Here is a 53249-nt window from a genome sequence, read left to right as displayed (position 1 = left end):
TGTGGCTAATGCGGGTTGGTCAGCGGGCTCTGCCGCTCTAAGTTCCCCTTATGGGTCCCCTCTGGTTCGCTCCCCCGGTCTACGTCAAGACTGATCGGCCTGGGCACCGCTAGGGGGTCAGCCATGTCGAGGGTGCCGCCCAGCAGCACCTAAAGTGACCAAAACGGTATCCATACGGCCAGGCCGCGGTGGCTACGCTCTCAGGAGATTTGCTGCGGCAGGTTTGGGCGGAGCGCGGATGAAGTCGGCGCGCAACCCTCTAGGGCGGCGACCGTTCACCCGAGCGCGATGCAGCGCTGCTTGACTCGACGAAAGACGCTGCGCGCGTGCGTGCCATGTATACGCATCCCAGCTTCATCCGCCGAGGCGTGGGGCGTCTAATCCTCACGCTGTGCGAGGACGCCGCCCGCGGCGAGGGCTTCACAAGTGTCGAGCTTATGGCCACGATGGCCGGCGAACCGCTCTATCGGGCCTGCGGCTTGAGGCGCTTGAAGAAGTCGTCGACAACCGAGGCGGAGCGGGCGTGCCACTGTTGCGGATGAGGAAGGCGTTGTGAATGATCGGCGGGCTGGCACGCATAGCCAATAGCTGACGGTAGCTGCGAAGCAGACGACGGCAAGGAAGTTCGTCGCCGACCGACCGTACCGAGTGGCGATGCGGCGGAAATCATTGAGGCGCCCGAACATGCGCCCGATGGCGTTGCGCTCGCGGTACAGGAACGGTGAGAAGCAGTTTTCCAGCGCCGGCTGATGCTCACGCTGCCTTTCTGGCGGCTGCCCTGAACGGACGGTCGATGGTGAAGGCATCTGGACGGATGGCTGCCTCAACCTGGCTCCAGGTCACGGGATGAGCGATTGGGAAGCCAGGTCGCGCTCGTGGGGAGAAGGCGCCGACTGCCGTGTTGCCGCGCCCATTGCGGAGGTAATCAATGAAGATGCGGCCCTTTCGGGCTACCGGCGCGGCGGAGAGCAGATAGCGATCAGGATGAGCTTCAGCGAGGCGCTTGGCGAACGACCGGGCAAGGAGCCGGGCATTGTCGTGTGTGATCTTCGTCTCAAGTGGGGCCATCAGGTGAATTCCCTTGCCGCCCGTCACCTTCGGCCAGCTCTCCAGACCTTCCGTTTCCATGATGTCGCGGAGCGTTAGCGCGGTCTCGATCACTTCATCCCACTCGACCCCCTCCCCCGGATCAAGGTCCAGAACAATGCGGTCGGCATGTTCGATATCGTCAACAGTAGTGTTCCAGGGATGCAGCTCTACCGCATCCATCTCGACCAGCCCCAGCAAGCCGGCAAGGTCGTCCACCCACACGCGCACACCTTCGCCACCCTCGCGCTTTTGAACGCGCAACTGATGCACTGCTGGCGGGATTTTCGGCAGTGCGCCCTTGTGGTAGAAGGTTGCCCCAAGAGCATGGCGGACCAGCTTCAGCGGTCGGTGGCCGAGATGGCCGAGTGCGTGATCGGCAACCCTCTCCCAGTAGCGCGCAAGCTCTTCCTTGGAGGGCGAGATCGCGTCGGGCAGCAGTTGCAGGATGTTCTCGCTGGGAACGCCATGTTCCCGGGCTGGCCCACGTCGCTTTGATCGCGCAGGAGGCTTGGCCGGGATCGCCACGAGGTCTTCTCGCAGACCCTTGAACACGGCTTCACGCAGCACGCCGCGATCAGTTACGCCACTGAATTGAACCTCAGCCAGAACGTCTGGTCTGACCCACGTCGCCTTCGGTTTCACAATGGGCTCTGACAGTGGCGGCTTGCTGATGATCAGCGGGTCGAGCCGCTCTCGAACCAATTGCGCTGCGCTCAAGGTGTAGCCGCTGCGAGCCTTGCCGGCATAGAGCAGTCGGCCGCCCTCGCGGCGGCCGATGTAGAGCGATGCAATGCGGCGCGGGTGAGCCCCGAGCTTCTCGACGAAAGCGACAATAGGAAAGGTGTCGCTCTTGATGCACTTCACCTTGAGCCAACTCGTCTGGACACCCGATCGATAGGTGGCATCGGTGCGCTTGGAGACGATCCCCTCCAAGCCCATTCGGCAGGCATGTTGAAACACGTCCGTGCCGCCCACCTCCAGATGTTCGGCATAGGTCAGTGTCGGGGCAGAGTTCTTAAGCAGCTTCTCAAGGGCTGCCTTGCGCTTCACCAGCGGCTGCTGCCGCAGATCGTGCCCGTTGAGGTGCAGCAGATCGAATGCATAGAAGATGAGCCTCGCCGAGTTTGGATTGCCCAACTCCCGTTCCAACGCTTGGTAGTCCGGCAGGCCAGTGTCGCCGAGAACGACAGCCTCTCCGTCGATGATCGCCGCTTTCACCGGCAAACCCGCCGCCGCTTGAACAATTCGTCGGTATCGATGCGACCAGTCGTAGCCACGGCGCGTAAAGGCTCTCGCTTTGCCGCCCTCAATGATCAGCTCGGTGCGGTAGCCGTCATACTTGATCTCATGAAGCCATTCGCCGCCCTCGGGAGCATTCTCGACCAGCGTCGGCGATTGAAACTCAATGAAAGAGAGCCCGTCTGTGGCGTTAGGCATGCACCCTCCGACGGCGACTCAAGACGCAGAGCAGCAATAGGTTCCGGGGCATTTTAGCGAAATTGTATGTTGGAGGAGTTTATGGTGCCGTTGGAATTAGGATCAATTATCAAGCCGCGCATATAGGAAGGACTGCCGCGAGCTGGCGGCGGATTTGCGTGGCTCGATCTGCCGCCAGCCAAAATGCAATGACAATAGGAGGTTTGCGTGGCGCGGATCGTAGTCACACCGCAATAGCACCGCCTGTAAATCGTAGCCGAGGTGTCGGGGTCCGCCACTGCCATCTCTCCTTGCACCGTCCTGATCTAATGTGCGTCCTGACACGGACTCTCCTTCGCTACCTGCATCGGGGCAAGCGGCAATTTCTGTCCTCACCACAGATCCGCTTTGTGAAATCCAGCCGTTCATTGCAGCGAATGCTGGTTACGGCCAATGTCGGCTTCCAAGAAGAGAATTCGGCTCCGCAAGGTCTCGAAAGGGTCATCGGCGTGAATTCGTCCTGCGCGAACGAACTTCCGCTCGGGGTCGCTCAAAGACTCCCATCAGCGGGCTGATTTGCTAGCAACAGTGGAAATAAACCCCTGACGGATCACCGGAAGTCGGATGTCTCTAGGGATTTTTTCCGCGTCCTGCTTTTGAAGCTGGCGTGCTTGCCGGAAAGGAACGATTGAGCCCCTTCACGGACCTTCTGCCGAAGAAATCAAAGGCCAAGTCCTGATCCTCAAACCGGAACTTTGTGCCCGCGGTATTGCAGCGCACGAAGGCGGCGACGGTGCCCCGGGGGGCAACCGGCCCAGCGGGGATCGGCCGCCAATCAAACGGGCCAGCCGGTCATCGAGCTACTATGGACGGCTTTTGGCGCGATCGAGCCGCAAGTCGACCTCACCGTGATTTCTATCCTCATTCGGTACGGTAGGGTTCATTTGGTGTGGAAAGCGGTAGTTTCGGCTGTGTTCTCAATTGGCGGCGATGAACGGACATCTGGCCATGGGTTTGAAGCTCGATTGATCTCGTGCGTTCCTCGGCAGCTCAACGCTGCAGCAGATCGAAGCGGGTGGCTAGGAATGCAGCTCGACAAAAGGGCTGCCAGACCCGTACGCTGCGGTATGGTTGACTTGGCCGACCTTAGCGAGCGGAAGCTTGCGGCGATCCTTGCGGCGGATGTCTCCGGCTACAGCCGGATGATGGAGGTGGACGAGGCCGGCACGCTCGCGCGCCTGAAGGTACATATTGGTGAGGTCGTCAGGCCCAGGATCGCGGCGCATCGGGGCAATATCGTCAAGACCACAGGCGACGGCCTGCTCGCAGAGTTCGCGAGCGTCGTTGAGGCGGTTGAGAGCGCTATCGAAATCCAGCGGTCGATGGCAGAGCGAAACATTGGTGAACCTGAGAACAGCCGAATCCTTTACCGTGTTGGGATCAATCTCGGTGACGTCATTTTCGAGAACGGGGACGTCTTCGGCGACGGTGTAAACGTGGCCTCCCGGCTTGAGGGGCTCGCCAAGCCGGGCGGCGTGTGCGTGTCGGACATTGTGCATCAGGCAGTCGAGGATCGGATCCAGGTGCCCTTCCGTGACATGGGCAACCAGCGAGTAAAGAACATCTCCCGACCCATCCGTGTCTGGCAGTGGACGCCTGACGAGGCGCGGCAGACGACGAGACCCGTCGAAGCGGCGCTGCATCAGCGGGTGCAGTTCGCGACGGCGTCGGACGGCGTGCAGATCGCTTGGGCCAGCATCGGTCAGGGAGCGCCGGTGCTGAAGGGTCCGAACTGGCTGAACCATCTTGAGTATGAATGGCACAGTCCCATTTGGCGTCCGATTCTGGCGAAGTTCGCGAAGCTTTGCCATCTCGTGCGGTTCGACCAACGCGGAAATGGCCTCTCGGACTGGGAGGTGGAGACGGTATCGGAAGATGCAATGGCCAGCGACATGTCCGCGGTCGCAGCCGCCGCACGGCTGGATCGGTTCGCGCTGCTCGGCATCTCGCAAGGTTGCGCGTTCTCCGTGCGTTATGCTGTGGAGCATCCGGAGCAGGTGACATGCCTCATCCTGCTGGGCGGATTTCTCCGAGGCCGGCTAATGCGACCGGACCTCGATCAAAGGAAGCTATATGAAGCCGGGGCGATGATGATCCGCGACGGCTGGGGCTCGCCGAATCCCGTTTTCAGGCACTTCTTTACTTCCACATTCATCCCCGACGCCCCACAGGAGATTGTGGCGAGCTTCGACGAACTGCAGCGCATTGCCACGAGCCCCGAAGCCGCGATGCGACTCTGGGAAATGAACAGCAAAGTTGACGCGACCGAGTTGGCAAAGAGAGTCCAAGTCCCAACGCTCGTGCTGCATTGCGTGGGCGATCGCGTCGCGCCGATCGAGGAAGGCCGCCTGATGGCCAAGCTAATTCCGGGGGCGATGTTTGTCGAAATGCAGGGAAATAACCACGTGCTCATTGAAGGCACTCCCGCCTTCGACCAGTTCTTCGAGGAAACGGGTGCCTTCTTGGCACTGCACAATGCGGCCGCGTAGCGTAAAAGCGCTCGAGTGGTCCGGCGCAGCGACGCCGACGGACAGGATGTGCCCTTTGGGAACCGGAAGTGATGCCCCTGAGCGGACGTTCGCTCGCCTTCGGTTGGACTCACACCCATGACTCTGAGCGGACGCTCTCTCTGTAAGGCCGAAGGGCAATTCTGGACTGCTGACATGACGTCGGGATCAGGACGCGTAATGATTTGTTCGGTATCTTCTGGAACCGAAGCGACGACGAGCTTAGCTGTGCCGATCCGTTTTTGGAAGAAAAATCACATGGTTAGTGAAATATCCTGGGAATTTCTATTGATGTTTGGAACTTGGTTGGCAGGAATGCTTTGATATTTAGCCGCCAATATTTTTGCTGATTAGCGACCAGCCTGCAAAACGTAGGGCGCCTCCGCCGCGAAGTCCATCTCGGGTTAGCGGGCGCGAATTTGCCTACCGGATATGTGCACACCCAGAAGAGCATCAAGATTCGGCGGCATAGTTGCCGCCCCGTGCCTCAAATCCCGCTTGCATGCATAGCAGCCGCCACCGGCACCGGCAGGGCGCGTGGCGCTGAAGATACCGTAACGCATCCACAACCCAAGGAGATTGTCATGAACGATAGGCGCTGCCTGATCAGGCGAAGGAGAAGCCGCTCAACCGGCGAAGACCTCCGACCGGCGCCGAACAAAATCGTGTTCCGCCACGAGAGCCGCAATGGCTGTCGCGATCTTCGCGCCGCCACGAACGGAAGGTTCGATCGGATTGGCGAAGTCCGCATCCTCATTGCAGACCAGGCGCAGGTCAAGGAGCGGCAAACCGCGGGAGAAGACCGACCGGGTGATGACGTCATTGAAGATCGTTAAGGCACTTGCTGCAATCCTGCGACGCTGCGGGTCGGGAAAGCGTGCCTCGTAGATCGTGCATATGGCCGTTGGCAGATCCCGGCTCAGCACCCCCTCGAGCATCCTCAGGTAATCCTGCTCGAACTGCTCCCGGACATCGCTGATCCTGTCCAGAGCCTCGGCTACCGAACGAGCCGCCTGATCCAGAAGACCCGCATCACGAAGAGCATCATTGCCACCGACACTGACGACGAGATGGCTCGCATCCTGCGGGAGCCGTTCAAGCTGCCGCTCGACGCCGCTCGTGACAGCACCGTCGACGGCGTTGAGAGTTGCATGCCAGCCTTCGGGCAGGCGCTCCCGCAGCTGCCACGCGACGTCAGGTCCGCCGGCAACATAAGCCGCGTTGTCGAAGATCGAATCCCCAAGAAGGACGACATGCGGCATCGGATGCTCCGTCGAGGCCTCTGCCTCTGATGCATCAGCGACGGAGGTAAGGCGGTAGGCTGTGACGGTGACGGCGAGCGTCGTCAACAGCTCGCGCCGGCTCGAACCGCTTGCAGAACCGTATCGCATCTCAGCCCTCCAGGAATGCCAAAAGCGCCGCATTCACCGCGTTGCTCTCTTCGCGTTGAACCCAATGCGTCCCCTTCTCGAAAGTCTGCAGGCGGCCATCGTCGCAAAGGGCGAGACTGCGCTTGGCCAGCCCAGATTCCAGAGCCTGGTCCTGCATCCCCCAGATTACAAGAGTGGGCGTCGTGATCCGCTCCTTCAGGCTCGGGCGAAAGCGCAGGGCGCGATACCAGTTGAGCATGTTGGTCAGCGCCCCCGGCCGCTCCCAGGCCTGCCGATATTCTGCAATCTCCTCTTCTTCGAAGGCGCCTGCCCGGCTGGATGTCCTGAGTGCTCGTGCGAGCAAGGCCGAGCGGCGCGCACCCAAAACGGCTTCGGGCAGCAAGGGGATCTGGAAGAAAACCGCGTAGCTGCTCCGCAGAAACTGCGTCGGAGATCGCAGGGCATGGGTAAACAGCACCTCGGGATGGGGCGCATTCAGGATGACGAGCTTGTCCAGGCGATGAGGCAACTTTGCCCCGGCGACCCAAGCGATGATGCCGCCCCAGTCATGGCCAACGAGGTGAAACCTTCCGATGCCGAGCGCGTCGGCCAGGGCGACGACATCGCCGAGGAGCTTGGGGAGCGTGTACTCGCGGATGCCCTCGGGCTTGTCGCTGGTGTTGTAGCCCCTCTGGTCGGGAACGATGACCCGATATCCGGCGGAAGCGAGCGTACCGATCTGCCGTCTCCAGCCGATCCAGAAGTCCGGGAAGCCGTGCAGGAGCATGACCGGCTTACCCGCGGCAGGCCCGGCCTGAACGACATGAAGCCGAATGCTTCCGGCGTTGAGGAACTGATGTTCAGGCGCGAGTGAGATCATGGCTGGTAACGTGGGTGTCGTTAAAGTGATCTAGCGCAATGAGGATTTAGATCAGGCTGCGTCGTCCCGACAAGATGCACGCTCAGCCGGCGCACCTGAGCCGCTCGCGACAAGCGATCGGATCGGCGGAAGAGACGCAGCCGGCCTGCGGACGGCACTGCTGGTGGTCGGCTACGGCTGCGCGATGATCACGAACTGACGCTCGGCTGGCGGCAACTTGCTCGCCAGCCGAGTTTGATTGTCGGGGGAGACCAGCCAGCCACATGGTGGTGATTGCAACCTGAGCCGATGTGCCAATCAGCAACCTTCGTCGGTCTTTTTCACCTGGCCCGGCGCGGCGGTGTTGGCTGCCGTGTCCTGCTGACCAGGCGCCGCCTGCTGAGCGCTGCCGGTCTGCTGGCCTGGCGCGCAGTCCCTGGCCGAGTTCGGATTTGTAGTGCCGCCGGTGGTGGTCGTGTCGGTGCCCTGATCGCCGGACATGTTGGTCCCACTGGTCGTCGTGCCGGTGCCCTGATCCGTCGTGCTGGGCATGGTTGTCGTGGTCGAGGTTCCGCCCGTCGAGTTTCCGCTCGAAGTTCCGCTCGTCGTCTGGGCAAAGGAAAGCCCAGCCGACACCGCCAGCACGGCCGAAGCCAAAAGGATGCGTTTCATCTTCTTTCTCCTGTCTGAATGCGCGGGATGCGCCTGGCAATCCAACAGGCAGACAGAAGGAGTGTTCCCCGATGAAGTTCAACTTTTGTAACTCTGGCCGTAGGTCAGCCTTAGGATGACGGACGTGTATTAGCGGGCAGCCCGCCCACGTTCATTCCATGGCGCGCATCAGCATCGGGGATGATGAGGGCGATAACCGCTATAGTTCGGCTGGGTCACCAAGGGCCGCGTAAGCGCGCCGATAGTGCCGGGGTCCGCCGTCCACTCTTTCTGAGGAGAATTGGAGCGGCTTCCAGAAAAAGAGGTGGGCAACCGAAGAGTCGGCCAGAGTCAAGGTGCCCCGGGAGCGTCTAGGAGTTAAAAGCGGGCCGGGAAACATCGGCGAAACGCTATCGATAGCGGGGAAACCGGGTCACGGCTCGCCCACCCAGACCGCACGCCGGTCCCACCTGATCTCGACCAGGCGCCGAAAACGCATGGTCTCCAATTCCTGCCCGACAGATGGAGATCGTGTCCCAGGGAGTGGTGTAGCTGACGGCTTGGTCGCCGCGCTCTCCGGCATGGGGCCGGGCTGATCAGCGTGCCACGGCTGGCAGGCTGATGAGCGGATCATCGCTCATTTGGCTGATGGTTTCCAGCGTCATGTACCTGGCGCGCTGCACGGCCCATTCGTCGTTCTGTTCGAGCAAGATCGCGCCAACCAGGCGGACGATGGCGTCATTATTTGGGAAGATGCCGATGACCTCGGTGCGCCGCTTGATCTCGCCGTTGAGGCGCTCGATCGGGTTGGTCGAGTGCAGCTTGGCGCGGTGCTCCTTGGGGAAAGTCATGTAGGCAAGCACGTCGGGCTCGGCGTCGTCCATGATTGTCGCCAGCTTCGGCACCTTCGGCCGGATCTGGTCGGCGACGGCGCGCCATTGCGTGCTTGCGGCCTCGGGCGTTTCCTGGGCGAAGGCGGTGGCGATGAAAGCGGAGACGACGCGGCGCCCGCTCTTGCCGGCATGGGCCAGCACGTTCCTCATGAAGTGGACGCGGCACCTCTGCCATGTCGCGCACAGCACCTTGGTGACGGCCGCCTTGATGCCTTCATGGGCATCGGAGACGACGAGCTTGACGCCGCGCAGGCCGCGGCGGGTCAGCTTGCGCAAGAACTCCGTCCAGATCGGCTCGGCCTCAGACGTGCCGACCTCCATGCCCAGCACCTCGCGCCGGCCGTCCGCGTTGACGCCGACAGCGATGATGACGGCGACCGAGACGATGCGGCCGCCGCGGCGCACCTTCAGGTAGGTGGCGTCGATCCACAGATATGGCCAGTCGCCCTCGATGGGTCTTTCAAGGAACGCTTTGACCTTGCCGTCGATCTCTTCGCACAGCCGGCTGACCTGGCTTTTGGAGATGCCGCTCATGCCCATGGCCTTGACCAGGTCGTCGACCGAGCGGGTCGAGATCCCCTGGACGTAGGCCTCCTGACGGCGGTCAGCGCCTTCTCGGCCATGCGGCGCGGTTCTAGGAAACCGGGGAAATAGGAGCCCTTCCTGAGCTTGGGGATGCGCAGCTCGACGGTGCCCGCGCGCGTCTCCCAGTCGCGCTCGCGATAGCCGTTGCGCTGGGCCGTGCGCAACGGGCTCTTCTCGCCATAGGCGGCGCCGGTGGCGGCCCCAACCTCCAGTTCCATCAGCCGCTCGGCGGCAAAGCCAATCATCTCGCGCAAGAGATCGGAATCAGGAGTCTTCTCCACGAGCGCGCGCAGGTTCATCATGTCGTCGGTCATCGATGGTTCCTTCGAATCAGGTTGGTGTCAGCAACCCGACCTTACCGGCGAACTGTCGATGACCACCGCAAAGCCGCTCGCTCGCTACAGCGCTATCGAGGGCGCGCTCGCGAGCGGCTTCGCTACCGCCGAGCTACACCACCTGTAGGGACGCGACCCAGATGGAAGGTTCCGCTTTCATCGAATCCTTGCGGCCGCATTTTTCGCAACGGACCTTTGCCCGCACCTGATCCATGGTGACGTTCCCCATCCCTCTCGGAGTTCGAGAGGGTTGTACAAGCGCTTATGTGCCCCCAGCTAACGCGGGCCACCTGCCCGGCACCAAGGTCGAGGCGCAGATCGCGATCGCGCACATAATGATGGGCGCCGGCCGGCCGCTCTGGCCTTGGCGACCCTCAGGCTGTTGACACCATGTCCAACAGCTTCGAACTCAGCTTACGACCCGATTAGAGGACAGCACATCTCGAAAGTGTCGTTTTGCGGGCCTATCGTGCAGTCCTCCATCGCTTTTCTGCCATTTTGACACGACCGGGAATTCGGAGGTAGCGGGTTCCCGCGAGCCGTTCATTGAGCCCTCCTGTGCCTTATATTGGAAACACCTTGAACATCACCTAGTCCGCTCCAGACTCAATCCATGGCTCGCGAAATAGGCATTGGCGACCAGGTGGCCATTACAGCCACGGTTCTGAGGCGGGGAGGACCGCGTAAGCGTCTCGATCCCAGGTTACGACTTCCCACATTCCATCATCGACCACACCAAGGTGAACCGAGGCCAGCAAATCGACCTAAAGGCGAGGTCACGCGCATCGACGAGGACGCTATGACGATCGACCTCGGGCCATTGGTCACGGTCGACCGTGAGAAGGTCCGGTTGGTGGAGAAGTATCGGTTGCCAAAACGACGAAAGGCACTTGCCGATGCGCCGGATTAGAACCGACAACATCGCGACAGGCTATGAGGGCAGGCCGCATGACGGGCCGGTAGAGGACGAGTCGAAGCACTTTGTCTACTGCCCAGTCTGCGGCCAAACGTTCGACGCGCGCGATCTTGGACAGGTATTCCACCACGCTGAGCCGCAGCACGAGCCGGTTCCGGTCGAGCAATAGTCCAGCTAGCGTGAACAGACCTGATGGCGCGCTGATCCACAGACATTCGCCAAAAGCCCGCGTCTCTGGATCGAGGAGACGCGGGCCGGATCGGAGTCAGCCGATCTTGCAGCAATATCGTATGGAGGATGTACCGCGTGCACCGAACCTTACCCACGCCCCGGTGTTCCACCTGGAGCGCAAAAAATCCCGCCGCACACTGCCAGGGCGGCGGGACCGATCAAGCGCCTTTGCACCAGGCAGGGACTTCGGGGGTGGGCTTTGCGAGGTGCGCGCGGACCGAAAGCGAACTTAGGGCAACAGCGGCAACGCGTCTACCAACCGCCGGTTGGAGGCGACAGGACGACTGGGCCACCGGCAGGTCAGGTCATCCCGGGTCGCTATCGCTCGCAACCAGATGGTGGGGGAAATGTTGCGGATATGGTCGTTGAAATAGCGGCCTTTGGCGAATGCGGCCCGGAACGCGGCAAAGGTTTCCGGCGGTACCCCCTCAAACTCGTACCGCTTACCGCTGGCCACGAACCAGACCGAGAGGATTCTTCTGTCGGGATCATATTCCGTTTTGCGTATCGATGTGGAGGGCATGACGGCGGCTCGAGTCGAAATGCAATCAACGAGCGGAGAGGCCGTCGCGTTCCTTGTGACTGTGGTGGTGCGGTGAGGCACGACGCTCAATGCGGAGCGCCGGCGGCCGCGATCAGCGCCTCGTCGAGAATCCACTTCAGCTTCGCCGAGCGCTGGCAAGCTTCATCTGCTTGCCGTTCGTACATGCCTGGAACGACAGGCAGCGGTCACGTACCCCATGCGGGGCAGCTTCAGTATGTCGCCGGGTGGGATGGCGAGGAAGCGGGCCAGTGCCAGTTGGACTTTGTAATGGAGCGCGCAGCGGCGAGCCCGTTGATCCGCTCGTTTCGCGTTCACGGTCCGTTTTCCTTGCGCCGGTCTTCGCGATCTTGGCCTTCCCCACGCATCGCTGCAGGATTTCGCGAGGTGAATTGAGACCCGCCACGACGCTGATCCTCTGCGACGGCCAAGGCCCGTTCGGCGGGCTCTATTCCGGAACAATGTCCTGTTCTGAAAGTTTCCTTAGATCGCAAAGGAGATTCGAGATGTCAGAAGGACGGGAATGGTTTGTCCAATGGCTTAGAGATGCTCATGCCATGGAAGAGCAGGCGGAAACGATGTTGAACGGGCAGTTGAGCCGTATCGAGAATTATCCCGAACTGAGCGACCGAATCCGACAGCACCTCGACGAAACCAAGCAGCAGGCTGCTCGGCTGAAGACTTGTCTCGATCAGATGGACGAGGGTTCATCCATGATGAAGGATGCTGGCGGTAAACTGACAGCGATGGCGCAATCGCTGAGCGGCGTCTTCGCTGGAGATGAGGTGATGAAAGGATCGCTCGCGAGCTACACGTTCGAGCAGATGGAAATCGCCTCCTACACGATCCTCATTGCCGCTGCTCGATCGCTCGGCGAAACAGAGGCTCTTCGGGCTTGCGAAGAGAATCTGCGAGAGGAAGTCGCGATGGCGGATTGGCTGAAAACCCGTCTTCCCTCCACGACCGAGCAGTTCCTTGCGCGGGCCGAAGCGGACAGCGACAGCGCCAAGCGGTGATCGGGTAGGAACGCTGCGTAACCGTGCGCCTTTGCGCGCCAAACCCAGAGCAGTCGCTCTGCCGATGCCGCTCGAGGCGCCGGCGACCACGACGACGGCTCCCGCAGGTCGGCCATTCGTCAACCTATCGGGATAGTTCCGGGCGGGAGTTGAGGTCCTCACCCTCTTCGGGATGGACGCCTACCCCTCGGCTGCACCGGCGCTTAGGCGCAGCATGAAACTGGCCAGCGCCAGCACCACGGCCACGACGTTGCCGACCATATGGTGCCACGCTGCATTGATGGACCGCACCCTTGAATTTCCAAGAAAATCGGTAAAGCCGGCCAGCGCCGCGGCAACGCTCATCAACAGGGCAAAGCCGAGCAGCCAGAAGGATGCTTCGGCCCAGAATGCATTGCCAGTCGACCAGAACACTAAATCCGACAGGAATACCGACACGAGCAACGCGATCGGGAAAGGGATCAGCATGGGGTGAATCGGATGGCTGCCGATCTTTGCGGTGGTTGCAACGCCAAGCAAATGAGTTGCACGATCGTCAGCCATGCCCAACAACGTTGAAGGCGGCGCGAGGTTCCAAACCGGCGCGAACAGCATCAGTCAGCGCTAGAGTTGTTCTCAGCGGCGCGATGGGCAGCATCAAAACCTACGGCTCAACTAATCCGAGCCGCGCAGTCCGAACCGCCATTCGGCCTCGACGGCCCTTGGAAATGCCGATCCTGCGGCCTGTCAGAACGTGCTGCGTTCGCGCGGTGGCGTGACGTAGGCCTGGCTCGAGGATGATGCCCCCGACGCCGTGCAAAAGCCCCGGCCCTACTTGTTCTTTTTGAGGAGACGAGCTTCCCTCAGGATTGAGCCGCGATCGAAGCCGACCAGCGACATTATCTCGCGTATCTGGTGTTCGGATACGCCTGACTCTCGCGCGAGCTCGCTGACGATTTCAGGTTTCAGGCCGGGCCGCCCTTGTTCTTCCGCCATTTCACCAATGCCTCGTGTTGGGCCAAAAGTGCGATAGTCGCTCCCAAGCGTCAGCGGCATGTTGTGTTGCTAACGATTTGCTATTGTACGGTTTCGGACCAATTCTAGCCAGAGGATTCGCTCAGGCCTTCGCTTACCGTCCAAGCGCCTGCCGGGAAGCCGACAGAAGTTCTTCCTCGTCAACTAGTCCGGCCATGTAATTTGCAATGATCCGGGACGCCAGCGCTTCGCGTCGCTGTTCAGATAAAGCCTCGGACTTGAGCCGGTCGAACACGCGGCCCAGCAGCGCAGTTCCCATAGCCTCGGAACAATCCAGTTTCCAAAGACCGTCGACAAAAACAGAAATGCACTTACTAGGCGCTCTCTGCCGCAAGCCTTCCATCGCATTATTCTGCAAACATGTCGCAGTTCGTGACTGATCATTTCGCTCAGGGGCGAAATTCAGGGAAATGCAGCACGTCTTTCACGACAGCCGGTTCGGCCGATGGACGAAGGCTCGCTACCATCTTCTCGTTTTCCAACATTGATCTCGCTGCCGACCAGGCCGGTCCAGACTGCACGATGGCCGCTAGTAACGGCTCGATCACGCGCCATTCGAAGTCGGTCAGATCATAACGGCTCATGTTGAGCCTGAATCAGAATCCGGCGCGAGATGTAAGCCGCCAGTCGGCAAACGCCCAACTGTTGCCGTCCAACTCGGCACGGCGCCCCATAAGCAGCCGATTCATCTGCCGTCTGGCCGGCACCGAGCTGCCGAGGCTGAGACCTCCGGTCGGGCCACTTCCGCCAGGGCGAGGCGGATCGCTGCCCTCAGGTGGCATCCTCATGTGTTCGGGTTGCTGGCTCCAGGCGCGCGACCCCATCAAACAGACAGGCTAGCCGCGGCCGCGCCTTATTCGCTCTTGGAAAAGGTTCTGCAACAGGGTCCGGAAGGCACGCACGGCAGGGTTTGCGCGGCGGCTCTCCGGCCACAGTGCAGTGATAACGTGCCACTCGACGGCGAAAGCGGAAAGCACCGGGGCTAGCTCGCCGTGCGCCACATACGGCGCCGCGATGAAGGATGCGATGCTACCGATGCCGCCACCGGCCGCGAGCACCGCGACCACGGCATCGCTCACGTCGAGACCACGCCGGCGGTGGGCACCATCTCGATCTCGTGGCCGCCAATCCGGAAGGCCAGCGAAAGCTTTGACCTGTGCTCTGATATCGGAGGTTGACGAGGTCGTGCCCTCCAGATCGTCGGGGTGCATTGGCGTGCCGCGCGCTGCCAAATAGGCTGGCGATGCGAAGCAGCAGAGCCGATGCGGGGCAACTTTGCGCGACAGTAGGCACGAGTCCGCGAAGATCGCCGGTGCGGCCATCCCAGCTTTGGAATTCATGGACACTCCTGACCTTCCACCCAAATCTTGCAGCCAGTGAATAGGTTCGCAGCAGGGCTGGCCGGAGGAGTAGGACCACGAGTCCGGTTTACCCGATCCTTGCTCGAACCGGGCGTGGTTGAGGGAACTCTTAGTCAAGCCGTGGCTTATGTACGAATGTCGCTCCATTGGTTCTCTGCGCCGGTCTCCGTAAGGACCACCCGTCCTGGTATTGCCTATCAGTGCAACAACGTCGAGGGAGCCGCCGAGCAACTGTTGCAGTGGACCAAGCGTGGCCCCAAGTGGCACAGCGCAGTGCACTCTGCATGGATCCATGATCGATCAGGTGAAACCCGAAGTGGTCCGCAGGGCGTTTCTCGAAGCGGCCAAGGAAGAGGGAAACCTTCTGCCGCCTTAACATCTGCGACCGAAAGCCCTACTCTTGGTCGGGCACGAAGCTGACAAAGTCTATCGTCGGCTCTGCAGCGAGACGGCGGTCGTAGAACTGGCAAGCGAGGACCATTGGATTGCCCACTACCGTTGCGCCTTGAGCGATAGTCAAGCTATCCGGCATTTTAGCTGACTTGCAGGGGATTTTGTCTGGCGCTCACTACCGATAATGACCTCTTATCGATAGTAACTTGACCAAGCCTTGACCAACCGGCGGAATCGACGCTATGGTCGCGCAAAATCGCGTTTATCGTGCAAGGCTGCGCTCAGCGCGACGAGAGTGGCCGTGGCGGAACACGGAGGCCGTAGCGTATAACGCCACACGAGGACGGAAAAAATGACCATCACAGTGAAAGTCGGCGAGGCCAAGACCCATCTGTCCGAACTGCTGGCGAAAGTCGAGGCCGGCGAGGAAGTGATTATTTCGCGCGGCAACGATCCGATCGCAAAACTCTCCCGAATCCACAAGGATAACCGGCTGGACGCCTTGATCGACGAGGTTCGCGCCGCGCGCGCCAAGGCGAAGCCCGTGACCACCGAAGAGATCCTGGCCTGGCGTCACGAAGGGCATCGCTACTGATGATCTTGGTCCTCGACGCCTCTTTTGCCGCTGCCTGGCTCTTGCCCGAGGAGCACAGTGAGGCGGCCGAAACACTGGTCGCGGGACTGAGAGGTCAATCTCCAATCCCTTCCCTGTTCTGGCATGAGGCGCGCAGCATTGTCCTGACGGCCGAACGGCGCGGGCGGATCGTTGCCGGCGAATCGATCGCCGCCATGGCGCGACTTCGCCGGCTGCCGCTTGAGGATGCGGGCGCCGGACGTGACGGCGCCATCATCGAGCTTGCCACCGCGCACGGTCTCAGCGCCTATGACGCCGCTTACCTTGCGCTGGCAATCGAAACCGCGTTGCCGCTGGCCACCCTCGATCGCAAGCTCGCAGTTGCCGCGCGCGGCCAGGGAGTTCGCATTCTCGGACCGCTCGCGAATGGCAACTGACCTCATCGCTCGGCCATCTGGCAATGGTGTTCGCCGCGCCGAGGCGCTCGACGCGCTCGATTTCCGTGCTGCCCTTCGACCGCCGCGATCTTTTGCCGGAAATCCTGACTGACGGCGATGTCGAGACCTGCGCCACCTGGCCAAGGACGGCATCGGCGCAAATTCTCTCCGGGCACTGGCCTCCGACCTTGGCTATCTCGAGGCCTGGTCGCTCGCCGCGACCGGACAGCCGCTGCCGTCGAGCGTCTGGGCTCTGAAAGCCCCTCCCCGCTTGAAGCCGGCTGCCGGCGTTGGTCAGGATGATGTCGCTGGCGACAGCACCTCTTCGAGCAGGGCTGTTGCAATGACAAGGCTATCAGCAGCCATTTCCTCTTAGTCTGGCATGATCATGAGCTGTGCGGCCGTCCGTCTGACAAACTCCGGATTCAGCTCTGAAAGCCGCTCCCATGTTCGAGCGACACGATCCGGAAATGCCCGGAGGGCGCCGACAACGCCGGCTCGATGCGATCGCGCGGCTGCTGCGATATCATGTCCCGCGGTCTGGCCTCCGAGCCTCGGTAATAAACCTTCTTGGAAATGATCTCGGGGATGGTCCCGCCAAACGACTATTCGAGTCCCAAACCTCCGGCGTTCTCCCGGAGCTGGTCGATCGAATCGGCAGCAATGGCGAAAAGCCGCCGCCATTCGGACGGACGACGGCTATTGACCTCGATCATCAGGCGGCGAGTTGATAGGTCTCGCCGGACCAGGCAGAGAAATGGGCAGCGAAAGCCTTCAGATCATCGATCGCTATCTGGTGCGCGGCGGCGAACTCAATCTGCTGCTCGACCGGCACTTCTCCAAGGAAGGCACTGACTTGCCCAGGGTACTGCTTCGCCAGATCTAGATCCGAAAGACAATGACCCAGCGCCACGCCGTCGAGTTGCACGCTGTAGGGCGCGTTCACTGTCGTCAGAACCAAGGCCAGATGCTCGGCATGTCCGCCCTTACGAAGCTGCAGCGCGAGATCGGCGGTGGCGCGATCGGTTCCCGGCCGGTGCTGGCGAAGCTGATGCGCGAGATAGCCGTATCGGACACACCGCTATGGCGATATGGCGCCCAGAATCTCCAGGATCGCCGCCGGCGATTAGCATCCAAGACGGTCTTCCACGCTTGCCTGGCACCCGCAATGGAAACGATGGCGGGCGCTATCGTGGCGAACAGGATATAATGCTCACTGGCAGCAAGCTGGTTGAGGAAAGCCCACCGTCATGAAGCCAATGAATGAAGAGCACCTCGCGGTCCTACGCAGGCACATGGTCGAGATGATTGCAATCCATACCGACCTTGCAAGCGAAGAACTCGGCAAGGCGGCGCTCGATGAACGGGTGATGGCAGCGATGGAGCGAGTGCCGCGGCATCTCTTCGTGCCAGCCTCGGTTGCACCTTATGCCTACCAGGACATGCCGCTGCCGATCGGCTTCGATAAAACCGTCTCGCAGCCGTTCATCGTCGCTCTCATGACCGATCTCCTTGCTCCCCAACCGCACGAGGCGGTGCTCGAGATCGGCACTGGCCTGGGCTTTCAAACCGCAATCCTCGCGGAACTCGCCGGGCAAGTTTGGAGCGTAGAAATCATCGAGGAATTCGCAAGCCATGCCGAGGCTCTGCTGCAGGGCCTCGGCTTATCCAATGTCGGCATTCGTGTCGGAGACGGGTCGCGCGGCTGGCCTGAGCACGCCCCATACGACAAGATCCTGGTCACCGTCGCAGCTGGGCGTGCGCCGCCGGCCTTGCTTGAGCAGCTCAAGCCGGGGGGACGCCTGGTTCTGCCTGTGGGACCTGAAGATGTGCAGTTGCTGACGGTCATCGACAAGGATTCGGCAGGGCAACTGAAAACTCGGAAACTCATCCCGGTTCGGTTCAGCCGGCTCGAAACGGTCTAATGAGGTGCGACAACTGGCGCGACGACGCTTTTCCGACCGTCGATCAGATGCCAGCCTTCCGCGTTTCTCCGCCCTTAGTGAACGCGAAAGAAAACCACCCGTTGCAGACTCCGAACAGAAGGCAGGTTGTTTTCGTGAGTGTCATCGGAAATGGAAAATAACAAATATCCAAGAACGGGCACAGCAAATTTTGCAGGCTGAAGCGGCAGCTATTCAAGCCGTAGAGCTAAACTCGGCCTTTGATGCCGCCATCAAAACCATAGAAGCCTGCCGGGGAAAGTGAACATCTCCGGCATGGGCAAGGCCGGATTTTCTGCTCATCGTTTTGCTGCGGTCCTCTGCTCGACTTGTACACCTGCGGCCTTTGTGCATCCGGGCGAGGCAGCATACGGCGACTTGGGTATAATTGGCCCTGAAGATTGCCTTTTTGCATTCTCCACTTCTGGAAAGACCCGACAGGTCATGGAAATGGTGGAGTTGTCCCGACATTTAGGCGCTCACAAGGTCGTTGCCGTCACGTCTCACCAGAGTCTGATCCGCGACTTATCAGCGACATCATTATTGACTTGGGTGAAATCACGTGGGGCTCACGCCCAGTCCAATGTGGAGTCAATGTTCCGAGCCGATTGACACGTGATGTTCATTCGCCGGCGTAGTCGGGATCGACGAAGCGATCCGTGATCAACCCTTAGTGCCCAACTGGTGTTGCGCTCGTAACTAGTCTAGAGTGATGCGGTCCAAAAACACTGCGAGCGCACGCGGCTAGCGAACTTCGCGAGAGTTCGTTGCCAAAGTTGCGGCTCTGACACATCCTACGTCGGCGCCCTCCTGAATCGATCAAAAGCCACGGAACGCTAGGGTCGTGCGATCCTTCTTTGGCCCTCCCAACCTGACCCGATCAACCTCGCCAGCCGCCTTCCCCGCCTCCGCCGGCTCCGCTCCCGCCGGTCCCGGAGCCGCACCGGAGCAGCGATAACCTTTCCGGTCGCGCCGATGGTCCGACTGCTGGTCAGCAATCTGCGCTTCAGCACCGCGAAATCCGCTCGCCTAATTAGCAAGATGTGCCGGAGGGCTGGGCCTCAAAGACGAAAATCGGAATGCTATTGGGACCGACGCGACATGCGGTTCGCTGTGCCGACTTATCCCGATGATCCGACACTTGACTTGGTCCGGCGAGAGCTGGGAAGCCGGTTGCAGGCCACCTGCTGCTGAGCAATGATCTTGCCACACTTCTGCAGGCCTTGGCGTGGATCGTCTCGCCGAAGCCGGAAGACTTAACTGCCTGATGATGCTTGCAACTCCTTGATCTCACCGCAGTCTACCTCATTCAAACAAACGAGGACAGTAGGCAATCCTGCCTCTACCGTCTGTGGTCCTTCTGTCAAACTCGTGCGGGAGCAATTATTTTTGTGCGGAAATTGAAGCAACATGCAAACACTGTTGCAGTTCATACACTCGCATCCCGTAGGGGGGACATTCTCGAAGGACGATTGGGGTAACAACGATTTTCTCGGTGCTACCGCAAGAATTTACAAACCCCATTCGGTGATATGCCGCCAGGATGACAACAACGATGGGATATTCATCGTAAAATCGGGTTGGGCTCTACTTTACCGCGGACTACTGGACGGAGAACGGCAGATCATCGACACTCCGCTGCCGGGGGACATTGTCGGGTTCCGTTCCGTAGACGGACCCCGTCTAGCATCCCTGGCGTCCATAACCGAACTAGCTGTATATGAAATTTCCAGCAAGAAACTGGTAGAGGCCATCTTGTCGGAAGGCCGCCTTGGCAAGACTATCGCCTGCTCCCTGGCCCGCCTGAACGCCATCCTTGCCGAACACCTCATGAATGCCGGGCGGCGGAACGCGATGAGTCGCACCGCGCATTTCCTGCTCGAGTTGGAGGAGAGGCTCTCGATCGTTGGCCTGTCGGCCCATGGAAGATATGAGTGTCCCCTTACCCAGCACGAATTGGCCGATATCCTGGGAATGACCACCGTTCACCTCAATCGGACGTTGAGGGAACTCCGCAAGGCCGATCTCGTCGCTTTCAAGGCAGGCCATGTAGAGGTGATCAACCGCAAGAAGCTGGTCAGAACAGCCGGATTCGACAGCGAGTACCTCAGGTAAAGGTTATTCCCTCTAGCTCGGGTTCAATCGTGCCTAGGGCTTTCGCATCGCCCCCTGCGGCGCGGTGCGGGGCGCCAGTGCATGGGTCATCAGCAAAATTTCTGCTAGAAGACGACGGTGCGCCGTCGCTGGAGCAGCTCCACACGAGTTTTCCGGGCCGGTAGTGCGCGGCCTACCTGGCGGGCCGCGGTCTATCTTGATGAGGGCGGCCGCAAAGGCACGATTTTCATGACCGACGGCCCACCATGGTCTATCACGAGGAGAACATGCTGCCGAAATACATGCAAGCTGCCCATACACTACAGCAGATACAGCCGGGTTCTCGAACCTAAAGCGCTGGGCCACGGATGCCACGAACTGCGCCCTGGTCATGCCAATATCCACCCTCAGGAATTCTCGTCTACATCGCGAGGAACTACCGATCCTCCTCGAATGGCTGGTGGGATTGGGTTGGCTAAGTGGTCCCATTCCTGAGAATGTGCATCATCGCCAACCCGGTTAATCAACCTCCTAGAGGTATCCCCTTCCTTGGCATTCCTTGAGCGGTCGGGAGTCGTTTCGCCCGTGGCACATGGCCAAAGAGATTGAATCTCGCCGGTCCCGCGCGTCACGATCGAACTCGCGGGACCTTCAAGGCGGGGTGACGCGGTCTCAACACGTGTCCTCTCAGGAGAGACCGTCGACGTGAAATTTCCCAAAAATTAACTTATGTTAGAGAACGCTTATAAATAGACGATAGGCTGCACAAGCTGTTCTCGCTAGGGGGCGAAGAACTGCTGACGACGCCCGAGCTGGGTGAGCCTCACGCTTTCACAAGGCTGGGTATTCATACACAAGCGCATTCAAACACGGGGCTGAGTATTCAAACTTTCAGATTGCGAGAGAATGAGGGGTGTCTTGGCAGCCGCAACGCGGCTTGTGTGCGAAAAGATTGGGGATTGGCATGGGTTCCACAGCAGGACGGCATAACTACACTTCGCCCAATCGGTCAGGAGTCCTGTCCAGCGGAACGAAAAGCGTCCACGGTCAAGCAGGGAAAGGAGGCCTCCTCGTCCTGGACGGAAGGGCCCTAGACCGCGAGTGTCTCGCCCTTGCCCTCGCGGACCACGAACTCGGCATGGAAATCGCGGCCATGGGTTCGATAGATGAATGGCGCGTGAAGAAGGGCTCGGTCCCTCCCCTTGCAGCCATACTCTTGAACCTTGGCGGCCGGAAGGTCACCGATCATGGGATCGCAGACGAGATTAGGCATATTTCGTCCGAATTCAAATCAGTCCCTGTGGTTATCCTGGCCGACACCGAAGATCTTGCACACATATTGACCGCTCTCGAATGCGGCGCACGCGGCTACATTCCGACCTCGGTCGGAATCGATGTCTGTGTCGAGGCTATAAACCTTGCGGCAGCGGGAGGTATCTTCGTCACTGCGAGCAGTGTCCTTTGCATGCGCCACCTGATAGGTTCGGACAGCCGCGACACGCAGCCTTTGAAAGGCGTGTTCACGCTTAGGCAGGCCGAGGTCGCCCAGGCGCTCCGGCGCGGAAAAGCGAACAAGATCATCGCCTACGAACTGAACCTGCGAGAAAGCACCGTGAAGGTCCACATCCGAAACATCATGAAGAAGCTGAAGGCGACCAACCGCACGGAAGTCGCCTACAAGGTCAACGATCTCATCGCGAGAAGGAACTCTTCCTGAAGCGTTCCCAAGCAATAAGACTGCCCGCCTCGGGTGAATCCCGCGGGCCGTCTTAGTGACAGTCGCGGGATCTCCGTTGCAGTGAATGGCATCCGGGAAGCGCCCGAGATACAGGGGCCCGGTGCGGTTCGTTGCCCCGAGCTTCCTGATAGCATGCTGTAGGGATTTTGGCGGGGTGCTCCGAAGCCCGGGTTCGTCGCGATGATCTTGTTCTGCAGTCCTTTGGAAAGCTGCTCCAAGGGCGCGGTCGAGCGCGGTTGGGGTGCCATGTCTGGGACGCCGACGGGAACAAGTGCGTCGAATACAGATGACCCCCGGGTCCGGGGAGCATGCGGCCGTCGGAGCTCTCTGCGTTCGACCCCAACGGGCAAGCCGGCGTAGACATACCGTCCCCTGTTCCTGCGGGATGTTCGGGCGTGGAGTGCTCATACCGCTCTCGTCGTCAGCTACACTGCGCCGAGACGGCTGTCATGAGGACGTAAGGCCGCCGACGGCGCACTGCCGGTGATGAGCACGACCTCACTTCAGTTGCGGACCAATAAGGTGACGGTCCCCTGACAAACGGGTCTAGACTAAGTCCCGCCCGGCGAGGGTAGGTATCAGACATGGGCCGAAAGACTTCGCTGGGACCTGCATCGGCACGCAAGCCAAGAAGCTTCCGGCCGACAGGAAACTTGCCTTGCGGACGACCGATTGAGAAGGGAATGCGCGACTTCTGCCAGGCCGGAAGCTGACCGCAAGTCGGGTTAACTTTCTGCCGCTGAATCCGCCGATCCATCTGCACTATCAGGGAAAGTGTGTCTGGCCACCCATATTATGGCTTCTTCGATCGTATCGAAATTTTTGTGCTGCCCGCTCAGCAGCCCGAAGCCTGTCTCGAGGAACCATTTGCCCTTCGTGGAGTAGGCTTCCTCGTCGATCTGAGTAAGGACCGCGACCAGTTGATCCCATTTCCACACCAAAACCCCGGATTCTCCGCCCTCGACCGTTCCGATCCGCGCTGTTTTGAACGAAAATCCAGGAGCTATTTTTGCCTTGCCCACTTTGATGCATCCCTCAACTTCAAAATGGATAGTAGAAACGATCGGCTCGCATGGCTAGTTCTGTACTATCTTTGCTTGTAGATGTCTTTTTGCGGGACCGCTGTAGAATAACCAGTTAAGCAGATCGCACGGTGAGTTCAAGGCCCACTCCATTTTTCGATGGTCGCCCCGTAAGTTTTTGCAAGAGAATGTTCGCAAACTGCTAAAGAATTTTGCCCTTCCGGAGCGTGAAAGCCTCGGCGAAATGCTCGGGTGCCCGGCATTCCATCCAGCGCAACCTCGCAAGCCCAGCGAGTGTCTGGCGGTCGAACCAGTCCTTGGAGCGCCGCGTTCCGAAGTGCTTGTCGAGGAGCTCGATCTTGCGTTCCAGCACATCGGCCGTGAGCGGCACGTAGGCATCGGAGTGCCAAAGGTCGCCGTCCCATTTCGGGCGGCATTCGAGCACCAGATGATCGCGGAAGACGTTCCAGGTCAGTTGGTTGAATCTCCCGGTGGTCCTGATGGGCGTCGAACCTGGCCTGGGTTAACACCACGTCGCTATGAAACCGTGATCTGTCTGCGAAATCCGCGACGGCAATCACTAAAGGCCGGGTTGTGGTCCCGTTGGAGGGTCCACCTCAGCGCCCCATTGCGATCCGTCGCTGTCAAGACCCGGAGGCGGTCACACCGGATGAGTGTTCTTGAGAAGGTGGTACTCCTTTTGTCCTTCAAGTAGCTCTTGCCGATGGTGAGAAGGCTGAGTAGCCATGTTTTCGGTCCCTGACGGGCCTTTGCCAGGAGCGGAAGTGAGCATACCATGGTTCATCGCCCAAACTGCAGCCTGGGTACGGTTGCCGACCCGAATCTTTCGTAGGATGGCCTTCACGTGTACCTTCACCGTCGCTTCGGCGATGTTAATCTTGCGCGCGATTGTCTTGTTAGACTCCCCTCCGATCAAGCAACGTATAATACAATCTTCCCTAGCTGACAGCATTGATGTCTCTCGATCAGCGTTCTCCATTGTAACAGCTACATTTGTAAACTCATGTACTGCTAATTCATCATATTTCAGACCGTGTCTTATGTCCTGAATAAACGTCGAAGTTTCTGCAGGTAGAACCGTCTGCCCTAGCATAACCAATTCGAGAGCTTTGATGAAGGTGTCGTGAGCGGCAACTTTTGTCAAATACGCGTCAGCCCCCGCACGAAGGGCTGAAACTATATCGTTGGGTCGACAGTGATCGGCTAGCGCAACGACATGGCTGGTCGGATAAATCCCTTTAAATTCTGAAATTTGTGCAAATCCAGCATCTGCGTCAATACCGTCGACATCCATGATGAGCAAGATGGACCGGTGCTGGGGCAGCGGCTTCTGCAGAAGGTCGTGAACACAAGCCGCAGAGAAAAGAATGCGAAACTTTGCTGCATCCAGAATTAAAACAAGGCCCTCTCGGAGTAACTCGCTCTGGCTGACAAGCACTGTTATAAAAGACTTTGTGGTCATCAAGGATTTCGTTGTCATCGTAGCCTCCCCTGACGCGATTGAGGTACGCGCGTCTCGCAAGGTGCTCCTCGCATAGTTTCTTTCTTGACCATGTCACCTTACGCGAGGAAAACCCTGGACAAGAACACCCTCTTTAGGCGTAGGGTGGCTTCGTCGCGAGCTACCCCGAATTCTCAAGCCTGAGGTCTTGGTGAGGGGTGCGGGCCCTGGTTTTCGGCCGCCCCGGGCGGCAGCCAGCACCATGCCGCCGGTCTGGCGCGGGGCGGCGCGCGTGTCAGGCGGAGGGGCGGGTCCAGGGGCCTCGCCGCGACCAGCCGCCATTTTGGGATGACGCGCAGGCCAAGAAGAAGGCGATCTTGACGCGGCGCGCGCTGATCCTGACCAGCGCCCGAGCTTCACCAGCTTGAGGAGCAACGTGCCACAGCTGGCAGCGGCGTAGCGCCACAACAGCACGGAAGCACGGATGCCTTCGGACATCGAAATGGTCTGCCGAGCGCTCCTTGCGTTGCACTTGCGGTGAGCAATAGAGGAGTTGCCTGGCGCGGCCCCTGGGGCGGACGACATCCGAGCAGCGCTGCCGGGGAAGTCCTTTGGCAGGGGCCGGAATTCAAGCCTGGTGAGATCCGCCAGAGAAATGAGTGAGGCGGGCCAGTTCTGCTATTGCTACCGCGATAGGATTGCCAAGGTTGGCGGCTTCGTCGAGGTTCGCCTCTCTTCATTCATCAGGCGAGTGCCGTCGATCAGGTCATCGACGTAGCAGAATGATCGGAGCCGGAGATCGTGATCGGCTCGTTCTCCAGGGCCTGGACGACGAAGTTGGAGACGGCCAGCCATTCTGCGAATGCATGTTGGGGCCGCAGGGGGTTCGAGACGCTGCGTCGGACCACTATTTCCGGCGATTCGTTGCGTTCGATCGCCTTTGTCCCGTTTGCCATCAAAGAGGTTCTCCTTCAGCGCAGCAATCTGCTCATTGGACGAGTTCGCCGGAGGGGGGTTTATCCGGAAGGAGTGCCTACAAAGGGATAGTTGTGCCGGTAGCGGTGAAGGGTCACGATAACGCAGAGCCTTCTTCGTCGACCGATGCTCGCCACTTCGGGACGGGCTGGCCACCATTGAAAGTGAAAGCCACGCGCCATGGCCATGGATGCAAAATACAATTCCGAGCCCGTCACTCCCTCGTCAAAGGCGGCCCACCAAAGGGGAATGAAGGCCGACCTGCTTGTCTTGGGAGTCTTCGGGGTCGCCGTCCTGGGAGCGGGAGCGGTCAGAAACTGGGAGCCCATCGAGGTTGTTTCCAGAGCCGTAATGGAGAAGGTCGAGGATGCCTCCGGAGCCGTGATGCAGAAGGTAGAGGATACCTCCGGAGCCGTAATGGAGAAGGTCGAAGACGCCTCCGCAGGCGCGATGCAGAAGGTCAAGGACGCCTCCGCAGCCGCGATGCAGAAGGTCAAGGACGCCTCCGGAACCGCGATGCAGAAGGTCAAGGACGTCTCCGCAGCCGCGATGCAGAAGGTCGAGGATGTCTCCGGAACCATGGTGCCGAGGGTCCAGGATGTCTCCGAAGCCGTGGTGCAGAGGGTCGAGAATGTCTCCGGGGCCGTGGTGCAGAAGGTGTCTGCTGCTATCGATAGCTGGCAAGAACAGCCGGGCCACCCCACGGCAGAACCCTCCCGTGCGATCGTGTCGGGACCGGGTGCGTCGGCCGCGGCGTTGGTCGGGCCGAGCGTCGTCCCTGCAGTTCCCACCAGTGCCGAGCGCCCCAAAACCCTCAGCAAGACGCCAGGCATGCCAACCGGAGCCCTGTTTGGCGTCGGTGACCGCCTCAAGGTTGCATTCTACGAGCGCGTCGACGTCGAGGAAGACAAGTGGGGGGGCGCGTCCTCGGCCTTGCGCGGCATCCTGCAGCGTCCGGAACTGAGCGGCGAATATATTGTCCAAGAGGACGGCACGATTTCCGTGCCCTTGCTTGGCTCCATTCCGGTGGCCAACCGGTCGACGCAGCAGGTACAGGCCGACCTGGTGGAAACCTTCAATCAACTGCTGGGCCGCGGGGGACTGGTCAACATCCTGCCGCTGGAGCGCCCGCCCATTTACGTGCTGGGGCCGGTCAAGAATCCAGGCTCGTTCAAATACGCGCCCGGCATGACGATCCTGCACGCGATCGCGCTGGCCGGCGGACTCGACCGGGCCGAGAGCCAGCCGTGGCAAAAGATCGAAGCCGTGCGTGAGACCCAGAAGCGGAGCGGGGCGATCGATGCCTTGTTGAAGTTGCTGGCGCGCACGGCGGTGCTGAAGGCCGAGCGCGACGGTACGGCACCCACTATCCCGCGCCAGTTGCTGGAACTGGCCGGCGCGACCGAAGCTGCCAACCTCGTCAACGAGCAGAGCGAGCGGCGCAAGGCGCTCGCCACGGCCCGCAAGGATCGCGAGCGCGCAAACCTGCGTGCGCTGGAGGCGGCTAAGCAGGATGTTGTAGCTTATGGGCGCATGAAGTCGCTCGACGAGCTCGTCAAGCTGCGCCAGGAGCGCGTCAACAGCATGCGCACGCTCGTGGACCGCAAAGTTCTCAGCATGACGGTGATGGATCAGATCCAGAGTGAGTTGTCCGACGCGGAACAGCGTCGGCAGGACGCCCTTAACCAGTACGCAAACGCCAAGCAGCGCCTCGCTTCGCTAGAGTCTGAGGTGTTGCGGACCAGGGCCGACCTCAGGAACGATCTGGAGATCGAGATCGAGACCACGGAGAGCCAGATCGCGGCCAATCTGCGCGAGTTGAACGCTAGCGAAGGCGTCCTGTACATGTTGCCGGTGACCCGCGTCCAGCTTGCTAAGGACGCGAACAGCGCAACCTATCAAATCGTGCGGCAATCGGCAGCGGGGCCGGTCAGCATTGAGTCCGTCGGGATGACCCTGTTGCAGCCAGGCGACCTCGTCAACATCATCGCGGGCGAAAGCGAGCCAAGAGAGCCGGCAGAGCCGGCCGGTTCGCCGGTCCCGACCTCGTCGCCGACCGGCGAGAGCTTGCCGGCCGCGTCCAACCCCAACGATGTCGAGCCTTCCAGCGTGGTGAGGGAGTAGAGGACCGGTTGCATGGCTGGTCCGCGTAGATGAACTCGTCGTGACGAAGTGGGAAGCGAACGACCACTCGCCCTCGCCGACAGCTTGAACCGCTTCATGAACGAGCATGTCCGCCTCCGCTCAGGAGTTCGGATCACTGACAAAGGTGCGGTGAGATGACATCGAACGGGATACAGGTGCCTATCAAGCGGGATTGGTCAAAGATTTCGGCATTTTGTCACGACGCGCGCACGCCCGAGCGGATATTTGCTCACTATCAAATCGAGAAAGCTCTGGCTGCTCAGCTGCTGAATTCAGATGAAGACGCTCGGCTCAGCCTCTATGCTGAAGTGTACGGCAAGCTTTTCACTTCCCTTGAAGATCATCCCCAAAATAGGAATGAATACAGAGACGATCGTATAGTCAATCTTCAAACCGCCCTTCTAAGAACGCTTATCCAGAAAGGCGCGCGTTTCGGCGAATTGGGGGCCGGCGATTGTAAGCTTAGCCTCAGCATGTGCAGTCATTGCTCATCAGTAAATGCAATCGACGTAACTGACGCGTTACTTCCACCTGGGGAGAAGCCCGTCAATTTTCAATTCGTCAGGATCGATGGTATTCATCTTCCTTTCGCCGATAATAGTCTCGATTTTATGTTCAGCGATCAGTTGATGGAGCACCTCCACCCCGACGACGCAGTAAGGCAGCTTTCCGAGGTATATCGTGTTCTTTCACCCGGGGGTGCTTACTATTGCATCACTCCAAACGCCGTCACGGGTCCTCACGACATTTCGGTGTACTTTGACAACGTCGCATGTGGGTTCCACCTGAAGGAATATAGCTATCGTGAGCTGTCACGCGCGTTTACGGGGATTGGCCTTCGAAAGCAGGCTGTGCTGTTCGGCAATGGGGCCGTTAATGTACTCGTTCCTGCCAAAATTGGGATCATGCTCGAAATGGTCATGCAAGGAGTTTGGCGGCGGCGATCGAGACCCACTACGAATTCGGTTCTTCGGCATCTGATGGGGATTCGCCTGCTCGGCTATAAATGAGCGCGCGAGCCGCCGCGGTTCGAGACAATGCCCCGGAGCCCCCTTCGCTGGTCCTGGCCGCTCTAAAGGGAGCCGTGTGAAGCGGTCGCTCGTCCTCCTCCAGCAGGCACAGACTAGGCTCTCCGTGAGTAGTCAAGAATAGGGTCTTCACTTTTAGCGCCTCCCGACATGAAGTCTTCTCCAAACAGGAAACCCCGAGTGCTCCATGGACGAACAGCAGCGCGCAGCGAGGATACTCCTGGCATTCCCGCCGCAATGCGCAAAGTATCAGGAAGATGGTTGTATATCAGGACCTCTTGATGTCTCAGCCATCGGTGCGGAACCCTATCGCGTGGCCTCAGGAGAACAAGCCATGCGCCAGGATACGGTCATCGACGTTACCGTGGAGGTCTTGCCGGACATCGCGACACTCGAGACCGCTTGGAAGGAGCTCGAAGCGCGAGCAACTCACTCATTCTATCTGTCCTGGCTCTGGATCGGAACTTGGCTGCGGCATCTGCCGGGGGGCGCGCAACCACATGTTCTAGTCGCTCGCACGTCAAGCAGAATCGTTGGCTTGGCGATTATTTGCCGGCGGAGGGCGTGGAGTTTCGGGCGGCATGCGCGGGCGCGTTGGCTGCTCAATGAAACCGGAGATGTTCGATTCGATCGATTGTTCATTGAGTACAACGATATTCTTGCGGAGCGATCCCTGGCCGATGCCACTCGAGCGGCATGCGTCGAGGCCTTGGCGCATCACTTGCGCCGCTCTGACCAACTGGTGCTCTCCGGAATTGATCTAGACTTCGAATTGGCCGCTTGTCGCACCGCGGGCCGGGCCGGGCTCCTTACTGAGGTGAAAGCAGAAGATACGGCACGGTGGATCGACTTCGCCAAAGTCCGCCAGAAAGGCGCAAATTACCGCGCCACATTAGGCCGCAATACTCGCCAAGCGGTAAGCCGTGCCATGCGGTTATATGGGGAACGCGGCCCCGTTGCGTTCCGGACTGTCGAAGTGACATCGGAGGCGCTCGCCGCGTTTGATTTGCTCGCCGAGCTTCATCAGGCGCGATGGGGACGCAGGGGAGCCTTTGCCAACCCGAGCTTCCGTCGATTTCACGAGGAGCTCATTACGCGCGGCGTTCCCACGGGGACCGTCCGCATCTCACGGACTTTGGCCGGGGACCAGACAGTCGGGGTCCTGTACAATTTCGTGTGTGACGGCCGTGTTCTCAACTATCAAAGCGGCTTTCTTTATGAGCGCGATGGCCGGCTCAAGCCAGGACTTATCAGCCATGTGCTGGCTATTGAGGACAGCATCGGACGCGGCGAGTGCGGCTACGATTTTCTGGCAGGCTTCGCCGGGCACAAGTCCCACCTGGCTAATGCGGAGCATCCCATGAAGTGGATCGCAATAGGCAGAGACAGTCCAGAGCGCCGCATCGAGGCACAGCTGCGCGGTGCCAAGCGGGTGCTAGGGACCATTGCTGCTCACATGAAACAGGCCGCGGCTTGAAGCGTCGACCGAAAAAAGGGAGCCGCCACTTTATATCAAGTATTGGGGCAGGCTCTTCCACAATCGATCGGCGGGTTCGGACCTTCGGAAGGCGAGGACCAAGGGGAGGTTGGATTTGTTTACGTCATGCGATGTGACCGTTGTCGGTGCTGGCCACTTTGGACTATCGGCAGTGCCGGATAAGCACAGCGCGTATTCCGTTCAATTCGGGATCAGAGCACCAGTTCGCGCGGCGGGCTCTCTAATCTATGTTTCAGCGTGGCGGAATTGGTAGACGCACCGCACGGTTAATGCGACGCCGAAAGGCTTGTAGGTTCGACTCCTACCGCTGGAGCCATAGATTACAAGTAGCCGCGTAGCCACCATTTTAAGTGGTTGAATAAGGGCCTTTCGGCCCCTTTCTTCCCGTGCAGGAGTACCCTTGGTCCACCTGATCCGCCGCCGGCAGGGGCGAGGTTCACCGCAGCGGCCGCAGCGCTCGTCATGCAGCAGTTGGAGCTGCGCCGCAGCGAGATCGCGCGCGGGGCGATGATGGGCTTTGCCAGCGCCACGGAGGTTGCAATCCTCACCATCGACGTCCACGGCGTCATCCGGTTCGCCAACCATGCAGCCGGCGCGCTGTTTGGCTGGTTGCGGAGATGATCGGGCACCGATCGTCATGATCGTCCCCGAGCGGCTGCGTAACGCCCATAATGCGGGACTGGCGCGCCCCGCCCGGGGCGGCGAATCCAAGCTCGTCGGAAAGAGGGTCGAGATCGCCGCCCGCCTCGCCTGCCTGTGTCTGCGTGCCTCCACCGCCGAGCAGGACGCCAGCCGGGCCCGCTGTGGAAACCAAGCCGAATCGGCGATGTTCGAACAGGACTGGCGATGCGGACCTATTGAGAACCTATCAATGACTCAGAAGAGGTAATCCGAATTGGATCTTTACTGACGGCGCTATCGCGTCGTCCCTAGTAACCAAGTCTTCCATAAGGCATAAAAGCCGCGCGGACAGGCCGGGAGGCTTCCGTCGTCCAGCAGCAAAAGCCCATCGCCCAGGCGCTCACTCAGCCGCACAAGCGAAGCGCGGAGATTGCTTTGACGATGTAATTCCGCATCCAGGTAACTGCTTTTTGGCAAAACCCGGCGCAGCAGCCTTGCTCGTCAGAGCAGGAGATCATTGGAGCGCCAGTTCATTGTCAATCCGGCAAGATAAAGTTGGCAGTTTCGCCTCCGGCAGGCCCCTTGCGAGCAGCAGCATGTCTGGTCTTTTGATGTCGCCCGTCCATACCTCGAAATAGCCACCGGGCGCTCCTTGCTTTCGCCCTTACGTGGTTGTTTCATCAGGGAAATCCGCGCAAGAATGGCGCTGCCATTCATTGGAAAGAATTGCACTTGTGCGCATGAGCGCTCCCAGCGATCGGAATCCAGGTATGACTTCTGACTGCTGCCCTGAGTTCGACTTTATCCAATTTTGTGGCGCGGGCGGGGACGAGGGCCATGGCGCATTGGGCGCGAGCTGGAATTTTCATGCTGTCTCGGGACATCGATCAATTCGACTCGTCAGATTCGACGTCAGTCAGCCTCTAGCGGAGCCGGCACCGCCCCCTCCAAACTTGGATAAAGTCGAGCTGAGACCCGGGATCATAATGCCGGTCCTCGAGAATGATGGTTTGGAGATCCTGGCATTCATGCTCGATGCGGAGCAGGACGTCATCCGCGAGATAGGCGTTTGCCTCAACGAAGAGGAACGTCGGCGCGCCGAGGGGTTGAGACTGGAGCGGGACCGCCGCCGCTATATCGTTACCCGCGGGCAGCTGCGCCGGGCCCTCGCCTCCAAACTGGGAATCTCGCCCTCCAACGTCGAACTAGAATATGGACGCCTAGGCAAACCCCACCTCTCGCACCGCATGCCTGCTCGCGATTTGCACTTCAGCGTCTCGCGATCCGGAGATGTCGCGGTCGTCGCCCTCTCGACCAGGCAGGAGGTCGGGGTGGATATCGAGGCAGTTCTGGCTGTACCCGAAGCGGACGAGATCGCAGCGCATTGCTTTTCCGCCTCCGAGTATGGGTCCTACACCGCCCTTGGTCCAGAAGACCGGCTGGAAGGCTTCCTCCGGCGCTGGACCCGGCTGGAGGCTATCTCCAAGGCCCTCGGGTGCGGCTTAGGACAGCCCTTTTCTTGGGATGAAAGAGAATGGGCTGTCCGTAGGTTCGTACCGAAACCTGGGTACATCGGGACCGTGGTGTCCGGAATTGAGTGGTAGTCCGGAATTGAAGTGCCCGCGATCCCATAATTCACTTACGATGCACTACGGATAAACGAGGAGCTCAACCAATTCCATTTGGAGTGCACGCAAGTTCATTCGAATCGGACTTGTTTCCCACTTCGCGGTGGGTCGCGGTTGAGAACACGGGACAGCGCTTCACTGACATGTCCCGGGGGTATGGAGAAAAAACGGCAGTTTCATGGATGAAACCGTCGTGCTGGAGGAACTGGGACGCGGAACCACTTCGGCTCCGTCGTGAATCATGAACAAAAGTGATCGGAAGGCCTATGTCGGCGGACGTGACGCAGTTCCCGGAGCTTCTCGCAGACCTCGCGGTCAAGGACATCAAGATCTGGGTAGAGGGCGACCGGCTGCGGTGCAACGCCCCAGCTGGCGCACTGACGGCGGAGTTTCGCGACCAGTTGCGGGACCGGAAGGGCGAGATCATCGCGTTTCTGAATATGGCCACGGCGGCGGCCCGGCAACAGCCTGCAATCATTCCCCTGCAGTCTGGCGGAACACGCACGCCCATTTATGCCGTACCCGGGCATATCGGGGCGCCCTTCTCATTCTCCGACCTGTCGAAGCACCTGGGCGGTGATCAACCGTTTTACGCACTCCAACCGTCTGGCTTCGATGGGCAGAGCGAGCCGATGGACCGCGTCGAAGCTATCGCGGAGTACTTCGCCCGCCAGATCGTCGAATATCAGCCCACCGGTCCGTACATCATCGCCGGTTACTGCTCCGGCGCTGCAACCGCTTTCGAACTGGCGAAGATGCTGGGTCAACGGGGAGCGGAGGTCCCATGCATAGCGCTCTTTGGCCCTCTTCACCCCACCACCTATAACGAATTGCCGCGTCTGCTGTATTTCTATACTAGGCGTAGCGCCGATTCGTGCCTGCGAGAGATGGCGAAGCTGCCGACATTCGGGGCCCGTCTCCGATATTTCGGCAGTCGCCTCCGCAATCTCGGCGAGCGCGTCCGCGCCGCCCTCGTGCCCCTCGTTCGCAAAAGCAAAGAGCCTGTCACGGCAGATCCGGTGCTGGCGAGCAGAGCTCGACTCAAATCGACGGCGATCACGGCTTTGCGGCGGTACATTCCCACTCCGTATTCGGGTCGAGTATGCATATTTCTTCCGAACAAGGCCTGGCTGCGATCGGGTGCAGCACCGCACCGATGGCTTCGAGTGGTGCCGCATGCCGAATTTTATTTCGGGCCCGAGGACTGCAACGGTCCCCTTATGCTGGAGGAACCGGACGCGCCTGCCATCGCAGAGCTTTATCGCCAGGCAACCCAAAAAGCTGAACGATTGACGTGATGAGATTTTTTGATTTCCGCAATGGGGAGCGTATCTCATGAACGAAGTCCTTCCTATCGCGGCTGAGGCCGTAGCGCTTCCCCTGCTGAAAGATACCGATCATCAGGCGCTGGTTGTCGAGTACAACGCCACGGCAGCGCCCTACCCGTCGGACAGGACGATCATCGATCTCTTCCGCGACCAGGCGACGCGCAGTCCTGATGCTGAAGCGATCCGCTTCGGCGATGCAACGCTGACGTACCAGCAGCTCAACGAACGCTCCAATCAGATGGCCGCGCATCTGACGTCGACCGGCCTGGGGCCGGGTCGGATTGCCGTTGTGTTCATGGAGCACTCCATTGAAGTCGTCGTCGCGATCTTAGGCGTCCTGAAGTCCGGTGCAGCCTATGTGCCGGTGGATGCGGCAACGCCGAAGGGGCGTCTGGCAACAATCCTGAAGGACATTGCCAACGGGACCGACGGGCGGGCGCCGGTGGCGATCACTCAGGCGCGCCTGCAATCCGTCATTTCCCCGAACCTTGCCGAAATTTTCGTGCTCGACGCCGATTTCGGGTCGATTTTGCATCAGCCGCATTCGGCCCGACCGTCCGCTGCCACTCCGGACGGCGCCGCCTACATCATCTTCACCTCCGGCTCGACCGGCACGCCCAAGGGCGTCGTGATCGAGCACCGGAACCTGGTGAACTACATCGGGTGGGCCGCTCGGGTGTACAGTTCCGGCGAACGTCTCGCATGGCCCCTTTTCTCATCCCTCGCCTTCGACCTGACCGTCACGACCCTGTTCACGCCGCTCATCACCGGCGGCCGCATCGTGGTCTATCTTGGTGATCCCGGCGTCCCGAGCATGGTTGTGCTCAAGGTCATCGACGACAATGCCGTCGATGTCATGAAGCTGACGCCGGCGCATCTCGCGATGATCCGCGACCGCAATCTTGAGACCACAAGGCTGCGCAAGTTCATCGTGGGTGGCGAGGACTTCAAGACCGAGTTGGCTCGCGATATCACGAAAGCCATTCCCCATCCTATCGAGATCTACAACGAGTACGGACCAACCGAAGCCACGGTGGGCTGCATGATTCACCGTTTCGACATCGACCGGGATCAATCCGCATCGGTGCCGATCGGCGTTCCGGCCGCCAATTCGGGCATTTACGTCCTCAACAAGGCACATCAGCCCACCGCCCCCGGCATCATCGGTGAGATGTTCATTGCCGGCGACGGTCTCGCGAGAGGCTATTTCAATCGCCCTGACCTGACCGACGAGCGTTTCCTTACGGCCATCGATCCTCGAGATGGGTTTTCGAAGCTGCGGCTGTACAAGACGGGCGATCTCGCCCGCTGGAACTCGGAAGGGCGCCTGGACTTTCTCGGCCGCGCCGATCATCAGGTGAAGGTTGGTGGCGCGCGTGTCGAGCTGGGCGAGATCGAAGCCCGGCTTCTGCAGCACCCGCACGTTCAGGAATGCGCTGTCGCTGCGATCGCCACCTCGGTGGCGAAACCAGCGACACAAGTGCGTTATTGCGAACGGTGCGGTGTTGCGTCCAGCCTGCCCGGCACGACGTTCGATCCGGCAGGCGTCTGCAATCTATGCCGGGCCTTCGACACCTATGTCGACAAGGCGCAGACCTATTTCAAGACATCGGATGACCTCCAGGTTCTCATCGCGGAGATGCAGGCTAACCGGAAGGGACCTCACGACTGCATCGTGCTGTTGAGCGGCGGCAAAGACAGCAGTTTTATGCTGTGCAAGCTCGTCGCCATGGGGGTGAAGCCGCTTACCTTCACCCTCGACAACGGTTTCATTTCGGAAGGAGCCAAGGCCAATATCAGGCGGCTCGTGAACTCCCTGGGCGTGGATCACCACTGGGGAAGCACGCCGCATATGAACGAGATCTTCGTCGACAGCCTGAAACGGTTCGCGAACGTCTGCAACGGCTGCTTCAAGACGATCTACACCCTGGCCACGAACGTCGCCCGCGAACGAGGGATCGGGTACATCGTGACTGGATTGTCCCGCGGCCAGTTCTTTGAGACGCGCCTGACCGAGGAAGTCTTCAAGCGGGACGACTACGATCCGGCCCGTCTGGACGCGCTCATCACCGAGGCGCGCAAGGAGTATCACCGCCGCGAGGATGCTGTGTCGCGCTATCTCGACGTGGATGCCTTCCGGAACGACTCAGTATTCGAGGAAGTGAAGTTCATCGACTTCTACCGCTACTGGAGCGTGCCTCTGGAGGACATGCTCGACTTCCTGAAGACGCAGGCGGGATGGGATCGGCCCGCGGATACAGGACGCTCCACGAACTGTCTCATCAACGATGTCGGCATCTACGTTCATAAGAAGCAGCGGGGACATCACAACTACGCCCTCCCCTACAGCTGGGATGTGCGACTCGGCCAGAAGACGCGCGATGAAGCCATTGACGAACTCAACGACGAGCTGGACCTACCCCGCATCCAGCAGATTATGGCCCAAATCGGCTATGTCGAACCGCCAGCGGCCGAAGACGGCATCGCACGACTTGTGGCCTACTATGTCTCGTCGAAACCCCTGACCGTGGCCGACCTGCGCACCCACCTCGCCGAAGAGCTCTTGGAGTCCATGATTCCGACGCAGTATGTTCGCCTCGAACGGATGCCGCTCACGTCCAACGGCAAGATCGACCGGTCTGCGCTTCCCGAGCCGACGGCGGAAAACATCCAGCCTGCACAAGACTTCGTCGCCCCCTCGACTGCCACCGAGAAGACGCTGGCCGCGCTGTGGTGCGATCTCCTCAAGGTCGAGTCGATCGGCCGTGACGACAACTTCTTCGGCCTGGGTGGGCACTCGCTCCTGGTGATGCGGGCGGTGTCGCGCATGCGGCAGAGCTTCGGCGTCGACGTGCAGCTTCGCAACCTTTTCGAGCGCCCGACAGTGGCCGGACTGGCGGAAGTGATCGACGGAATGCTCTGGGTGGCCGATTCCAGAGCCCCTTCAGTCTCGGAAGGACCGAGAGAGGAAATCGAACTCTAGCTTGCCGGAAGCCTCCGAATGGCCCTGGGCACCAATCTGGACTGAAGCTTTTGCGTTGGACTGCGTAGCAGAGCGGATGAAGATGATGGACAAAGCTTGGGTACCGGCGCGAGGACCGGGGCTGCCTTGGGCGGCGGGGGAGTACGAGCTCTTACGCGACCAGGTGCGCCGGTTCGTGGAGGAGGAGATCAAGCCCCGTGCGGATCGCTGGGAGGAGGACGGGTTCATTCCCCGTCCGATCCTGCGCCGCATGGGTGAACTCGGCTTCTTCGGCATCCGCTACCCGGCCGAGTACGGTGGTGCCGAGATGGACGCGGTCGCATCGACGATCTTCGCCGAGGAGCTCGGGCGCTCGACTTATGGCGGCGTCGCCATCGCGACGCTGGTCCATACCGACATGGCTTCCGTGCACGTCTTTCACGACGGGACCAAAGCCCAGCGGGCCCGCTGGATGCCGGGTATTATCAGTGGCGAGGTGATCACCGCGGTCGCCATCACGGAGCCGGATGCGGGCTCGGACGTGAAGGCCATCCGCACGCGCGCCCGCCGAGAGGGCGAGTCTTACGTCCTCGACGGCACGAAGCTCTATATCACGAACGGCGTCCACGCGGATCTCTACTGCGTCGCCGCCAAGACCGATCCCTCGGCAGGAAGCCACGGGATCACGATGTTCCTCGTCGAGAAGGGCACGCCAGGCTTCAGCGTCGCCCGCGAGCTGGACAAGCACGGCTGGCGCTCCTCCGATACGGCGGAGCTCGTCTTCGACGGTTGCCGCATCCCCGCCGAGAACGTGCTCGGCGCCGAAGGACAGGGCTTCTACTCCATCATGGGCAACTTCCAGAACGAGCGCCTTGTCCTCGCCGGCATGGCGATAGGGGCGGCCGAAGCCGCGATCCATATGACCCTCGCCTGGGTGAAAGCTCGCCGCGCATTCGGGGGCGTTCTATGGGACATGCAGGCGATCCGTGAACGTCTCGCGATGCTCTCTGCGAAGGTGGAGGCAGGCCGCCAGTTTCTCTATGCCACCGCTTGGCGCATGGCGGCGGACGAAGATTGCCTGCGCGAGGTCTCGATGGTGAAGGCCATCTGCGGCGAACTCGTCAACGAGGTCATGTATACGTGCGTGCAGTTCCACGGCGCTATGGGCTTCATGCGCGAGAGTCCAATCGAGCGCATAGCGCGTGACGCCCGCGCCCTATCCATCGGCGGAGGCGCGACGGAGGTGATGCTGGAGGTGGTCGCGTCGATGTCGTGAGCCCAATGCGGCAGTGAGGACATCGCTCTGCGTGAAGGGATCTTCGCACGGCAGGTAGGGTTGGCTGAGAGGGTCCTTCAGCTGTTCTTTCCCCCCACCCGCTCTCAGGCGGCGGCGCTGGAGGAAAGCATAAGCGATCATCGTCATGAGCGCGTGTCGATGCAGCCCCTGCCAGGAGCGGCTGTCGAAGTGATAGATGCCGACGCGGCCCGTCGGCAATGCGGATGCGAAGCGCCGTGAATCTGGCGCTCAACGGCCTTTTTGTTTCGGTGCGCGAGCTCAGTTCCGTCCAGATCGCCGCCACATCCGCGTCGCCTCCAACGCGAGCTCAAGGATCGCCTCATGGCCGCCGCCATGGACGACATCTCAAGTCTGGAGTGGCGAGGGGCGCGGTTCTTCGTGCACAGGGCCAGCGGCAGAATCAAGTTTTATTGCGAAGGCCAAAGTCAGGGCCGCGCACACGCCCTCGATGCTGACGGCGAGCGTCCAGCCCAGGACCAGGCCTTGAAGTCCGCCAAGCTTCGCCCCCGCGATCGCGAGGCACAGCTCCAGAAATCCGCCCAGCGCGAACCAGCGAGATGCCTTGCGCATCCTGTCGCCCAGCCGCGCCAGCGTGCAGGCATGAAATTTGAGCGTCGATCCCAGCAGGCTGAAGCCGAGGAAGCGCAGGCTCGAACCGGCGATCTCCGGATAGGCCGGATTGAAGACCGCAAGGATCTCCTGCGAAAAGGTGAAGACGAAGGCGGCGCAGACCAGCGAGAAGAGCAATGACGCCGTCAGCGACAAAAGGATATCGTGCCTGGATTGTTTCGGGCTTGCTCTGACCACGGGGAACAGCACCGTGGCCATGGCTGCGGGAATCAACGAGGCCATGGAGACCAGCATCCACAATGCCACGAAGGCGGCATTGGTGGTCGGCGACAGCAGAACCAGCACGAGGTAAGGCATGATGACGCACGGGGCCTGCAAGGCGACATCGAGCGCGTAGTGGTCGAACGCCTTGCGTCGGAGCGTATGGAGCAGCCGGAACTCGGGCGGCCCGACGAGGCGACGCGCGCCGCCCCGGGTCAAGAGATCGACGCCGATCCAGGACGCCAGCAGGCCGATCACCCAGGTCAGAAGAATCGTGGCAGTTGAGACGTAGCCGGCGGCCGCGGCGGCGGCGATCAGCATCAGCTTGAACGCGGAAAACAGCACTTGCCGGATCATTCTGCGGCTGCTGTGCAGAGTGCCGACGAACGCCTGATCGGCCACGATGCTGAGACCAGTCAGGCCGCAGCCGAGGACGAACGCAGCGCCCAAGAACCAACCGCCGATCGGCCCGGTCGAGCTGTTGAGGTACGCCTCCCCGAAGACAAACAACAAGGCCAGGCCGACCGCAAGCGCCACCCCGATGGACGCTGCTGCGGCCGCGAGGCCGGGCTCCTTGCCGGGATGCCGGACGATCTCGCCCATCAGCAAGGTCCCGAGCCCGGCCTCCCCCAGCACACCGACGAGGGCCATCACGGACACGAGGGCGGAGGCCTTGCCGATCACCTCCGGCGGAAACAGCCGGGCGGCGAGCCACCAATAGACAAACCCAAGACCGGCCGTTGCCATCGTTCCGATCGCCAGAGCTCCGGAATTCATGACGAGCGTGGCGCTCTTTCGAAGCGCCCGGCGCACGCGAGTAATGGCCATCCCGGCGAGGTCTACCGGCACGATCGCCCACCCGAACCTTGGTGCGCCGGCGCCGCGGACCTGCTGGCGGCTGGGCGCAGGACGTCCCGGTAGACCTGCTCGATCCGGGTCACGACCGCTCCGGCCTTGAGGCGTCCAACCCTGGCGAGGCTTGTCGCCTCCAGGCGGGCCAGCAAGGCGCGGTCCTCCACAAGTGTCTGCATTGCGTGAGCGAGGGCGTGCGCGTCACCGGGCGGCACGAGAAGCCCTGTCTGGCCGTGGTCGACGAGATCCGACATGCCGCCGACGTCGGTTGCGACGACTGCCTTCCCGGACGCCATCGCTTCCATGATGACCGTCGCGCAGGCTTCGGGCCCGACCGACGGCAGCACGCCGAACAGTGAGCGCCGCCATGCATGCATGATGGCGGAATGCGGCCACGTACCGAACACTCGGACGTTCGGCGGAAATTCGGTTGGCGTATCGGCGACCCGGCGCCCGACCAGGACCAGCTGCGGCGCCCGCTCCAGGCCGGAATAGGCTTGCAGGAGAACGTCAATGCCCTTGAGGCGCATCATGTCGCCGACGAACAGGATGAATCCATGCCCGGGTAACTCCCGCAGGCAGGCATCTTCCGGGCCAAGCACCCCAACATCGTCGGGCACGAAGTTGGGGATGACCTCGTAGGGGGCGCGGCCTTGGGCGAGGCCGGTGTGACGGGCCACCGCGTGGCTCACCGCGATGAAGCGGTCCACAACGCGCCGAGCGGCGAAGCTCGACGCCCAATTGCCCAAGGTGGTCGCGGCTGCCTTCACGGCCCCGTAATGCCCTGTGGCGCAGGGCAGGCACTTGCCCGGCGCCGGGCCACTGCAGAGATGGGTGCCCAAGTGCATGAAGTTCTTCTTGGCGCAGACAAGGCCGTAATCGTGGAGCGTCACCACGAGGCGTGCCCCACTCAGACCTTTGAGCGGCAGGAAGGACGCGTAGATCCAGTTATGGGCGTGGACGATGTCCGGCTCCTCCCGGGCGACCAGGCGCTTCAGGGCAAGCACCAGTTCGGGATCCGGAAAGGGCGGTGCATGGCGGCGCTCTGGATCGGTGTGGAGGCCCGACAGACGCTGGAGCGTCCCGCGCAGGCGATGCACGCGGACCGCGCCGTCCAGCTCGGTTTCGGGCGATCCGGGATGCAGCAAGGTCCCGACGCTGACCTGATGGCCCCGCTGCGCCAGCGCCGCGCCGAGATTGCGGACGTGCCGCTCCTCTCCCCCGATCACCGGAGGATAGAACTGCGACAGCAGCAGGATGCGCATGGTCCAGCCTCGTTTTAGATGCGCGGCACCAGCGTCGAAACACTGCGATAGAGCCGGTTGTCTTCCGGTCGATAGAGCCGCGCCTCGGCCGTCTGGCGAGTTGCCAAGACGGGCACCGGGATTTCCCGCGCCCAGGTGTCGCCCGGCGCGATGGTGAGCGATCGGAAAACGGCGAACGGTTGCCCATCGAGGGTGATTTCCAGGTCGAATCGCTGAGGTTGAGTCTCGGCGCTCCTGATGCCGACGGTGATCCGGCCGGACTCGCCACTGGCCGACGGCAACAACCAGAACGCGGTGTATTTGAATTCCCGGTAGGCGGCTTCGTCTCGGACGGCCAGCGCATAGGCTCCGGTCGCCACAAGCAGCGCTAGCATGAGCGCGGCTCCCTGCCAGAGCCGGACCCGCGCCGGAGCCGGCCAGTCTGGCAGATCGGGAGTGTCGCGGCGGCCGGCCGCGACCAGTGCGGCGGCAGTCGTCACGGCCCAGAACCACACCGCCCAGCCGAGCGGCGTAAGGAAGCCTGCGCCGTTCAGGGCAAAGCCCCCGGCGATGCCGGCGGCGAGGCTTGCTCCGACCGCGTAGACGAAGTGTTCCAACGCGGAGGTTGTCCTGACGCCAATGGCCCGCAGCACCGTGTGGCCCGAGACCAGGAACACCATGGGCGCGCCCAGGGCAGTACGGAGGAGCAAGCTGTCGCTGAGCGCAACGGCCGCCACCGTCGCCCCCGCCCACAGGCACGCGGCCAGAAGGTCCCGCTTGCTACAAAGTCTCATGCAATCCCCTCACGTCATAGATGACGATCCAGCCGTTGTCGTAGATGCGGGTGACGCCCTTGACGTCATTGAACTTGAGCAGCGCTGCGCCCGAAAGCGCTCCCTGCTGCGCTTCCCACGGCTGGAAGTAAAAGCCGAGCACCGGCGGAGCCGTGGTCAGGCGCAGGTCAATCAGCAGGAAATCGATGTCGCTTCGCGCCAAGGGCCAAAATTCGTCGGGCCCCAATGTCTCGGCCTCGAATATGCGCGCGGGATCGATGCCTTCGATGATGGTGACCCGAACGTCCTGCCGGCCGTAGCCCCCGAGCAGAAGGCGGTTGATGCGGTCAGTGGTGAAGCGGTTGCCGGCACCGAGCCATTCCCTGGCCCAGCGTGCCGTTTCGATCCCCATCGGCTCGATCGATTCCTGATCTGCGGCCACCCTGTAGCGCCCATGGATCGGATTAATCGAAGAGCTTGTGACGCCGCCCAGGACGATGATCACCAGAGCAACGGCCGGTGCGATGCGGCGCCACCCGCGTGGCGTGCGGCCCTGCCAGAAGTGGACGATGCTCACCGCGACGACCAGCCCGACGGCGATGAACACGAACGTTCCCATGCGGTTGCCGATTTCCCATCCAGCGGTGGTCAGTCGGAAGGCAACTGAGACTGGGAGCCCGAAGGCCAGCAAGCTGAGGAGCACGAGGCGGCTGTCGCGCCAGCGGCGTTTAAGAATGTCCTGGATCGGACGCCAACCGGAGCGCGGACCACTCGGCGCTGCCATGGCCAGCGACCGAAAGAATCCCGTTGCCAGTCCGAGGGCCACGAGCAGGAGCGCCAGCAAGGTGGTCAGCCGCATGTAGAGGGCCTTGTCCGGCGCTCCGAGGTGCTCCGACCGCGGGGTGGGCGCGCCCAGGATGACCCCGAGCAATGTGTCGAAACCGGACTCGATCACCGGGCCGAGATAGCCTGTGAGAGGAATGCCACGGGCCTGCACCCACAGGGACGGCAGGGCTATGGCGAGGATCGCCGCGAGGCCCACGGCAATGCTGGTCTTCATCCGCAGGGGATCGTGCCGGCGCAAGGCCTCGAGGGCGGCCAGCGCTCCGAAATAGATGGCGGCGAAGGCGGCCGACAGGTGATGTGTGACCGCGAGGCTTGCCAACAGCAAGGCTATCAGCCCGAGCGACTTCAGCCTCGGTCGCCCGACGAGATCCTTGGACGCTGCCTCGACCGCGAAGGTCAGCACGCACAGCACGATACCGAGGCTCCCGTAGGAGAACATCGAGTCGAACAGGAAGAAGGTTGAGCAGCCCATATAGGCCAGACAGGCGATGGCCGAGATACGCGGCGATCCGGCGATGCTTTCGAGGAACAGAAACAGGGCACCGATGAACGTGCCCTTGAGGATGACCAACAAGAGCGTCCCCGATACGAACAAGGGCAGTCCTGTCAGATCGACGATCGCCGCTGTCAGGATTTCCAGGGCGGGATACGTTGGCCCGATCGGGAAAAGCGGGTTGGACAGGAACAGCCGGCGGGCCGTGATGAGATCCTCGGCCGCAATCCAATGCAAGACCTCGTCGTAACCGCTGAAGCTCGTCGGGGAATAGACGATCTTGCAGTAGAACAGGGCTTCGGCAAGCAGGAAGAGCAGGAACAGGCGCTCACCTCGGGCTGTTGTCGGCCAAGCGATGCGGAGGCCGGTCGGAACGACCAGGAGAACGACACCGGACCAGAAGAGCGGCGGCGCCACGTCATAGCCCCGGCGCCCGGCCGCGTGCCCGGCCACGACCAGGAGTAGAGCCGCGGCGATCGTCAGGCATAGAACCGCGATCCATCCGGAATTGGCGCGTTGCGAGGGGGCATCGGCGCTGCCGTCGCGAAGGTCGGGACCGACAACGGCCGAGACGACTCGTATCCCGGCCTGGAGCGGGTTGATCCTGGTTCCCGCGCTGAAATGAGCCGGCATCATCAGCATCATGCCCTCGTCGCAGGAGGCCACGATGTCACGCCACCGGGGGCCAAGCGGAACATGGATCGGTTGCCGAGGACATCATAATAAACGTGGCTCAGCGCATGCGCGCAGGCATCCCAGTCCGGCAGGGCCAAATCCGGGACCTGCCGATGGGCCTCCAGTTCTTCGGCCATGGCGGCGGCCAGCTCTCCAGGACCGGCGTTGGGCGGAACCGCCCGGCACAGGCCATTGGCGGCCAGTTCCCGCAGACCGGACGTGTCGCTAACGAGGACCGGACGGCGCAGCGACAGGGCTTCCATCACAGCGATCGGATGGGCTTCGTATTCGCTGAACAGCACGAATAACGCGGCGCTCGCCAGGAGGTCAGCCATGTTCTGCCGGTCGGATCCGGGGATGCTCGCGATAGTGACGCGCCTCTCGAGGCCGAGTGCCGCTACGAGGCGCCGCAATTCTCCCTCGTACGGGCCTGTTCCGACGATGTGCAATCGCACGTCCGGTACCCGGCGGATCAGTTCGGGCAAGGCCGCGATCGCCCGATGATGGCCCTTGTAGCGCTCCAGCCTGCCGCCCGAGACGATCAGGTGCGGATCGACCTTGATGCCGGGGCTCGGAGCCGGCATCGCGGCGCCGTTCGGGATGACGACAAACCGTTCGCGCGGCACGCGCATCCTGGCGCTGAAGAAGCTGGCCTCGAATTCGGAGACGCCGATCAGCCGCGCGGCGCGGGCCACCAGCGGTCGAAGCAGCGCGTGCTGTGTGCCGCGCACGGCATTGCGCAGCCGGGAGGAATGCCCGCCGCTGTGGAAGGTCAGAATGAACGGCAAGTCCCCGCGAAGCGTCGCGAGCAGCCCGATCGGCGCCACGAAGCTGTTGTAACCTTGGAAATGGATCAGATCCCATGCCCCGCGCCGGATCGCGGTATAAATGCCGGGCGCAACATAGAGGTCCCGTCCCCTCGGCCAGGCCGGCACGCGCCGCACGCGCATGCCGCGCACTTCCTCCTCAACCGGCAACTCCCCCGAGGGATCGGTAGTGAGCACGTCGACGGCGTGGCCACGCGCCACCAAGCGGGGACCGACTTCCTGGATGTGAGTTTCGATGCCTCCTATGAGGGGGTAGCAGCGAGCGGCAACCATCAGGATTCGCATCAGGTCTGTCCACCGACAACACAGGCTGTCGCGTTCCGCCTGCGCTGTTGGTGCACCCTCTCGCGCAGGATGGTTTTCAGGACGCGCCAGCCGTCCGGCATGGCGCGCAGATGGCTCACGCCGCTGATGCGCGGAGCCTCGAAACTCGCCACCTCGACGATATTGAGGTGGTTCTTCAAGGCCCGCACGTTGATGAGGGTCTCGATCTCGAACCCATCGCAATCGCAGTCCAGCGTGGCGACGTGCTTGGTCCAGAAGGCTATGTATCCGTAGCATAGATCGGAGAACCAACCGCCATAGAGCAGCCGCACGAACAGGGTCAGCCCCTTATTGCCGAACATCCGGAACAGCGACATGTCGTCCGTGCCGGCGCCCTGGATAAAGCGTGAACCCTTGACGAGATCCGCGCCGGCCATCAGCGCACTGACAAAGACTATCGCCTCCTCCGGCACCATGGAGCCGTCAGCGTCCAGCATGACAATGATTTCGCCTGTGGCGGCCAGGAATCCCGCTTGCAGTGCAGCGCCCTTGCCACGCCGGGGCTCCATCACGACCTTCACGTCCTCTCGCAGGCGGCGCGCGACCGCGACCGTATCGTCAGTCGAACGACCATCCACGATAATGATCTCATGCGCCCAGTTGGGGATGCGCGGCAGAAGCCACGGGAGGTTCTCGGCTTCATTGAGCGTCGGGACGACGAAGCTGACTCGGGGCAGAGTCAGTGATCCCCGCAGCGCGACATTTACCGGGTCAGGCCGCGATGTGGCACCGACGGGGGCGAGAATGCCGGAGAGACGGGCGTTCATGGCAGCGCTTTGAGGTCGTGCGATAACCATCCGGGGAGCATATTGTGCTTCCATGACCCCATGAGCTCCCCGAAAATCCGGTGCTCCACATCGCGCTCACGCACATGCGCGGCCAGCGACAAGCCGCAGCGGCCAGCTCCAATGACCGCCACATCCACCGATGTGCTTGATCCAACCATATGCGGACTCCCGGCCGTTATGAAATGAAGATGAAATGAAAGAAGATTGGTACGCTTGTGGCCCCCTATCTTGGTTTGTTATGCGACGATTACTGATGCAGACCTGAAATGGAAGGACGATAGATGGTTAGGAAAAGCAAATAGATGATTAGCTCTTTTGGGGTATCCCTTCAGTTTATTTCCAGCCATACGACCAGCGCGGATAGTACGGCAGCGGCACCGATCACCTTCAGCAGCTGTGTTAGCAGCGTTGCCAAACCCGTCTTAGACCTCTGGGTCCACCTTCAACCCCCAGGAAAGACATTCATCGACCCGCGGCTGGGACTAGCTCACAGCGATAATTTCCACCGAGCGAGCCGTGCAGAAGGCAGCGAAGGTCGCCGGCGCGAAGAAATGAACGTCCAGCGCAACGCTGATTTGCCACTGGCCAGAAGCTGCGAAGTGCAGGTAGGCTCGCTCCTTCACTCGGCCGTGATTTGCGAGCTTATTCTGTGCCCGAGAAGGGTCGAGCGCGCCCGGCCCTTCGCAGGCGGGGCACCTTGCGCTCGACCGCCTGGCTACGGGTAGCTAACCCGGGCGAAACCGGCCAAGAGAGGGACTGCCCACGCGGTTCCGAGACCCCGCGCGGTCGCGAGACCGGCGCGTCGGGTACCAGCAAACGATACGAGGTCGTGACCTCTCGCAAACCCCGGATATGCCCGAACAGGTCGATCACCTCCAGGCCAGACCGGCGGTTGTAGGTGTGACACCCCAACGCTCCGGACGAAATGCGACCGAGCGGGGTCTGGGCAAACTCCGACGCGCCGAGCGCATCGATCCGGCAGAACGTCACCGCGCCGCCATAACCGCGCGCGCAGTCTTGGACCGGGCGTAGCGTGCGTCCGCCGTGTCGGATGACGGCGCCTGCGGGACGGCTGAGCCTTGCATCGAGCAGGACGGGGTTGGCGGCATGGGGCGTCCAGGACCCGGTCAGGCTCTCGGCACGGTAGAGGCTGAGGAGATCCCAGGATGTGGACCTCCAAAGCCTTGGGCTGACGAAAAACCAAAAGCCGCCCTCATGGCAGAGCGGCGTGGTATCGTAGCCCTCAATGCCTTCCATGAGGCAGGCCTCGCGCGTCCACCGGTAAGGGAATTCCACTGCCCTGTAGAGGCTGACATTCCTGGCCGCCCCCGATTCGGGGATCATCCAGATCTGCCCATCCTGCTCGAACACGAACGGGTACGAGAGGTGATGCGGTTCCTCTACGACGATCCGGGATGCGCCGGCTGTCCCGTCCCGGTTCACTGTCACGACCGCAATACACCCCCGGTTCTTCGAGTAGAGGTACTGTTCGACAAAGATGAAGTCCTGCCCCTGGTGCCGGAACGGGAACGGGTCGGCAAGGTAGCTGTCGGCATTTCCGGTGAGCACCCGGAAGGCTGCTTCGCCTTTGTCGAGCAGGCTCGCCGATTCATCGAAGCGCCAGGCAATCCCCCACATCCCGCCGCCCCTCGCCAGGACGTCCAAAAGCCCGATCGCCTTCGATGCAACCGTGCCGGTCGCCCTTGCAAGCGCCGAAAGCGCGCCAAAAGAAGGCACTGCCGTCCGTGCACCGCGGATATCGGACGCAGCTGAACCGCTTTCCTCGCACAGGGCTTTGAGAATCAGCGGCACAGCGCAGGAAAGGGCGCTGTCGAGCCTCGCTGCCAACACTTCACGGTCTGCACTGGCCGGGCGCGCCGTCCACGACCGCAACGGGCGCGCCGTGTCATGCAGGTCGACGAGAAGATCCTGATGATTCACCCAGGCCGCCACGACTCCGATCTCGCCGGGTGCGCCGTTGAAGACCGGGGTGAGCACACGCCGCCCCGCCGGGAGCGATTCTGCCCCGCTCAAATCGATCACCACATCGACTTGGTCGGCCGGAGGCGGCGGCAGGCACCGCAGCGCCGCCTCGACGGGGTCGATGGCGCCGTTCCCGCGAAAGCCATAGACTAGTTGTTCGAGTTCGAGCAGCAGACGGCAGATTAGCGGCAGCGGGCAGCGACCGGCCGCCAAAGCGCAGAAGACTTCGTTGCCGGGCACTTCAGCGAGCGCTTCTGCCAGCCAGAGGTGCCACCGCAGCAGCCGGGACGAATCGAGACTCAGGCAAATGCGCATTGTTGTTCTCACGGCCGATTTCAAAACGACGCCAGCTTACAGCTTCCACGAGAACCACCTCAGGCGATCCGCCTACCCTGGACTCCGCCGCCGGCCCGCCAGCCAAGGGCGGCAGATGGAAAGCCGCAGCGCGAGGATGGTTTCCACCTACCGTGGTTGCGGGGACTCGCCATGTCGGGAGCCGAACACTTGATTGGGAGATGCCTGAGCACGGGTCAATACTCGAGCGACTGGAAACGGCTAAGCACCACTATGCCCGAACGACGCCGGGCTGTGTGAGGTCAGAGGAGGTAATCCTTAGGGGCCATTGCACCCTGTGGCCGGCGAGAGCCAAATGCCAGGATGATCATCGACTGGCAACGAGTGAAAAAATGGGCTGCGGAACGCCGGACCGCGGGTGCTGGTGTCCGCGTTGCTGTCCGTTCCGGCAGTCGTGAGCGCCGCAGACGATCCGTCGGCAACGTCCCTCATCAAGACTTCCGGAACGAACTGTGCGTTGGACGGCAGGCGGTCTTCGTGACCGGCGTAAACAACCACTATCTGACCTACCGGTCGCAGGCTGAGGTCGCCCGCGTTCTCGACGACGCGGTGGCGATGGGCGCCAATGTGGTCCGCACCTTCTCCAGCCGGTGATCGGGTCGCTCGACGGAAGCAAGCCTACAATGGCGCAAAGCTCGGCCCTGGTTGGTGAGTTTTTATGCTGAAAACCGGCTTCCGGGTAGGCCGAATCCCGCGTGGAAGCCTGGCGTTTCAAAAACCAAGACCATCGCACCGTCTATCAAAGAGTTTGGATAGACATTGGCAGCTCAAGTCGGGAGAATTCCTAGATGCGTATTCTGATGCTTGCGCAATCCTATATGTCGATTGGCGTTGGCCAGCGGGGCCACGTCCGGAACCTAAGTATCGGTCTCGCCCGCCGCGGTCTTGACGTTGCCGTTGCTACAACCGGTCAGCTTGGATCTAAAACCGGGCAGCCCGAGGATGGCGTCAGCAGCGAATGCCGGCAGCCGCCCCCTACGATCTCAGTGATTATCTGTGCCTACTCCGAGGACAGATGGGAGCTGTTGCTTCAGTCGGTGGCCTCGGTTCAGGAGCAGACCTTGCAACCCTGCGAGATCATCGTATCTGTCGACCAGCCTCTGTTCCACCGTTGTGCCGCGTACTGGGCTGACTTCGCAGCATCCACCCCTCCGATACGGGTGATCCAGAACAAGTATGACGGGCACCTGGGGGCGGCCCGAAACACGGCAGCCGAGACAGCCGCTGGAGAGATCCTGGCGTTCCTGGACGACGATGCGGCGGCCGACAGGGACTGGCTCGAGATTCTCATCGAACCGTACCGGGATAAGCGCATCGGCGCCGTCGGCGGGCGCCCCATACCGGTTTTCGAGACGAGCCGCCCGGCCTGGTTTCCTGTGCAGTTCGACTGGGTGTTCGGATGCGCTTATGACGGCCTTCCGACCAGCCGAGGTCCTTTGGCTCACCTCATAGGAGCCAACATGTCGGTGCGGCGGATCCTCCTCGAGCAGGTGGGAGGGTTCCACTCCGACCGTCACGACGACATGGACATGTGTCACCGCGTAGCGCACCTCTGGGGCAGTGAGGCGGTCATCTACGAACCGGCGGCGACCGTCCGCCACTTCGTGCCCGCCTCACGGCCGACCTGGAGGTACTTCTGGCGCCGCTGTCTGTTCGTCAACAAGGGGAAGGTCGAGGCCTTTGCCCAGATGGGCGACGCCGCCGCACTGGGTGCAGAGACCCGTTTCGTCTGGTACGCGCTGACCAAGGGCGTACCGCGGGAGATTTTGCAAGCGGCCAGGGGTGACGCCCACGGGCTGGCCCGGTCCGCGGCGATAATCGCTGGCGTGGGGCTGGCCGCGGCAGGCCACATCGCCGGCCGGATCGAGCTGGTGCGGCGCTTGCGCCGGCGGCGCCAACAGGCAACCAAGCAGATACTGGACACAGCCGCGCAAGGCGGTGGGCGCGGCAAGTAGATGCCGTCTTCGATAATCATTGGTTCGGGTCCGGCTGCAGCCGCCGCCGTGTTGGCGCTGTCCGAGAAACCGGACGAGAAGGTAACCGTGTTCGATCCGGGCACCGTGCTTGACGCGCAGACGCAAGAGGTAATCTCCAGGCTGTCCAAGCTGCGTGTCGATAACTGGGATGAGGAGGACGTCCGCGGGGTCAGCCTGCAACCCAAGCGGATCCGGTCCGATTCGCTGCCTGAAAAGAGAAGCTACGGATCCGATTTCCCGTTTGTCAACAAGGGCCAGCTCGACGGCGTCCACTCCGAGGGTAGAGTCAACTCAGCTGTCATATCAAGCGCCTACGGGGGGTTCAGCAATGTCTGGGGGGCCCAGATCATGCCCTTCAGCGCCGCCACGTTCAAGGGATGGCCGTTCGACTTCTCGGATATGGAAGAGCACTATCGGACGATCCTGGGTCACATTCCTTTCGCTGGAGAGTCCGACGATCTCGAGGAGTGGTTCCCGCTCATCGGATCCCCGGACCCGCTTCCGCCGCTGGCGCCGCGGACGCAGATGGTCCTGGCCAACTACGACCGGCACCGCGATCGAGTGCGCTCCACGGGAATAACGATAGGCCGCGCCCGCCTCGCCTTCTCAGCGCCCGAATGCCAGCCCTGCGGCCTGTGCATGACTGGGTGCCCGCGGTCGCTAGTCTATTCGGCCTCGCACAGCTTCGATCGCTTCAGGCGCAGCGGGAGGATCGACTACCACAGCGGACTGCTCGCGGTGCGAGTTGACCAGGAGGGCGACACGGCCGTCGTGCAGGCCCGGGAGCTGTCCAGCGGCCGGATCCAGCGATTCACAGCCGACCGGGTCTTCGTGGGCTGCGGAGCAATCGGGACCACCCGGCTGATCCTGGGCTCGCTCGGATCGGACCAGCCGGTACATCTTTCGGAATCGGCTCAATTCGTTCTTCCAATGATCTCCATGAAGCCGACCCCCGACCCACGTACAAGGCGCGAGTTCACACTCAACCAGTTCAACATGGTCATCGTCCGGGACGACGAGGGCTTCGATGTCTCACAGATTCACTTCTATCCGTTCAACCAGGCATACTACGATGCGCTTCCCGGCTTCCTCCAACACCGCGCCGCCGCCTTCGTGACGGATCGGCTCCTGAGCCGGTTGACGGTAGGCCTGGGCTACTTGCCGTCCTGGGCATCACCCAAGGTCCGGGTCACCGCCCAGTTGTCCGCTGATGAGCTACCCAAGATCACCCTCACTTCAGAGGGCTTCAGCGAGGCCAGGGCCAGCGGCAAAGACGTGCCTGCGATGCTGCCTGACGTAATAAAGCGGATACGCAGGGCGGCACCTTACCTTGACTTGTGGCCAGTCACGCCGCGGATGCTGTGGTCGGGCGGGGCAAAGAGCTACCACTTTGGCGGCAGCTTTCCCCACGCCGGTGAGCCGCATACCGGGAGGGCGACGACAGACCGCCTCGGGCGGTTGGCGCGCTGGGACCGTATCCATCTCATCGACGGGTCGGTTTTCCCAAATGTGCCGGCTACTACCTTTACCCTGACTGTGATGGCCAATTCACATCGCATCGCCTGCGAAGCGATGCAGCTGACGGGTTGAGCGTTCAATGCGGGTCGGTATCACCGGAGCCAACGGATATGTCGGGACCATCCTGCGTGCCGCCTTCGCCGAAGAAGGGCATGAGGTCATCGCGTTCGCCCGTTCGAACCGGGTGACCTCCGACTCTGCCGCCGCAATGGTTGGCGTGGCCGAGTGGCGCCCATACGAGATAAAGCGCCCGCCGTCGGGGGCGGCATTGAGCGACCTAGATGTGCTCATCCACTGTGCCTGGGACCTGACTCTCGTCAGCGCCGGCGATGTGTGGGGTGTCAATGTGTCCGGCTCGCAGCACCTCCTGCGCAATGCCGCCGACGCAGGGGTTCGCCGGGTCATTTTTATCTCCTCGATGTCGGCCTATAAGGGAACCCGACAGTTGTACGGTCAGGCGAAGCTGGCCTGCGAGCGCACCGCCAGCAGTCTGGGAGGTGTCTCCACCCGCCTCGGACTGGTGTACGGCCCCGGTTGGGGCGGGATGGCAGGCGCGCTCCGCAAGCTCACTAACCTGCCGGTCACACCTCTCATCGGAGCGCGCTCCCATCAGTTCACCGTGCATGAGGCGGACATGGCAGCCGCCATGGTGCGTATTGCCGAGTCGGACATGCCCCTGCCGGAGCCGGTAGGGCTGGCCAACCCCGAACCGGTACCGTTCCGACGGCTCATGAAAGAGATCGCCGCATCACAAGGCAGAACACTGCGCGCCGTCGCCGTGCCCTGGCAGCTTGTCAATGGCGTCCTCAAGGCAGCTGAGGCCCTGCATGTCCCCCTACCCTTCCGATCCGACTCCATCCTTGGGCTCGTGCACCCAGCCGCAGAGGTTCCCCGTGTAGAGCGGCTCAAGCAACTCGGAATCGAGTTTCGGAGCTTCTCGCTGGACGGCAATCGACCCTAGCCGATGGGGCACAGGGACACAGGAGACCTAATCAGAGGATCGTAGCACCCCTCCTCCCTGGCAGCCGCCTCGAAGGCCTTACGAGCCTCCTCGGGGGTCGCCCGATCCTCGACGGCTTCGATGCATAGTTGCACAGCCTTCCGCCACTTGGGCCCCATCTTGGTCCACTTCAGGAGTTCCTCGGCGGCACCCTCGAGATTGTTGCACCCGTAGGTGACCCCAGGTCGGTCAGTCTTGACGTACACCGGAGGGGAGAACAAATGGTTGCCACAACACCTCCTACTCAGGGGTCTTCCTTGGCGGCAGCCTCAAAGGCCTTTCGGACCACCTGAGGGTCAATCGGATCGCCCTCCAAGGCTGACAGGCACAGCGTCACCGCCTTATGCCAGCGAGGTCCTCTTCGGGTCCACGTCTTGAGCTGCTCAAGGGCTGCCCTCGCATTGTTGTACCCATGCCTGACGCCGGTTTCACTCTTCACGAACACCGGAGGGACCAACCAATGGGTTGCCATGATACCTCCTACTCAGGGGAGAGATACACGTTGGCCTCCTTGGCAGCCGCCTCGAAGGCTTGACGGACCTCTTGAGGGGAGACTCTGCCCTCGAACGCGTCCACGCAGGATTGGACCGCCTTCGTCCACCTCGGGCCCTTGGTGTCCCACGCCATGAGTTCCTCGGCGGCTCCCTCGACGTGGCTGATCCCATGGCGAATGCCCGGACGTTTCGTCTTCACGTAGACCGGGGGAGCGAACCAGAGGGGACCCATAAGGGGAACTTAGAGCGGCAGAGCCCGCTGACCAACCCGCATTAGCCACA

At 61.4% G+C, this 53249-nt stretch carries 48 protein-coding genes, 1 tRNA gene and 4 pseudogenes; 26 read left to right on the top strand and 27 right to left on the bottom strand.

The window, feature by feature from the left end; translation table 11 throughout:
• Positions 1-335: 335 nt before the first annotated feature.
• On the top strand, positions 336-542 hold the full coding sequence (locus NKH83_RS28745) for a GNAT family N-acetyltransferase (RefSeq protein WP_352808404.1): 207 nt from the start codon (positions 336-338) through the stop codon (positions 540-542).
• Between the two features lie 36 nt (positions 543-578).
• Here NKH83_RS28745 and NKH83_RS28740 read toward each other — a convergent pair.
• A pseudogene (locus NKH83_RS28740) lies at positions 579-737 on the bottom strand (IS5/IS1182 family transposase); the annotation flags it as partial.
• Between the two features lie 16 nt (positions 738-753).
• Positions 754-2526, bottom strand: a complete 1773-nt coding sequence (gene ligD, locus NKH83_RS28735) for a DNA ligase D (protein WP_352808402.1) — start codon at positions 2524-2526, stop codon at positions 754-756.
• 1064 nt (positions 2527-3590) lie between these two features.
• Here ligD and NKH83_RS28730 point away from each other — a divergent pair.
• A complete protein-coding gene (locus tag NKH83_RS28730) occupies positions 3591-5054 on the top strand; it encodes an alpha/beta fold hydrolase (protein ID WP_352808400.1) in 1464 nt (487 codons plus the stop codon).
• A 644-nt stretch (positions 5055-5698) separates the two neighbouring features.
• Here NKH83_RS28730 and NKH83_RS28725 read toward each other — a convergent pair.
• The 4 genes and pseudogenes from NKH83_RS28725 to NKH83_RS28710 all read right to left on the bottom strand — a co-directional run bounded on the left by NKH83_RS28725 (position 5699) and on the right by NKH83_RS28710 (position 9744).
• A complete protein-coding gene (locus tag NKH83_RS28725; protein WP_352808399.1) occupies positions 5699-6463 on the bottom strand; it encodes an SGNH/GDSL hydrolase family protein in 765 nt (254 codons plus the stop codon).
• A 1-nt stretch (position 6464) separates the two neighbouring features.
• Positions 6465-7322 (bottom strand): alpha/beta fold hydrolase, encoded by an 858-nt coding sequence (locus NKH83_RS28720; RefSeq protein ID WP_352808397.1) that lies wholly within the window; start codon positions 7320-7322, stop codon positions 6465-6467.
• Positions 7323-7619: 297 nt separating this feature from the next.
• Entirely contained in the window at positions 7620-7973 is a 354-nt protein-coding gene (locus NKH83_RS28715; RefSeq protein WP_352808396.1) for a hypothetical protein, read from the bottom strand.
• A gap of 575 nt (positions 7974-8548) precedes the next feature.
• A pseudogene (locus NKH83_RS28710) lies at positions 8549-9744 on the bottom strand (IS256 family transposase).
• Between NKH83_RS28710 and NKH83_RS28705 the strand changes: the two are divergent.
• Positions 9731-9892, top strand: a complete 162-nt coding sequence (locus NKH83_RS28705) for a hypothetical protein (RefSeq protein ID WP_167391251.1) — start codon at positions 9731-9733, stop codon at positions 9890-9892. The pseudogene NKH83_RS28710 and the gene NKH83_RS28705 overlap by 14 nt on opposite strands.
• 769 nt (positions 9893-10661) lie before the next feature.
• Positions 10662-10850, top strand: coding sequence for a hypothetical protein (locus NKH83_RS28700; protein ID WP_352808395.1), 189 nt, complete (start codon positions 10662-10664; stop codon positions 10848-10850).
• Positions 10851-11141: 291 nt separating this feature from the next.
• On the opposite strand, the gene NKH83_RS28695 is transcribed toward NKH83_RS28700, so the two are convergent.
• Complete coding sequence (locus NKH83_RS28695) at positions 11142-11435, bottom strand: KTSC domain-containing protein (protein WP_352808393.1); 294 nt, start codon at positions 11433-11435, stop codon at positions 11142-11144.
• 524 nt (positions 11436-11959) lie between these two features.
• Here NKH83_RS28695 and NKH83_RS28690 point away from each other — a divergent pair.
• On the top strand, positions 11960-12469 hold the full coding sequence (locus NKH83_RS28690; protein ID WP_352808392.1) for a ferritin-like domain-containing protein: 510 nt from the start codon (positions 11960-11962) through the stop codon (positions 12467-12469).
• 180 nt (positions 12470-12649) lie between these two features.
• Here NKH83_RS28690 and NKH83_RS28685 read toward each other — a convergent pair whose 3' ends face one another.
• The 5 genes from NKH83_RS28685 to NKH83_RS28665 form a co-directional block, all read right to left on the bottom strand.
• Positions 12650-13063, bottom strand: coding sequence for a DUF2231 domain-containing protein (locus NKH83_RS28685; protein ID WP_352808391.1), 414 nt, complete (start codon positions 13061-13063; stop codon positions 12650-12652).
• Between the two features lie 216 nt (positions 13064-13279).
• Positions 13280-13504 carry a hypothetical protein gene (locus tag NKH83_RS28680; RefSeq protein WP_352808389.1) on the bottom strand — a complete coding sequence of 75 codons (225 nt, stop codon included), beginning with the start codon at positions 13502-13504 and terminating at the stop codon, positions 13280-13282.
• Positions 13505-13577: 73 nt separating this feature from the next.
• A complete protein-coding gene (locus tag NKH83_RS28675) occupies positions 13578-13826 on the bottom strand; it encodes a hypothetical protein (protein WP_352808387.1) in 249 nt (82 codons plus the stop codon).
• Between the two features lie 46 nt (positions 13827-13872).
• Entirely contained in the window at positions 13873-14067 is a 195-nt protein-coding gene (locus tag NKH83_RS28670) for a hypothetical protein (RefSeq protein ID WP_352808386.1), read from the bottom strand.
• Positions 14068-14319: 252 nt separating this feature from the next.
• Positions 14320-14823: a LysR substrate-binding domain-containing protein gene (locus tag NKH83_RS28665; protein ID WP_352808384.1), complete on the bottom strand. Its 504-nt coding sequence runs from the start codon at positions 14821-14823 to the stop codon at positions 14320-14322.
• A gap of 766 nt (positions 14824-15589) precedes the next feature.
• On the opposite strand from NKH83_RS28665, the gene NKH83_RS28660 reads away from it, so the two are divergent.
• The 3 genes and pseudogenes from NKH83_RS28660 to NKH83_RS28650 all read left to right on the top strand — a co-directional run.
• A complete protein-coding gene (locus NKH83_RS28660; RefSeq protein WP_352592901.1) occupies positions 15590-15832 on the top strand; it encodes a type II toxin-antitoxin system Phd/YefM family antitoxin in 243 nt (80 codons plus the stop codon).
• Entirely contained in the window at positions 15829-16248 is a 420-nt protein-coding gene (locus NKH83_RS28655) for a type II toxin-antitoxin system VapC family toxin (RefSeq protein WP_352808406.1), read from the top strand. The genes NKH83_RS28660 and NKH83_RS28655 overlap by 4 nt, the downstream gene beginning before the upstream one ends.
• A pseudogene (locus NKH83_RS28650) lies at positions 16238-16486 on the top strand (integrase); the annotation flags it as partial. The gene NKH83_RS28655 and the pseudogene NKH83_RS28650, both read left to right, overlap by 11 nt.
• A gap of 477 nt (positions 16487-16963) precedes the next feature.
• Here NKH83_RS28650 and NKH83_RS28645 read toward each other — a convergent pair.
• The gene (locus NKH83_RS28645; RefSeq protein ID WP_352808383.1) at positions 16964-17194 is read right to left on the bottom strand and encodes a hypothetical protein; all 231 of its coding nucleotides are present in this window, start codon (positions 17192-17194) and stop codon (positions 16964-16966) included.
• 30 nt (positions 17195-17224) lie between these two features.
• Between NKH83_RS28645 and NKH83_RS28640 the strand changes: the two genes are divergently transcribed.
• The 5 genes from NKH83_RS28640 (at position 17225) to NKH83_RS28620 (ending at position 22002) form a co-directional block, all read left to right on the top strand.
• Complete coding sequence (locus NKH83_RS28640; RefSeq protein WP_352808382.1) at positions 17225-17458, top strand: hypothetical protein; 234 nt, start codon at positions 17225-17227, stop codon at positions 17456-17458.
• 40 nt (positions 17459-17498) lie between these two features.
• The gene (locus NKH83_RS28635; RefSeq protein ID WP_352808381.1) at positions 17499-18173 is read left to right on the top strand and encodes a protein-L-isoaspartate(D-aspartate) O-methyltransferase; all 675 of its coding nucleotides are present in this window, start codon (positions 17499-17501) and stop codon (positions 18171-18173) included.
• 279 nt (positions 18174-18452) lie between these two features.
• Positions 18453-18803 (top strand): SIS domain-containing protein, encoded by a 351-nt coding sequence (locus tag NKH83_RS28630; RefSeq protein ID WP_352808379.1) that lies wholly within the window; start codon positions 18453-18455, stop codon positions 18801-18803.
• 798 nt (positions 18804-19601) lie between these two features.
• Positions 19602-20306, top strand: coding sequence for a Crp/Fnr family transcriptional regulator (locus tag NKH83_RS28625; RefSeq protein ID WP_352808377.1), 705 nt, complete (start codon positions 19602-19604; stop codon positions 20304-20306).
• Positions 20307-21249: 943 nt separating this feature from the next.
• Positions 21250-22002, top strand: coding sequence for a LuxR C-terminal-related transcriptional regulator (locus NKH83_RS28620; RefSeq protein WP_352808375.1), 753 nt, complete (start codon positions 21250-21252; stop codon positions 22000-22002).
• A gap of 746 nt (positions 22003-22748) precedes the next feature.
• On the opposite strand, the gene NKH83_RS28615 is transcribed toward NKH83_RS28620, so the two are convergent.
• The 4 genes and pseudogenes from NKH83_RS28615 to NKH83_RS28600 form a co-directional block, all read right to left on the bottom strand.
• Positions 22749-23045, bottom strand: a complete 297-nt coding sequence (locus tag NKH83_RS28615; protein WP_352808373.1) for a hypothetical protein — start codon at positions 23043-23045, stop codon at positions 22749-22751.
• A 202-nt stretch (positions 23046-23247) separates the two neighbouring features.
• A pseudogene (locus NKH83_RS28610) lies at positions 23248-23605 on the bottom strand (PIG-L deacetylase family protein); the annotation flags it as partial.
• A 101-nt stretch (positions 23606-23706) separates the two neighbouring features.
• Positions 23707-24546, bottom strand: coding sequence for a LuxR C-terminal-related transcriptional regulator (locus tag NKH83_RS28605; protein ID WP_352808371.1), 840 nt, complete (start codon positions 24544-24546; stop codon positions 23707-23709).
• Between the two features lie 722 nt (positions 24547-25268).
• On the bottom strand, positions 25269-25463 hold the full coding sequence (locus NKH83_RS28600) for a hypothetical protein (protein ID WP_352808369.1): 195 nt from the start codon (positions 25461-25463) through the stop codon (positions 25269-25271).
• A 268-nt stretch (positions 25464-25731) separates the two neighbouring features.
• Between NKH83_RS28600 and NKH83_RS28595 the strand changes: the two genes are divergently transcribed.
• The 10 genes from NKH83_RS28595 to NKH83_RS28550 all read left to right on the top strand — a co-directional run bounded on the left by NKH83_RS28595 (position 25732) and on the right by NKH83_RS28550 (position 37968).
• A complete protein-coding gene (locus NKH83_RS28595; protein WP_352808367.1) occupies positions 25732-27606 on the top strand; it encodes a polysaccharide biosynthesis/export family protein in 1875 nt (624 codons plus the stop codon).
• A gap of 155 nt (positions 27607-27761) precedes the next feature.
• Positions 27762-28637, top strand: coding sequence for a class I SAM-dependent methyltransferase (locus NKH83_RS28590; protein ID WP_352808366.1), 876 nt, complete (start codon positions 27762-27764; stop codon positions 28635-28637).
• 205 nt (positions 28638-28842) lie between these two features.
• Positions 28843-30132, top strand: coding sequence for a GNAT family N-acetyltransferase (locus NKH83_RS28585; RefSeq protein ID WP_352808365.1), 1290 nt, complete (start codon positions 28843-28845; stop codon positions 30130-30132).
• 252 nt (positions 30133-30384) lie between these two features.
• Positions 30385-30469, top strand: a tRNA-Asn gene (locus tag NKH83_RS28580).
• A gap of 146 nt (positions 30470-30615) precedes the next feature.
• The gene (locus NKH83_RS28575) at positions 30616-30774 is read left to right on the top strand and encodes a hypothetical protein (protein ID WP_352808364.1); all 159 of its coding nucleotides are present in this window, start codon (positions 30616-30618) and stop codon (positions 30772-30774) included.
• Positions 30775-30790: 16 nt separating this feature from the next.
• Positions 30791-31042: a hypothetical protein gene (locus NKH83_RS28570; RefSeq protein ID WP_352808363.1), complete on the top strand. Its 252-nt coding sequence runs from the start codon at positions 30791-30793 to the stop codon at positions 31040-31042.
• 718 nt (positions 31043-31760) lie between these two features.
• Positions 31761-32378 (top strand): 4'-phosphopantetheinyl transferase family protein, encoded by a 618-nt coding sequence (locus NKH83_RS28565; RefSeq protein ID WP_352808362.1) that lies wholly within the window; start codon positions 31761-31763, stop codon positions 32376-32378.
• A 290-nt stretch (positions 32379-32668) separates the two neighbouring features.
• Entirely contained in the window at positions 32669-33700 is a 1032-nt protein-coding gene (locus NKH83_RS28560; RefSeq protein ID WP_352808361.1) for a TubC N-terminal docking domain-related protein, read from the top strand.
• 37 nt (positions 33701-33737) lie between these two features.
• Entirely contained in the window at positions 33738-36713 is a 2976-nt protein-coding gene (locus tag NKH83_RS28555) for an amino acid adenylation domain-containing protein (RefSeq protein ID WP_352808359.1), read from the top strand.
• Between the two features lie 76 nt (positions 36714-36789).
• Complete coding sequence (locus NKH83_RS28550; protein ID WP_352808358.1) at positions 36790-37968, top strand: acyl-CoA dehydrogenase family protein; 1179 nt, start codon at positions 36790-36792, stop codon at positions 37966-37968.
• A 366-nt stretch (positions 37969-38334) separates the two neighbouring features.
• On the opposite strand, the gene NKH83_RS28540 is transcribed toward NKH83_RS28550, so the two are convergent.
• From NKH83_RS28540 to NKH83_RS28510, 7 genes are all read right to left on the bottom strand, one after another.
• A complete protein-coding gene (locus NKH83_RS28540) occupies positions 38335-39669 on the bottom strand; it encodes a lipopolysaccharide biosynthesis protein (protein ID WP_352808357.1) in 1335 nt (444 codons plus the stop codon).
• The gene (locus tag NKH83_RS28535; RefSeq protein ID WP_352808355.1) at positions 39660-40937 is read right to left on the bottom strand and encodes a glycosyltransferase family 4 protein; all 1278 of its coding nucleotides are present in this window, start codon (positions 40935-40937) and stop codon (positions 39660-39662) included. The genes NKH83_RS28540 and NKH83_RS28535 overlap by 10 nt, the downstream gene beginning before the upstream one ends.
• A gap of 14 nt (positions 40938-40951) precedes the next feature.
• Positions 40952-41596, bottom strand: a complete 645-nt coding sequence (locus tag NKH83_RS28530; protein WP_352808353.1) for a hypothetical protein — start codon at positions 41594-41596, stop codon at positions 40952-40954.
• A gap of 100 nt (positions 41597-41696) precedes the next feature.
• On the bottom strand, positions 41697-43694 hold the full coding sequence (locus NKH83_RS28525; RefSeq protein WP_352808352.1) for a putative glycosyltransferase family protein: 1998 nt from the start codon (positions 43692-43694) through the stop codon (positions 41697-41699).
• Positions 43670-44815: a glycosyltransferase family 4 protein gene (locus NKH83_RS28520; protein ID WP_352808351.1), complete on the bottom strand. Its 1146-nt coding sequence runs from the start codon at positions 44813-44815 to the stop codon at positions 43670-43672. The genes NKH83_RS28525 and NKH83_RS28520 overlap by 25 nt, the downstream gene beginning before the upstream one ends.
• Positions 44815-45621, bottom strand: coding sequence for a glycosyltransferase family 2 protein (locus tag NKH83_RS28515; RefSeq protein WP_352808350.1), 807 nt, complete (start codon positions 45619-45621; stop codon positions 44815-44817). Before NKH83_RS28515 ends, NKH83_RS28520 begins: the two co-directional genes overlap by 1 nt.
• A gap of 663 nt (positions 45622-46284) precedes the next feature.
• Positions 46285-47940, bottom strand: a complete 1656-nt coding sequence (locus tag NKH83_RS28510) for a glucosamine inositolphosphorylceramide transferase family protein (RefSeq protein WP_352808349.1) — start codon at positions 47938-47940, stop codon at positions 46285-46287.
• 827 nt (positions 47941-48767) lie between these two features.
• On the opposite strand from NKH83_RS28510, the gene NKH83_RS28505 reads away from it, so the two are divergent.
• Genes NKH83_RS28505 through NKH83_RS28495 form a run of 3 tightly spaced genes read left to right on the top strand, consistent with a single transcriptional unit; the run spans position 48768 to position 52434 of the window.
• The gene (locus NKH83_RS28505) at positions 48768-49934 is read left to right on the top strand and encodes a glycosyltransferase (protein ID WP_352808348.1); all 1167 of its coding nucleotides are present in this window, start codon (positions 48768-48770) and stop codon (positions 49932-49934) included.
• Positions 49935-51545, top strand: coding sequence for a Rossmann-fold NAD(P)-binding domain-containing protein (locus NKH83_RS28500; protein WP_352808347.1), 1611 nt, complete (start codon positions 49935-49937; stop codon positions 51543-51545). It abuts the gene before it with no gap.
• Between the two features lie 7 nt (positions 51546-51552).
• Positions 51553-52434, top strand: coding sequence for an NAD-dependent epimerase/dehydratase family protein (locus NKH83_RS28495; protein WP_352808346.1), 882 nt, complete (start codon positions 51553-51555; stop codon positions 52432-52434).
• Here NKH83_RS28495 and NKH83_RS28490 read toward each other — a convergent pair.
• The 3 genes from NKH83_RS28490 to NKH83_RS28480 are packed head-to-tail and all read right to left on the bottom strand — an operon-like array spanning position 52431 to position 53199.
• Positions 52431-52679: a DUF982 domain-containing protein gene (locus NKH83_RS28490; protein ID WP_352808405.1), complete on the bottom strand. Its 249-nt coding sequence runs from the start codon at positions 52677-52679 to the stop codon at positions 52431-52433. The genes NKH83_RS28495 and NKH83_RS28490 overlap by 4 nt on opposite strands.
• Before the next feature lie 38 nt (positions 52680-52717).
• The gene (locus NKH83_RS28485) at positions 52718-52945 is read right to left on the bottom strand and encodes a DUF982 domain-containing protein (RefSeq protein ID WP_352808345.1); all 228 of its coding nucleotides are present in this window, start codon (positions 52943-52945) and stop codon (positions 52718-52720) included.
• An 8-nt stretch (positions 52946-52953) separates the two neighbouring features.
• Positions 52954-53199 (bottom strand): DUF982 domain-containing protein, encoded by a 246-nt coding sequence (locus NKH83_RS28480; RefSeq protein ID WP_352808344.1) that lies wholly within the window; start codon positions 53197-53199, stop codon positions 52954-52956.
• Between the last annotated feature and the right edge of the window lie 50 nt (positions 53200-53249).

The sequence above is a fragment of the Mesorhizobium sp. M0909 genome, assembly GCF_040319515.1.
Lineage (GTDB): Bacteria > Pseudomonadota > Alphaproteobacteria > Rhizobiales > Rhizobiaceae > Mesorhizobium.
Note: the sequence above shows the minus strand (reverse complement) of the source record. Positions and strands in the feature narration are given on the sequence as shown.

Bases quoted from the DNA above. Each gene is read 5' to 3' on its own strand.
- NKH83_RS28640 (WP_352808382.1), top strand. From the start codon at position 17,225: ATGTCCGCCCTTACGAAGCTGCAGCGCGAGATCGGCGGTGGCGCGATC.
- NKH83_RS28480 (WP_352808344.1), bottom strand. From the start codon at position 53,199: ATGGGTCCCCTCTGGTTCGCTCCCCCGGTCTACGTGAAGACGAAACGT.
- NKH83_RS28565 (WP_352808362.1), top strand. From the start codon at position 31,761: ATGCCGGTCCTCGAGAATGATGGTTTGGAGATCCTGGCATTCATGCTC.
- NKH83_RS28720 (WP_352808397.1), bottom strand. From the start codon at position 7,322: ATGATCTCACTCGCGCCTGAACATCAGTTCCTCAACGCCGGAAGCATT.
- NKH83_RS28620 (WP_352808375.1), top strand. From the start codon at position 21,250: ATGGGTTCCACAGCAGGACGGCATAACTACACTTCGCCCAATCGGTCA.
- NKH83_RS28535 (WP_352808355.1), bottom strand. From the start codon at position 40,937: ATGCGCATCCTGCTGCTGTCGCAGTTCTATCCTCCGGTGATCGGGGGA.
- NKH83_RS28600 (WP_352808369.1), bottom strand. From the start codon at position 25,463: ATGGCAAACGGGACAAAGGCGATCGAACGCAACGAATCGCCGGAAATA.
- NKH83_RS28550 (WP_352808358.1), top strand. From the start codon at position 36,790: ATGAAGATGATGGACAAAGCTTGGGTACCGGCGCGAGGACCGGGGCTG.
- NKH83_RS28605 (WP_352808371.1), bottom strand. From the start codon at position 24,546: ATGACAACGAAATCCTTGATGACCACAAAGTCTTTTATAACAGTGCTT.
- NKH83_RS28485 (WP_352808345.1), bottom strand. From the start codon at position 52,945: ATGGCAACCCATTGGTTGGTCCCTCCGGTGTTCGTGAAGAGTGAAACC.
- NKH83_RS28670 (WP_352808386.1), bottom strand. From the start codon at position 14,067: ATGAGCCGTTATGATCTGACCGACTTCGAATGGCGCGTGATCGAGCCG.
- NKH83_RS28635 (WP_352808381.1), top strand. From the start codon at position 17,499: ATGAAGCCAATGAATGAAGAGCACCTCGCGGTCCTACGCAGGCACATG.
- NKH83_RS28685 (WP_352808391.1), bottom strand. From the start codon at position 13,063: ATGCTGTTCGCGCCGGTTTGGAACCTCGCGCCGCCTTCAACGTTGTTG.
- NKH83_RS28560 (WP_352808361.1), top strand. From the start codon at position 32,669: ATGTCGGCGGACGTGACGCAGTTCCCGGAGCTTCTCGCAGACCTCGCG.
- NKH83_RS28520 (WP_352808351.1), bottom strand. From the start codon at position 44,815: ATGCGAATCCTGATGGTTGCCGCTCGCTGCTACCCCCTCATAGGAGGC.
- NKH83_RS28590 (WP_352808366.1), top strand. From the start codon at position 27,762: ATGACATCGAACGGGATACAGGTGCCTATCAAGCGGGATTGGTCAAAG.
- NKH83_RS28595 (WP_352808367.1), top strand. From the start codon at position 25,732: ATGAAGGCCGACCTGCTTGTCTTGGGAGTCTTCGGGGTCGCCGTCCTG.
- NKH83_RS28690 (WP_352808392.1), top strand. From the start codon at position 11,960: ATGTCAGAAGGACGGGAATGGTTTGTCCAATGGCTTAGAGATGCTCAT.
- NKH83_RS28500 (WP_352808347.1), top strand. From the start codon at position 49,935: ATGCCGTCTTCGATAATCATTGGTTCGGGTCCGGCTGCAGCCGCCGCC.
- NKH83_RS28505 (WP_352808348.1), top strand. From the start codon at position 48,768: ATGCGTATTCTGATGCTTGCGCAATCCTATATGTCGATTGGCGTTGGC.
- NKH83_RS28575 (WP_352808364.1), top strand. From the start codon at position 30,616: ATGCAGCAGTTGGAGCTGCGCCGCAGCGAGATCGCGCGCGGGGCGATG.
- NKH83_RS28725 (WP_352808399.1), bottom strand. From the start codon at position 6,463: ATGCGATACGGTTCTGCAAGCGGTTCGAGCCGGCGCGAGCTGTTGACG.
- NKH83_RS28555 (WP_352808359.1), top strand. From the start codon at position 33,738: ATGAACGAAGTCCTTCCTATCGCGGCTGAGGCCGTAGCGCTTCCCCTG.
- NKH83_RS28700 (WP_352808395.1), top strand. From the start codon at position 10,662: ATGCGCCGGATTAGAACCGACAACATCGCGACAGGCTATGAGGGCAGG.
- NKH83_RS28695 (WP_352808393.1), bottom strand. From the start codon at position 11,435: ATGCCCTCCACATCGATACGCAAAACGGAATATGATCCCGACAGAAGA.
- NKH83_RS28530 (WP_352808353.1), bottom strand. From the start codon at position 41,596: ATGGTGTTCCTGGTCTCGGGCCACACGGTGCTGCGGGCCATTGGCGTC.
- NKH83_RS28660 (WP_352592901.1), top strand. From the start codon at position 15,590: ATGACCATCACAGTGAAAGTCGGCGAGGCCAAGACCCATCTGTCCGAA.
- ligD (WP_352808402.1), bottom strand. From the start codon at position 2,526: ATGCCTAACGCCACAGACGGGCTCTCTTTCATTGAGTTTCAATCGCCG.
- NKH83_RS28510 (WP_352808349.1), bottom strand. From the start codon at position 47,940: ATGCGCATTTGCCTGAGTCTCGATTCGTCCCGGCTGCTGCGGTGGCAC.
- NKH83_RS28625 (WP_352808377.1), top strand. From the start codon at position 19,602: ATGCAAACACTGTTGCAGTTCATACACTCGCATCCCGTAGGGGGGACA.
- NKH83_RS28495 (WP_352808346.1), top strand. From the start codon at position 51,553: ATGCGGGTCGGTATCACCGGAGCCAACGGATATGTCGGGACCATCCTG.
- NKH83_RS28515 (WP_352808350.1), bottom strand. From the start codon at position 45,621: ATGAACGCCCGTCTCTCCGGCATTCTCGCCCCCGTCGGTGCCACATCG.
- NKH83_RS28705 (WP_167391251.1), top strand. From the start codon at position 9,731: ATGTCGTCGGTCATCGATGGTTCCTTCGAATCAGGTTGGTGTCAGCAA.
- NKH83_RS28570 (WP_352808363.1), top strand. From the start codon at position 30,791: ATGATCGTCCCCGAGCGGCTGCGTAACGCCCATAATGCGGGACTGGCG.
- NKH83_RS28665 (WP_352808384.1), bottom strand. From the start codon at position 14,823: ATGAATTCCAAAGCTGGGATGGCCGCACCGGCGATCTTCGCGGACTCG.
- NKH83_RS28715 (WP_352808396.1), bottom strand. From the start codon at position 7,973: ATGAAACGCATCCTTTTGGCTTCGGCCGTGCTGGCGGTGTCGGCTGGG.
- NKH83_RS28730 (WP_352808400.1), top strand. From the start codon at position 3,591: ATGCAGCTCGACAAAAGGGCTGCCAGACCCGTACGCTGCGGTATGGTT.
- NKH83_RS28675 (WP_352808387.1), bottom strand. From the start codon at position 13,826: ATGGAAGGCTTGCGGCAGAGAGCGCCTAGTAAGTGCATTTCTGTTTTT.
- NKH83_RS28680 (WP_352808389.1), bottom strand. From the start codon at position 13,504: ATGCCGCTGACGCTTGGGAGCGACTATCGCACTTTTGGCCCAACACGA.
- NKH83_RS28585 (WP_352808365.1), top strand. From the start codon at position 28,843: ATGGACGAACAGCAGCGCGCAGCGAGGATACTCCTGGCATTCCCGCCG.
- NKH83_RS28745 (WP_352808404.1), top strand. From the start codon at position 336: ATGTATACGCATCCCAGCTTCATCCGCCGAGGCGTGGGGCGTCTAATC.